The following is a 54,806-nucleotide window of genomic DNA, read 5'->3' as shown; positions in this document are numbered from 1 at the left end:
GCCGCGAAACGCCTGTCTATGGTGCGTCTGGGCGGCCGGCTCGAGCCCGCCAGCCCCAACCCCAACCCAAACCCCTGAGCCTGCCTTCTTCTTGGTCGAAGTATCCCCGCCGGAGGCATCCTGCCGCAGGCAGGACAGAGGCCGGCCATGCCGGCCGCGCCGCTTGCGGCGCCTCTGCGGCTGGACAGGCTTGCGACAGGGCTTGCGATGGGGCCGCATTTCGCGATGATTGCGTCCCGCGCCGCCCCCCTGCGGCCCGCCGCCCTGCCAGAACGAAGGAAACGATGATCGGCATTGAGTTTTCTGCGCAGACCGAGGCAATCATCGCCCTGGCGATCGTGGCGGGGATGTTCGCCATGTTCGTGCGCGAGGTCTTCCCCGTCGAGGTCACCGCCCTGACGGGGGCGGTGCTGATGATCGTGCTGGGCATCCTGCCTTATGACGCCGCGCTGGGGGTGATGACCAATCACGCGCCCTGGACAATCGCCGCACTTTTCATCGTGGTCGGCGGGCTGGTGCGCACCGGCGCGCTTGACTGGATCACCCAGCTTGCCGCCCGCCACATCAAGGAACGCCCCCTGCGCACGTTGGCCGCGCTGGCGCTGACGGTGGTGGGGATGTCGGCCTTCATGAACAACACGCCCATCGTGGTGGTGATGATCCCGGTCTTCATGCAATTGTCGAAACAGTTGCAGATCAAGCCCTCCAAGGTACTGATCCCGCTCAGCTATCTGTCGATCTTCGGCGGTACGATCACGCTTCTGGGCACTTCGACCAACCTGCTGGTCGATGGGGTCGCGCGCGGCTACGGGCTGGCCCCCTTCACCATTTTCGAGATCACCCCGATCGGGCTGGTGGTGGCGGCGGTGGGCATGGCCTATCTGGCGCTGTTTGCCCGCCACCTGCTGCCCGACCGGACCTCGATGAGCGCGCTCATTCCCGACCGTTCGCGCATGAAATTCTTCACCGAGGTCGCGGTGCCCGAGGGCTCGTCGCTGGCGGGCAAGGCGCTCGACGAGGTCGATATCTTCCGCCGCGAGGGGGCGCGGGTGATCGACGTGCTGCGCGGCGATGCCTCGCTGCGGCGCGATCTGGCCGGCGTTACCCTGCAGGAGGGCGACCGCGTGGTGCTGCGCACGCCGATGTCCGAGGTGCTGGGCCTGCAAAGCCATCGCGATGTGAAGGTCGTGGACAAGCTGTCCTCGGTGCGCACGGCCACGGTCGAGGCGCTGATCACGCCGGGCTGCCGCATGGTCGGGCGCAAGCTGGGCGATCTGCGCCTGCGCCGCCGCTACGGCGTCTATCCGCTGGCCGTGCACCGCCGCAATCAGAACATCGGCCGCCAGCTTGATGATCTGGTGGTGCAGGTGGGCGACACGCTGCTGCTGGAAGGCGCGCCCGAGGACATCCAGCGCCTCGCCGCCGACATGGACATGGTCGATGTCGGCCAGCCCTCGGAAAAGCCCTTCCGCCGCCGCCACGCGCCCATCGTGCTTGCCGTGCTGGCGGGGATCGTGGTGCTTTCGGCGCTGGGGGTGGCGCCGATCGTGGTGCTGGCCTTCATCGGCGTGGCCATCGTGCTGGTGACGCGCTGCATCGACGCCGAAGAGGCTTTCGGCTTCATCGACGGGCGGCTGCTGGCGCTGATCTTCTCCATGCTTTCGGTCGGTGCGGGGCTGGAGCATTCCGGCGCCGCGCGCATGGTGGCCGAGGCCGCCGCGCCCTGGCTTCTGGGCATGTCGCCCTTTCTGCTGGTGCTGTCGGTCTACCTGATGACCTGGGTCATGACCGAACTCGTGACCAACAACGCCGTCGCGGTGATCCTGACCCCGATCACCATCGGGGTGGCCGTGGCTGTCGGGGTCGATCCGCGGCCGCTGGTGGTGGCGGTGATGGTGGCGGCCTCGGCCAGTTTCGCCACGCCCATCGGCTACCAGACCAACACGCTGGTCTACGGTCCCGGCGGCTATCGGTTCACCGATTTCATGCGCATCGGCATTCCGCTGAATCTTGTGATGGCGGTGACGGTCAGCCTTGTGATACCGCTGATCTGGCCGTTGTAGGAACACGTGGATGCGCGGGCGGTGCGTGCCGCCGCGCCCCGTTGCCGTTCAGGAGGTAGGATCATGCGCCGCATCTTTTATTCCGTTTACGCCAGGCCGCTGCGGATGATGGCGCTTGGCCTCGGGCTGGTGGGCGGGCTGGCCGCCTGCGCGCCAGCCGGCGATCCGGTGCCGCGCGACGCCGCGCTGACGCGCGACATGCTGAGCGTGACGATGTCGGACGGACAGCGTTGCTTCGGGCCGCGCCCCGCCGAGGCCACGGCGCAGGGCTGGCAGGGGCGGCTTGAGGGCTGCTCGGCCGCCTACGCCTACGAGGTGCGGCTCGACCCGCGCTCGAATCCGCTGCGCGAGATCATCGGCGCGATCTTCGCCGCGCTCACCCTCGATGACCAACTGGCCGAGGTGGCCGAGGTCGGGATCACCGGCGCGGACGGGCGGCGGTATGTCTTTGCCTCGCCACCCCCGATCGAGGATTGAGCGCGTCCCTGCCAGCCCCCGGATGCGCCGGATGACTGGACGGGCACGCCGCGGGGCGCTATGCCCGCCGGCAAATCGGGATCGTAGCAGTAGCAGGAGGTGCGGCAGATGACGCGGGCATTGGTGTTTCCGGGGCAGGGGGCGCAGACCATCGGCATGGGCAAGGCCCTGGCCGAAACCTGGCCAGAGGCGCGCGCCGTCTTCGACGAGGTCGATGCGGCGCTGGGCGAGAAGCTCTCGTCGCTGATCTGGGAGGGCGAGGCCGAGGATCTGACCCTGACTGCCAACGCCCAGCCCGCACTGATGGCCACCTCGCTGGCGGCCATGGCGGCCTTGCTCGCGGAAGGGTTCACGCTGGATCAGGCAGGCTTCGTCGCCGGGCATTCGCTGGGCGAGTATTCGGCGCTCTGCGCCGCCGGGGCGCTGTCGCTGTCAGACACTGCACGGCTCTTGCGTCTGCGTGGCCAGGCGATGCAGCAGGCCGTGCCGGTTGGCGAGGGGGCGATGGCGGCAGTGCTGGGCCTCGATGTCGCCGCGGTCGAGGCGCTGGCGGCAGATGCCGCGCAGGGCGAGGTTTGCGAGGCCGCGAATGATAACGACCCCGCGCAGGTGGTGGTATCGGGCGCGCGCGCCGCGGTCGAGCGTGCAGTGGACCTGGCCAAGGAACGCGGCGCGAAACGCGCGCTGCTGCTGCCTGTCTCCGCCCCGTTCCATTGCGCGCTGATGCAGCCGGCCGCCGAGGCGATGCAGGCCGCGCTGGCCGAGGTGGAAATCAGCGCGCCCGCCGTGCCGCTGGTGGCCAATGTGAAGGCCGAGGCCGTGACCGACCCGGACGAGATCCGCGCGCTGCTGGTGGCGCAGGTCACGGGCCGCGTGCGCTGGCGCGAAAGCGTGGCCTGGATGGCGGCGCAGGGCGTCACCGAGTTCTGGGAGGTCGGTGCGGGCAAGGCGCTGTCAGGCATGATCCGCCGCATCGCGCGCGAGGCCGAGACCCGCGCCATCGGCACGCCCGAGGATGTGCGCGCCGCCCTGGGGCAATGACGGCGGGGGCGGGGGGCGCGGCGGTGACGCTGGCGCCCTACGCGCCGGCGCGTCACCGTGATCTGCTGGCTGCCTGGGTCGAGGCGCCGCATGTGGCGCGCTGGTGGGGGCCGCCCGAGGCACGGCGCGAGATCGTCGCCGAGGCGCCGCTGGAGCACGGCGCGCTGATCGAGATGGACGGCCGCCCGGTGGGTTATATCTGCTGGCAGCGCCCGACCCAGGCCGAACTGGCCGAGGCCGGGCTGGAGAGCTTGCGCACCGACATGCGCGACCCCGATGCGCTGATCGATATCGACCTGTGCATCGGCGAGGCCGCGGCGCTGGGGCAGGGCGCAGGTTCGGCCGCGTTGCGGCAACTGGCCGAGCGGCTTCTTGCGGAAGGGTTCGAGCGGCTGATGCTGGCCACCTCGGTGGAGAACGCGGCCACGCAGCGCGCCGCGCGCCGCGCCGGTTTCAGGCCCGCGCGGCGGTTTTGCGAAGACTGGTATGGCGAGATGTGGCTGTTTCTGCGGGATGCAGAGGCTGGCTGAGCACAGTGCCTGTGGCAGCGCCGGGGGGCTGTCTGCCCCCCGGACCCCCCGAGGATATTTTCACCACAGTGAAGGGGCAGGGCAGGCCCGGGATCAGCGCAGGACATGCACCGCGCATTGGGCATGGCGGACGACGTGATTGGCGGTGCTGCCCAGGAAATAGTCGCGCAGGCCAGGGCGGTGCGAGGCGATGATGATGCAGTCCACCCTGTTTTCATCGGCCCATTCGAGGATGGTGCGCCCGGCATGGCCCTCGATCAGCACGGCCTGGCCGTTCTCGACGTTTTCGGCGAGGCTGCGCAGTTCGTTCTGGAGGGCATTGCGCAGTTGCATCAGGTCGCCCTCGGGGATGTAGGAAATGGCGAAGGGCGGGGTTTCCTCCATCACATGCAGCAGCGTGATGCGGGCATCGGGCGCGGCGAGGGCGCGTGCCGTGGCGATGGCGGGCGCGGTGTCGGAGTCTTTCTCGAAGGCGACGGGGATCAGGATGTGGTTGTACATGTCGGGCCTTTCCTGCGCGGGAACCGGGGATGCGCGATATGTGTGAGAGAATGGCGCTGGCGGATGCGAATGTCCATGGCGCAGCGCCCCCGGAGATGGCGCGAATGTGATTGCGGCGCGGGGCCGGGCGGGGTTGCGCAGCCCCGTGGAGTTGTGGCTCTTTGTGCCGGAAAAGACGATGGCCCGGCAGGGTCGGCAGACAAGAAGGGGCAGTGCGATGGGCAAGTGGCGGCGCGAAGGTATGGAATTGGGCGGCAGCGAGGTCTCGCGGCGGCGGGTGTTGGGGCTGGGCAGCGCGGCGGCGTTCTCGATGCTGGGGGCGCCGGCGCTGGCGCAGGCGTTCAGCGGCGAGATCGACGAGGAGGCGGATCTGGCGGATGCCGGGCCGGCCGAGCGGGCGCGGCGCAACACGCAATCCTTCCGCAACGTGCGCTGGCAGGACCATTTCGACCATCTGCGCAATGGCGCGATCCTGTGCGACACGGCGTCGCGCGCGCTGCATTTCTGGTCGGAGGATGAGGAGATTTATCTGCTCTATCCGTGCTCGGTGCCGATGAGCGAGGAATTCACCCGCCGCGGGCGCACCGAGATTACGCTGATGCGGCGCGCGCCGGTCTGGATTCCGACGCCGAACATGCGCGAACGCGACCCCGAGCTGCCCGCGCGGGTCGAGCCGGGGCCGGACAACCCGATGGGCACGCGGGCGATGAACCTGACCTGGCAGTATTACCGCATTCACGGCATCGACAACCCGGCCAAGATCGGGCGCAAGGCCTCGAATGGCTGTTTCGGGCTGCATAACGAGAATGTCGAGCGTCTCTTCGAACTGGCCGGGGTGGGCACCCAGGTGGTGGTGATCTGAGCGCGGCCCTTTCCCACCGCGTGCCGGGGGTCTGGCCTGTTTCCCCCGGCGTGCAAGCCTGCTATCTGCTGCCGTAACGCAGTATCGGGACGGGAGAGCCTCATGTTCGATCTTACGGGAAAGCGGGCGCTGGTGACCGGCGCCTCGGGCGGGATTGGCGGCGCCATCGCCACGGCGCTGCATGGCGCGGGGGCGCAGGTGGGGCTGAGCGGCACGCGCGAGGCGCCGCTGGACAAGCTGGCATTGAGCCTGGGCGAGGGCGCGCATGTGCTGCCTTGCGACCTGTCGGACCCGCAGGCGGTGGAGGCGCTGCCTGCGCGCGCGGCCGAGGCGATGGGGGGCGTGGATATCCTGGTCAACAATGCCGGGATCACCCGCGACAACCTGTTCATGCGCATGTCGGACGAGGAATGGCAAAGCGTGCTCGACGTGAACCTGAGCGCCAGCTTCCGCCTGTGCCGCGGCGTGCTGCGCGGCATGATGAAGGCGCGCTGGGGGCGGATCGTCAGCATCACCTCGATCGTGGGCGCCACGGGCAATCCGGGGCAGGGCAACTATGCCGCGGCCAAGGCCGGGCTTGTGGGCATGTCGAAGAGCCTTGCGCAGGAGGTCGCCTCGCGCAACATCACCGTCAACTGCGTGGCGCCGGGCTTCATCACCACCGCGATGACCGACAAGCTGAACGACGAGCAGAAGGCGCGCATCCTGGCGCAGGTGCCGGCCGGGCGCATGGGCACGGCAGACGAGATCGCGGGCGCGGTTCTCTATCTGGCCAGCCCCAATGCAGGCTACGTGACGGGGGCCACCCTGCATGTGAATGGCGGGATGGCCATGCTCTGAACGGGGCGTGCGGGGTGGTCTTGAAAGCGTTTGCCAAGGCGCGACTCTGTGCTATAGGCGGCGTCGATTGTGTCGGGGGCCATGGCCCGCGCAGGTCGGAGGCCCAGCCTCGAGCGGGGCACCCTGTGCTGCTGCGCTGAAGGTGAGACAGGGTCAGCTTGGACGGGATGCACCCGTGAAACGCAAGACGGGGCTGCACCCGTGAAACGGAAATGAGGAACGGACATGAGCGACATCGCAGATCGCGTTAAGAAAATCGTCGTCGAGCATCTTGGCGTCAGCGAAGACAAGATTACCGAGAACGCTTCGTTCATTGATGATCTGGGCGCCGACAGCCTCGACACCGTCGAGCTGGTCATGGCTTTCGAAGAGGAATTCGGCATCGAGATTCCCGACGATGCGGCCGAGACCATCCAGACCTTCGGCGATGCGGTAAAGTTCATCACCGACGCGCAATAAGCACGCGGGCCGGGCAGGCGTGCATGGCGCGCCGCCGGATTTGCAAAGCTGCACATGCGGCACCCCTTGCGGGTGCCGTTTTGCATTTGCGGGGGTGGGCGACAGGGTGTTGCGTCGCCGTGTGTGGCGAAGGGGTCGTTTCCCCGTCGCGGCAGAGAGGCTGGCCGGGCTATGCTGGCCGTGTTCTGCTGCAATGAGGGCGAATCGATGATCATTTACCCGACGATCGAGCTTTGGCACGGGCACTGCGTGAGCCTGACACGCGGGCGGCTGGACGAGCCGGTGATCTGGCATGTCGATCCGCTGGCCAAGGCGCGCGATTTTGCCGCAGCCGGGGCAAGCTGGATGCAGGTGACGGATTTCGACGCGGTCGCGACGGCCTCCGGCACCGAGGGTCCCGAGGGCGACAACGCCGCGCTGATCGAGGAGATCATCCGCACCGCGGGTATTCCGGTGCAGGTGGCGGGGGGCATTCGCAGCCTGGCCCGCGCCCGGCACTGGCTCGAGGCCGGCGCGGGCCGCGTGGTGATCGGCACGGCGGCGGTGCTCGACCCGGCGATGGTGCTCGAGGCGGCCAAGTATCACCCCGATCAGATCGTGCTGGCCGTGGATGTCTACCAGGGGCGGGTGATGAGCGCGGGCTGGAAGGAGGCCAGCGCCTTCGCGCCACTGGACTTCCTGGCGCATTTCGAGGCGGCCCCCCTTGCGGCGGTGCTGATCACCGATATTGACGCCGATGTGGGCGACAGCGATGCGACGCTGGGGCTGGTCTCGGGGCTGGCGGGGAGCACGCGCCAGCCAGTGATCGCCAGCGGGATGGTACGCACGCTCGATGACCTCTCGCGGCTGAAATACGTGGGCAATGTCGCCGGGGCGGTGGTGGGGCGCGCGCTGTTCAACCGCACGCTCGAGCTGGAGGAGGCGCTGGCGCTGGCCGCCGAGCCAACTGAGCCGCAGGCGGAGTTCCGCTAGGCCGGCGCTGACACCGCCGCATCCACCCACGAGCATCTTTCGCAATGCAGGGCTTGGCAGGGGCCGGGCGTGCGGGCCATGATGGCCCCCAGGCAAAGGCGGAGGGCAACCCCATGGCAGGGATCGGCAATCTATTGGGCGGCAAGCCGGCGTCAGAAACGTTTCTGGGGCTGCCCTTTTGCGCCGATCCCGCGCAACCGGGCGTGCGCGCGGCCATCCTGGGGGTGCCGATGGCCACGCCCTACCCGTCGGCGGGGGCCTATTGCGCCAAGGCGCCGGGGGTGATCCGGGCCGCGGCGGCGCAATATGCCGATCTTTCAGGGCATGTGAACTTCGATCTGGGCCGCGTCGCGCTGTGCGACGGCGATGCGGCCGATTGCGGCGATCTGCGGCTGGACGCGGCCAATGCGGCGGGCAACCGCGTCGCGATCCGCCAGGCGGTGGCGGCGCTGCTGGGCGGCGGCGCGGCGCCGGTGGTGATCGGCGGGGATGACTCGGTGCCTATTCCGGTGTTGCAGGGCTACGAGGGGCGGGGCCCGCTTGCTGTGTTGCAGATCGACGCGCATATCGACTGGCGCGAGCAGGTGGGCGGTGAACGCTGGGGGCTTTCCTCGACCATGCGGCGGGCCTCGGAGATGGGGCATGTGGCGCAGATCGTGCAGATTGGCGCGCGCGGGCTCGGATCGGCGCGCGAGGGCGATGTCGAGGCCGCGCGCGACTGGGGCGCGGCGATCATTCCGGCCCGGCAATTGGCGCAGGAAGGGGTGGCTGCGGCTTTGAATCACATTCCTCAGGGGGCCGAGATATTCATCGTGCTCGATTGCGACGCGCTGGATCCGTCGATCATGCCTGCGGTGATCGCGCGCACGGCGGGGGGGCTGGATTACGCGACCGCGCTGGGGCTGATCGAAGGCGCGGCGGCGCGCGGGCGCATTGCCGGGATGGCCGTGACCGAGTTCATGCCGGACCATGATATTCACGGGCTGGGCGCGACGTTGGCGGCGCAGTTGCTGACCGCCGCGCTCGGGGTGATCGCGGCGCAGGGCTGAGCTGGGTGCGGGCGTTGACGCGGTGGCAGGTTCAGCGCGGCAGGTTCAGCGCGCCGGGGCCGGGTTTGTCCAGGGGCGGCGGCCGGCGCGGGCCTCGGCGCTGGTGATGTGCAGGCCACCCCCGCCCGTGGCAGAGCGGATCGCCAAGGCGCCGCTTCTGGCCAGATAGCCGCTGTCGATCACCTGGCAGCCAGCGGGGGCGGGGCCGTCATGCAGCGCGCCAAGGATCACCAGATCGGCCGTGTCGCAGGCCGTCGCAACCCGCCCGGTGGCGCCGCGCCCGGTCAGATGCACCACCGGCGTGCCGCTCAGGTCGAACCGCAACGTGCCGCCGGTGCCATCCATTCCGGGGCGGGCATTGGCGTCGGCCGGGGTGGCCATGTCGCCATCGGCCTCGAGCCAGTTGCGCGCCACGAAACGCTCGCCGCTGGCCTTTGACAGCGCGCGGCCTTGCGGCGTCATCACCCCGGCCAGGGTGCCGGTGTCGGCGATCAGCAGTGCGGGCCGGTCGGCGGTGGCCCAGCCCGTCAGCGCCGCGGCCATCGCCAGCGGCCCGGCCCAGCGGGCGCGCCCGGGCCAGAGCATCAGCCACAGCGCCCCAAGCGCAAGGAGCGGCAATACCCATCCGGGCGGCTGCGCGATGGGCACGACCGCCCCGTCCAGCCCCGCGACCCATTCGGCCACGCCGAGGATCCAGCGCGTGCCGGCCTCCATCGCCTTGAGCGGCAGCCAGGCCAGCCCCAGCGGCACCAGAAACGCGGCGATCACCGCCGCAGGCATCACCAGCGACCCCATCAGCGGCACGCTGAGAAGGTTGGCCACCAGCCCGTATTCGGCCAGGCGGTTGAAATGTGCCGCCGCCACAGGTGCCGTGGCCAGCCCCGCCACGGTCGAGCAGATCACCAGCCCCAGCGCGGCCTGGGCCCAGCGGGGCGCGCGATGCCGGCCGGGCGCCTCGCGCATCAGCCCGAACACCGCGACCAGCGCCGTGGTGGCGGCAAAGGACATCTGGAAACCCGCCTGGGTCAGCGCCTCGGGCCGAAGTAGCAGGATGAGCGTGGCCGCGATCGCCACCGAGCGCAGGCTGATCGCACGCCGGTCGGCCAGCACCGCCACCAGCATCACCGCGACCATGGTGAAGGCGCGCTCGGTCGCCACGTTTCCGCCCGACAGCATCAGGTAGAACGCGGCGGCCCCAAGGGCCAGAACTGCCGCGATCTTCTTGGTGGGCAGGCGCAGTGCAAGCGGCGGGATCAGCGCCAGCCCGTAGCGCAGCGCCGCAAAGACGAACCCGGTGAGCAGCCCCATGTGCAGCCCCGAGATCGCCAGCAGATGCGCCAGGTTGGAGGCGCGCAGATGCTCCAGCGTCTCGCGCCCGATGCCGGAGCGGTCGCCAGTCAGGATCGCGGCGGCGAACGCGCCCGGCTCGCCCGGCATGCGCGCCTGCACGGCGGCCGAGATCGTCATGCGCAGGCGCGTGATCGCCTGCCTGACGCCGCCGGGTTCGGGCGGGGCCAGCGCCAGAACGGGGGTGCGGGTATAGCCGACCGCGCCCAGCCGGTCGAACCAGGCCAGGCGGCGGAATTCGAACCCGCCCGGCTCGACCGGGCCGCCGGGTGGTGAAAGATGCCCGGTCAGGATAACCCGCATCCCGATTTCCGGGGTGATGAACCCCTGCCGCCCGTGCAGCGAAACGCGCACGCGTGCCGGTGTGCGGGCCGCGCTGCGCCGTTCCAGCACCACCTGGTCGAGCGTCAGCCGTTGCGCATCCGAGATCGATCTGTCGATCACCACGATCCGCCCCTCGATCGCGCCGTAATAATGCCGCTCCAGCACCGGGGCCGCGACATGGTGGCTGCGCGCGGCCGCCAACGCCAGCCCCGCAAGCGCCAGCACCCCCGCCAGCGCCAACGGGCGCCAGGTTTCGGGGCGGCGCCATGCCAGCGCCAGCAGCAGCGCCCCCGCCAGGGTGGCAAGCGCCCATTCCCCTGCGGAAAGCTCGCGCGGCAAGGCGAAATAGCTGCCGATCCCCAGCGCCAGGCAGATCGGCACGAACGGAAAAAGCCGCCCATGTGCCCGCGCCAGCGCCGCTGCGGGCGCCGCCGCAGCTGCCAGCAGGGCCGCGGCCACGGCCCCCGCGGCTGTTCCTGCGCGCGTGTCTGCGCCCGCTCTTGCCGGCGCCAGTGATGAAACGGCCAGCCCGCGCACCCTTGTCCTGCCCCCGGCGATTGCCTAGACCCTTTCCAGCATTATCTCCGGCATGGTTTCCGAAAGGTTAACCGCCGATCGTCCCAGCGCGGCGCAGCTGTGTGGCGCGTGGGCAGGAACACCGCAACGAAAGGCCTGGCCGCATGTCCGACACCGCCGCCGATACCCGCCCCGATCGCCCTGTCGTCACCCGCTTTGCCCCTTCGCCCACGGGGTTTCTGCATATCGGCGGCGCGCGCACGGCGCTGTTCAACTGGCTTTATGCACGCGGGCGCGGCGGGAAATTCTTGCTGCGCATCGAGGATACCGACCGCGCCCGCTCCACCCCCGAGGCGACGCAGGCGATTCTCGACGGGCTGCGCTGGCTGGGGCTGGACTGGGACGGCGAGGCGATCAGCCAGTTCGAGCGTGCCGGGCGGCACGCCGAGGTGGCGCAGGCGATGCTTGCCTCGGGTGCCGCCTACAAGTGTTTCGCAACCTCTGAAGAAATCGAGGCTTTCCGCGAGGGTGCCAGGGCCGAGGGGCGCTCGACGCTTTACCAGAGCCCCTGGCGCGACTCCGACCCAGGCGATCACCCCGATGCGCCGTATGTGATCCGCCTCAAGGCCCCGCGCGAGGGCGAGACAGTGATCGACGATGCGGTGCAGGGCCACGTGCGCTTCGGCAACGAGCAGCTTGACGACATGGTGCTTTTGCGCGGCGATGGCACGCCAACCTACATGCTGGCAGTGGTGGTGGACGATCACGACATGGGCGTGAGCCATGTGATCCGCGGCGATGACCACCTGAACAATGCCGCGCGGCAGGTGCTGGTCTATCGGGCGATGGGATGGGCGGTGCCGGTGTTTGCCCATATCCCGCTGATCCACGGCCCTGACGGCAAGAAACTGTCCAAGCGCCACGGCGCGCTGGGGGTCGAGGAATATTGCCGCATGGGCTATACGCCCGCCGGGCTGCGCAACTATCTGGCGCGGCTGGGCTGGAGCCACGGCGATGACGAGGTGTTCACGGATGCGCAGGCGCTGGAATGGTTCGACCTGGAAGGGATTGGGCGGGCCCCGGCGCGGCTGGATTTCAAGAAACTCGACCATGTCTCGGGGCAGCATATCGCCATGGCCGACGATGCTGCGCTGCTGCATGATCTGGAAAGCTGGCTTGCCGCAACCGGCCAGCCGGCCCTGACCGAGGCGCAGCGCGACGGGGTGTTGCAGGCCATGCCTCATTTGAAGGACCGTGCAAAAACGCTTTTCCAACTATATGAAAAAGCGCATTTTATCCTTTTGGAGCGGCCAGTTGCCCCCGACGAGAAGGCGGCCAAGGCGCTTGATCCGGAATCCCTCAGTATGCTGAGGGAATTGACGCCGCAACTGCAAACTGCTAGCTGGACGCGACACGAGTTGGAGGCGGCCGTCCGCGATGTTGCGGAAGCCCGAGGCCAGGGCCTGGGCAAGATCGCACAGCCGCTGCGGGCGGCGCTGGCAGGCAGAACCGCCACGCCGAGCGTCTTCGACATGATGATTGTGATCGGCCGGGAGGAAACACTCGCCCGGATCGCTGACGCGACAGCCTGAACGCCCTTGGCCGGTGCCGCTGGGCAGGCGATGCGACCCATGTGCCCCCGATGGGCGGCCAATGACGAAAGGGAGTGATATGGCGGAAGAAAAGCAAACGGCAACGCTGATTTTCGGCAACAAGAAGCTGGAGTTCCCCATGTATTCGCCCACGGCGGGACCGGATGTGATCGACATCCGCAAGCTTTATGCCGAAGGCGATGTCTTTACCTATGACCCCAGCTACACCTCGACCGCCTCCTGCGAGTCGACCATCACCTTCATCGATGGCGACAAGGGCGAGCTGTTGTATCGTGGCTACCCGATCGAGGAACTGGCCGAGAAATCGCATTTTCTCGAAGTCTGCTACCTGCTGCTTTACGGCGACCTGCCCACCGCCGCGCAGCTTGAGGATTTCGAGGATCGCGTGACCCGCCACACCATGCTGCATGAACAGATGCAGTATTTCTTCCGTGGCTTCCGCCGCGATGCCCACCCGATGGCCACAATGGTCGGTGTTGTGGGGGCGATGAGCGCGTTCTACCACGACTCGACCGATATCGGCGACCCGTGGCAGCGCGAAGTGGCCGCGATCCGCATGATCGCCAAGATGCCCACCATCGCCGCCTGGGCCTATAAGTATTCGCTGGGGCAGCCCTTCGTCTATCCGCGCAATGATCTGGACTATGCCTCGAACTTCCTGCGCATGTGCTTTGCCGTGCCCTGCGAGGAATACGAGGTAAACCCGATCCTGAGCCGCGCGATGGACCGGATATTCACCCTGCACGCCGATCACGAGCAGAACGCCTCGACCTCGACAGTGCGGCTGGCGGGCTCGTCGGGCGCCAACCCGTTCGCCTGTATTGCCGCGGGCATCGCCTGCCTCTGGGGGCCGGCGCATGGTGGTGCCAACCAGGCCTGCCTTGAAATGCTGCGCGAGATCGGCACGGTCGATCGCATTCCCGAATTCATCAAGCGCGCCAAGGACAAGGACGACCCCTTCCGCCTGATGGGCTTTGGCCACCGGGTCTACAAGAACTTCGACCCGCGCGCCCAGGTGATGAAGGAAAGCGCCGACGAGGTGCTGAGCCTGATGGGAATCGAGAATAACGAGACACTCCAGGTCGCCAAGGAACTTGAGCGCATCGCACTCGAGGACGAGTATTTCATCGACAAGAAACTCTACCCGAATGTCGATTTCTATTCGGGCATCATCCTCGATGCGATGGGTTTCCCGACCTCGATGTTCACGCCGATCTTTGCGGTGTCGCGCACGGTGGGCTGGATCTCGCAGTGGAAAGAGATGATCGTGGACCCGAGTCAGCGCATCGGCCGCCCGCGGCAGCTTTATGTCGGTGCAGCGCGCCGCGGCTATGTCGAGGTCGAGAACCGCTGAGCAAGACGTGCCACCAGCGCCGCAGCCAAAGCCCCGGAGCGCGTGCTCCGGGGCTTTCGCATTTGTCAGGAGCGCAGGCGGATGGCAGCGGCGCTTTACCGTTGCCGCGGGCTGGAGTAGGCAGGTCGCAAGCTAACGGGGGCAGGCATGAAGATTCTGGTGACGAATGACGATGGCATCAACGCGCCGGGGCTTGCGGTGCTCGAATCCATCGCCGCCGAGATCGCCGGCCCCGAGGGCGAGGTCTGGGTGGTTGCGCCCGCCTTCGAGCAATCGGGCGTCGCGCACAAGATCTCCTACACCCATCCGATGATGATCGCCCGGCTGGCCCCGCGCCGCTATGCCGCCGAGGGCAGCCCGGCCGATTGCGTGCTGGCCGGGCTTTACGATGTGCTGCAGGGCGGCCGGCCCGATCTGGTGCTTTCGGGGGTGAACCGGGGCAACAACGCGGCCGAGAACGTGATGTATTCCGGCACCGTGGGCGGCGCGCTGGAAGCCGCGCTTCAGGGCCTGCCCGCGATCGCGTTGTCGCAGTATTTCGGCCCGCGCACGCAGGATCTGGCCGACCCGTTCGAGGCCGCCGCCCGCCACGGCACCGATGTGGTGCGCCGCCTGCTTGATCGGGGCCTGTGGGATGCGGGCGATTACCGGCTGTTCTACAACGTGAATTTCCCGCCCATGGGCGCCGACGAGGTCAAGGGCCTGCGCGTCACCACACAGGGCTACCGCAAGGACACGTTTTTCGGAGTGGAGCCGCATATCTCGCCCTCGGGGCGCAAGTTCCTGTGGATCACCGGCGGCCCGCAGCACCTGCCCACCGCGCCGGGCACCGATGCGGCCGCCAATCTGGAGGGCTACATCTCGGTCACGCCGATGCGGGCCGACCTGACCGCCCATGATGCGGTCGATGCCGTGCGCGACCGGCTGGAGGGGTGATGGACGACGCCGAGCAGAAGATGCGCTTCATCTACGGCATCCGCTCCAAGGGGGTGACGGATGCGCGCGTGCTGGCCGCGATGGAGGCGATTGATCGCGGCGCCTTCGTGCGTGGCCTTTTCGCCGAGCGCTCCTACGAGGACATGCCCCTGCCCATCGGCTGCGGCCAGACGATCAGCCAGCCTTCGGTGGTGGGGCTGATGACCCAGGCGCTCGAGCTGGGGCCACGCGACAAGGTGCTCGAGATCGGCACCGGCTCGGGCTATCAGGCGGCGGTGCTCAGCCGCATCGCGCGGCGGGTCTATACGGTCGAGCGCCACCGCCGCCTGATCCAGGAAGCGCGGCAGGTATTCGAGAAACTGGGCCTTGTGAACATCATCGCCGTGCATGGCGACGGATCGCGCGGCCTGCCCGAGCAATCACCTTTCGACCGCATAATCGTGACCGCTGCGGCCGAAGACCCGCCCGGCCCGCTCTTGGCCCAGTTGCGGATAGGGGGTATCATGGTGGTTCCGGTAGGGCAGTCGGACACGGTGCAAAGCCTGATCCGCGTCCGGCGAACCGAAACCGGGTTCGAGTATGACGAGTTGCGGGCGGTGCGCTTCGTGCCGCTGGTTGAGGGGCTTGGAAAGGAATGAGGCCGCGCGGCAGAAGGCGGCGGACAGGGATCGGGGCAGCATGACCCCGACCGGGATCGAATTGAGGATGAGAGCCATGAGCAAAATTACCGGCCGGAGGACGCGCCCGCTGGTGCTGTGCGCATCGATTCTGGCCCTTGCTGCCTGTGACAACGGGTTCGACTGGGATCTGCGCCCGAGCGGTAACGGCACCTCCACAACCGAGGCGGCGCGCCAGGCGACCGCGCAGCGTCCGCAGCCGGATGCGCGCGGGGTCATCTCTTACCCCAATTACCAGGTCGTCGTCGCGCGCGGCAACGAAAGCGTCGCACAGGTCGCCCAGCGGCTTGATCTGAGCCCCCAGGAGCTGGCGCAGTTCAACGCGCTGAGCACCGACACCCAGTTGCGCCCCGGCGAAGTTCTGGCCCTGCCCAGCCGGGTGGCCGCGGGCCCCGCCGGCACCGCAGACGGCAGGGACGGGATCGACGTGGCGGCCATTGCGACCACCGCGATCGACCGCGCCGATCAGCGCGGCGACGGGCCGCGCGCGCCCGTTCAGGTGGCTGCCGGAACCGGGCAGGAGCCTGTGCGCCACCGCGTGGTGCGCGGGGAAACGGCGTATTCCATCGCCCGGCTTTACAATGTCTCGACCCGCAGCCTGGCTGACTGGAACGGCCTCGGTCCCGATCTGGAGGTGCGCGAGGGGCAGTATCTGATCATCCCGGTCCCCGCGCCGGGTGAACGGACCGCTGCGGCAGCGCCGTCCGAGGCTCCGCGCCCCGGCAGCGGCTCGCCCACGCCTGAGCCGCCAAGCGCCGCGCAACCCCTGCCGCAGGACGACCCTGCCGCCGCGCCGCCGCCCGCACCGCCGCCTTCGCCCAACCTGGCAGCCGAGCGCAGCCCTGAACCCGAGCCGGAAGCGGCGCCGGCGCAGGCCACGGCGGCCACCGATGCGCGACTGATCTATCCGGTCGAAGGCCGGATCATCCGCGGCTACAACCCCGGCTCGAACGATGGCATCTCGATCGCGGCCAGCGCCGGCACAGCGGTGCGCGCGGCCGACAGCGGCACCGTGGCCGCGATCACCCGCGATACCGACCAGATGCCGATCCTGGTGATCCGCCACGCCGACAACCTGCTGACCGTCTATGCCAATATCGACGACATCCGCGTTGAGCGCGGCGCTACGGTGCAGCGGGGCGATACCATCGCAGTGGTGCGTTCAAGCGATCCGGCGTTCGTGCATTTCGAGGTCAGGCAAGGCTTCGACAGCGTCGATCCGATGGATTACCTGCCTTGATGCCGTAGCTTGGGGCGGCCCGTTCAGGGCCGCCGCCGCCATGCCCGCGCGCGGCTGACCGCCAGCCCCGCAAGGATGAGGGCCAGCGCCAGCAGGAATTGCGGCGGCAGCGTTTCGCCCAGCAGCGTCACGCCAAACACCACCGACCAGACCGGCACATGGTAATTCACCTGCGCCAGGAACCCCGGCCCGGCGCCGCGCACCACCCGAACAAGGATCAGCGTGGCCAGCGCCGTGGGCCCCAGCCCCAGATAGAGCATCGCCAGAACGGGCCGCGCGCCCGCCTCGGCAGGCCAGCGCGGCAGCCCCTCGACCCAGAGCGCGACGGGCACGATCAGAACTGCCGCTGCCGCCAGCGCCGCCGCGCTGAAGGTGATCAGGCTGGTCGCGGGCGCGCGGCGGGTGATGATCGAGCCGATGGCGTAGCAGGCCGCGGCCCCCACGCAGGCCAGCCGCGCGATATCCTCAAGCTCGGCGCCGCTCCTGGCCAGCGCATCGACCCCGATCAGCAGCAGCACCCCGCTCAGCCCCAGCGCAAAGCCCGCCACGCGCGGCGGCGTCATCCGGTCGCCCGGCACGAACACATGCGCCAGCCCCAGCACGAACAGCGGCACCGTCGCCATGGTGATGCCGGCAAAGCCCGAGGCCACGTGCTGCTGCCCCCAGGCCAGAAGGAAGAACGGAAATGCGTTTGAAAACAGGGCCATCGCCGCGGCAAACGCCCAGATATGCCGGCCTTCGGCCGTGGTGAGCCGCGGCAGCCCGTGCCCGGTGGCCCGTGCCACGAGCCACAGCGCGACCGCAGCCAGCGCGATCCGCCCAGCCGCAACCGTGAGCGGGGCAAACCCCTCCAGCGCCACCGTGACCGACATGAAGGACGCCCCCCAGATCACGCCAAGCGCGCAGACAAGCGCCCAGTCGGTGGCCGTGGCGGGGGAAAGGGCGTGCGATTGCGACATGGATCAAATTCAACCGTGAAAAAACGGGGCGCCGGTCTGGCGCCCCGTCAAGACCTTGGCCGGTAATCTGCGCTCAGTTGCGCGCCTTGTCCACCATCTTGCCTGCCGAAATCCAGGGCATCATGCCGCGCAGCCGCTCGCCCACCTGTTCGATCTGGTGATCGTCGTTCAGGCGACGGGTGGCCTTGAACATCGGCTGGCCGACGGCGTTCTCGGTCATGAAGTCACGCACGAACTTGCCGGTCTGGATGTCGCGCAGAACCGCCTTCATGCGTGCCTTGGTTTCATCATAGGGCAGGATGCGCGGGCCTGAGACATATTCGCCATATTCGGCGGTGTTCGAGATCGAGTAGTTCATGTTCGCAATGCCGCCCTCATAGATCAGGTCGACGATCAGTTTCACCTCGTGGAGGCACTCGAAATAGGCCATCTCGGGCTCGTAGCCGGCCTCGACCAGCGTCTCGAAGCCCATGCGGATCAGCTCGACAAGGCCGCCACACAGCACGGCCTGCTCGCCGAACAGGTCGGTTTCGCATTCCTGGCGGAAATCGGTCTCGATGATGCCCGAGCGCCCGCCGCCAATGGCCGAGCAATAGGACAGCGCGATCTCCATCGCCTTGCCGGTGGCATCCTGATGCACCGCAGCCAGGCAGGGCACGCCGCCGCCCTTGACGTATTCGCCGCGCACGGTGTGACCGGGGCCCTTGGGCGCCATCATGATGACATCGACGCCGGGCTTGGGCTCGATCAGGCCAAAATGCACGTTCAGGCCATGCGCGAAGGCAATCGCCGCGCCTTCGCGCAGGTGGTCATGGACGTGCTTCTTGTAGGTTTCGGCCTGCAACTCGTCGGGCATGGTGAACATGATCAGGTCGCACCAGGCGGCGGCCTCGGCAATGCCCATGACCTTCAGCCCTTCGCCTTCGGCCTTTGCGGCCGAGGCCGAGCCTTCGCGCAGCGCCACGACGACGTTCTTGGCGCCCGAGTCGCGCAGGTTCAGCGCATGGGCGTGGCCCTGGCTGCCATAGCCGAGGATGGCAACTTTCTTGTCCTTGATCAGGTTGATGTCGCAATCGCGATCATAATAGACGCGCATGAGGGGCTCTCCCTTTGTTCGCACAGCGGTTTCGATTGGCCGCAGCATAGGCGAAATCGTGCGTGAAAAACCGTCAAAACCGCATTGTTTCTGCATTTGATCGTGGTAATCATGCACATTCACGCAGTCATGTGATGGTTTCATGCAAGCCGATGATACAGACCGGCGCCTGCTGCGCCACATGCTGGCCGATCCGGAACAGACAATCGCCGCCCTGGCCGCCCGCGCCGGCGTGACCGAGGCTACCTGCGCGCGCCGTCTGGCCCGGCTGCGCGAACGTGGCATCCTGAAGGGGCAGCACGCAGTAATTGACTGGCGCGCCCTGGGCTGGGCAGTGGAGGTGAGCCTGCGCTTCACGCTCGACAAGACCAACCCGCGCGCCTTCGACGAATTCATCGAGGCCGCGCGCCGGGTTCCCGAGGTGCTGGAAATCCAGACCTTCCTGGGCCGGGTCGATGTGCGGCTGAACGTGATCGCCCGCGACATGGCGCATTATCAGCAAATCTACCGCGAGCGTATCCTCACGCTGCCCCATATCGCCGATATCGAGGCCCTGATGCATGTGGCGCGCATCAAGTCCGGCGCGGTGCTGCCGATATGATCGAGCTGGACGAGACCGACCGCCGCATCCTGCGCGCGCTGTGGCAGGACGCCACGCTGGGCGCCGGGGCGCTGGGGCGGTCGCTGGGCCTCAGCCAGCCCGCCGCCTGGCGGCGGCTGCAACGGCTGCGCGCGCAAGGCGCGATCCGCGGCCGGCAGGTGGCGCTGGACCTGGAGACGCTCGGCTTCGGCGTGACGGTGTTTCTTGGCCTCCGGCTGGCCACGCGCGGGCGGCTGGGGCTCGAGGATTTCGAACGCGCCGTGAGCGCCATCCCCGAGGTTCAGACCGTCGAGCACGTGCTGGGCCTCTACGATTACCGCCTGCGGGTGGTGGCGCGCGACCTGGCCGATTTCGAGCGCGTCCTGCGCCGCCGGATCATGACCCTGCCGGGCGTGGGGCAGGTCGATGCCAATGTGCTCCTGAGCGAAGAGCGCCGCCCCGGCCCGCTGGGCACCGGCTGACACCTTGCGCGGGCCTTGCCTGCGGCGGACATGGTATCTACACCTGCTGAGGTGTTCATCTTGGAAAGGTTTACCTCATGACTTTGCCGCGCGCTGATGTCGATCCTGACGGGTTGCTGGAATTCTCGGTGGTGTTTACCGACCGTTCGCTCAACCACATGTCGGCGGCCTTCCAGCAGGTCATGCGCGACATCTCCGCCATGCTGCGCGAGGTCTACAACGCCGATGCCGTGGCGGTTGTACCGGGCGGCGGCACCTATGGCATGGAATCCGTGGCGCGCCAGTTCGCCGCCGGGCGGCACGCGCTGATCGTTCGCAACGGCTGGTTCTCCTATCGCTGGAGCCAGATCTTCGAGGCCGGCGATTTCGCCGCGCGCACCACCGTGTGCATGGCGCGGCAAAGCGGCAATGGCGCGCAGGCCCCCTTTGCCCCCGCGCCCATCGACGAGGTTGTCGCCGAGATCCGCGCCGTCCGCCCCGAGGTCGTCTTCGCCCCGCATGTGGAAACCTCGGCCGGGATCATCCTGCCCGACGACTATATCGCCGCCATGGCCGAGGCCGCGCATGAGGTCGGCGCGCTTTTCGTGCTCGACTGCATCGCCTCGGGCTGCGTCTGGGTGGACATGCGCGCGCTCGGGGTCGATGTGCTGATCTCGGCGCCGCAAAAGGGCTGGTCGGCCTCGCCCGCCGCCGGGCTGGTAATGATGAGTGCGGCCGCCCGCGCGCAGCTGGAGCAGACGAAATCGGACAGTTTCGCGCTCGACCTGGCGAAATGGACCGCGATCATGGAGGCCTATGAGGGCGGCGGCCACGCCTATCACGCCACCATGCCGACCGATGCGCTGCGCGTGTTCCGCGACACCATGCTGGAAAGCCGCGAGTATGGCTTCGACCGGCTGAAACAGGCGCAATGGGAACTCGGCGACGGCGTGCGCAAGCTGCTCGCGGCGCGCGGGGTGGCCTCGGTCGCCGCGCCGGGCTTCGGGGCACCGGGCGTGGTGGTCAGTTATACCGGCGACCCCGAAATCCAGAACGGCCGCAAGTTCGCCGCCCAGGGCATGCAGATCGCCGCGGGCGTGCCGCTGCAATGCAACGAGCCCGAAGGCTTCGCCACCTTCCGGCTGGGGCTGTTCGGGCTCGACAAGCTCTATGATGTGTCCGGCACGCTCGCGCGGCTTGAGCGGGTGCTGGACAAAGTGCTGTAAGTGCAGGGGCGGCGGCGCGCCCCGGCGTCGCCACCGTATCACGTTCAGGGCTTCCCCTTGGCGCACCAGCGTCCGCCCGCCGGGTGTGCGCCTGCCCTTCACTGTGGGAAAAATATCCTCGCCGAAGGCATTGGCGCGGAGCAAAGGGCCGCAGGCCCGCCGAGGCCCGCGCCAGGCCGCTTCGGCGGTCTGGCTATTGCCATGCCTGATCCTGTGCGCGGCGATCAGCCGCTGCCGGTGCCCATGCCCAGCCGCATCAGCCCCTTGCGCACCGGACGCGCCGAGTAGAGCAGTTGCAACAGCCCTGCACGGGCCTCGCGCAGCACCGGCATCCCGGCCATCGAGGCGCGGTTGAGCGCGTCGATCCCGCTCACCCGCGCGCGCACATCCGGCCAGCGGCTACGGTGATAGTGCTCCAGCATGGCGGGGCTGCCCAGGGTCTCGGGGCTGGCGGCGGCCAGGTCGCGCAGCAGCCGCAGATCGGCGAGGCTCATGTTCAGGCCCTGCGCGCCGATAGGGGGCACAACATGCGCGGCTTCGGCCATGAGCGCGCAGCGCTCGGCGCTGAAGCGTTCGGCGATCCGGCTTATGATCGGCCAGACCGTCAGCCGCGAGGCCAGCGTGAGCGGCCCGAGCAGCCTGGCGGAGCGCTCGGTCATCGCGGCCTCGAAATCCGCGCGGGGCAGGGCGGCCAGCCGCCGGATCTCGGGCCCGCGCTCCATCCACACCACCGCCGAACAGGGGCGCCCCGCGTGATCGGGCAGCGGCACCAGCGTGAACGGCCCGCCCGAGCGATGCACCTCGGTCGAGACATTGCCATGCGGCGCGGGGTGGGTCACGGCAAAGGCCAGCGCCTTCTGGCCATAGCGCAGGGTGGTTGCGCCGATCCCGACTGCGGTGCGCACCGGCGAGTTGCGCCCATCCGCCGCCACCAGCAGCCTTGCCGCGACGCGCGCGCCGTCTGACAGGCGCACAAGCGCCGCGGTTTCGCGGGTCAGCACATGGGCCGTGCCCAGGCCGGGGCGGAAGCTGACATTGCCCAGCCCCCCCAGATGCGCCAGCAACTCGCGGCGCAGGAGCCAGTTGGGCAGGTTCCAGCCGAACGGCGCGTCCGACAGGTCGGCGGCGTCGAAATCATGGACCTGCCGTGCCTCGGGCGCAGGCCCGCCGGCATCGACGATGCGCATGATCTGCAGCGGTGTCGCATGGGGCGCCAGCCGCTCCCACAGTCCGATCTCCTGCATCAGCCGGATCGCGGGCTGCAAAAACGCCGTGGTGCGCAGGTCGGCCCCTTCGGCGCGGGCGTCGGTGACAGGCGGCGCAGGATCGACGCAGATCACCGAAAACCCCGCCGCGCCGAAGGCCGAGGCCGCCATCAGCCCGGCCACGCCGCCGCCCGAGATCAGGATGTCGGTGCTTTCGCGGGGGTGGGGGGGCATGGCGCGCTCCTTTCAGGTCTTTCCCCAAGACCTAGCGCGCGCCGCGCCCCGCTCCAAGCGGCAAAGCGCCTCAGCCCAGCGTCAGCAGCACCAGCATCAGCAGGCAGACCGGCGCCAGCGCAAGCATCGGCAGGGCCAGCGCGGGCAGGCCCCACTGCGCGATCGCCAGAATCCAGATCGTGGCGATGGTCACGGCCAGGTAATAGATGTTGTCGCTGTCGCCCTCGATCACCTCGCGGGCGATGCGGCCCAGCAGCGGGACGCGGTAGAACCAGGGGCGGCGGAGGCTGTGCGTGGTCATAGGTGTATCTCCGGTTTCGGATTTACGCCTGTATCTGTGCCCGGCGGGCCGGGTTTGAATGCGACAAACCGTCCGGGGGCTGCCGATGGTGGCGCTGCCGGCGGTGCGGTGCATCCGGGCGCGCGCGGCCAGGTTGCCTTAGCCCGACACCTGCGCGAGAAACCCCGCCAGATCGTCGGTATGGTGATGGATATGCTCTGCCGGGGCAGGCTGTGGCGCGACATGCACGGTGCGCATTCCCATCGCGTGCGGCGCGCTCAGATTGCGCGGGTCATCCTCGAACATGGCGGCCCAATCGGGGGTGATCCGGTCACGGGCGCAGATGGCCTCGAAGGCGGCGCGGCGCGGCTTGGGCTGAAACCCCGCATCCTCGATCCCGTAGACGGCTTCGAAAACCCCGCTCAGCCCGCGCGCGGCCAGAACGCGCAGTGCATAGGGCGCCGAGCCATTGGTGTAGACCAGGCGTCGCCCCGGCAGGGCATCGATGCGCGTGCGCAACGCGGGATCGGGGCTGAGCGCGTCGAGCGAGATGTCATGCACCTCTTCGAGATAGGCCTCGGGGGCAATGCCATGACATTCCATCAGCCCGGCCAGGGTGGTGCCATGCTCGGCCCAGTACTTGTGGCGCAGATGGTCGGCCTCGCCGCGCGGCACGCCGAGGCTGCGCATGACGAAATCGGTCATCCGTGCCTCGATCTGGGTGAACAGCGCGGCCTCGGGCGGATAAAGCGTGTTGTCCAGGTCGAAAACCCAGGTGCGGATATGTGTGAATGTCTCGCGCGGCATGGGCACAGGGATAGGCCCGCCGCGCTGGGCCTGCAAGGGGTACCGGCCGCATACCGCAGCCACCGCCGGACGGCTTCACCATCCCGAACCCTCTGCATGACACGGCTTGAGAAGAGACCAGAGGGCAGCGTCTGCCGGGGGGCAGGCAGGCGCTGCCCGGCGTTGCTGCCGGGCGGGCCGCTGGGCGAGCGGTTGTGGCGTGCAGAGATCTTGTCCTGATTTTCACCGCCCGCGCCGAAAAACCCTATCAACTTCTCGTGCAGTTGTTTTAAGTGTCGCGCAGGCAATGCGGAGCAGACGGATGGCGGAAAGCAGGCAGGGGCACAGCGATGCCTATGGTCTGATCTTGCAGGCGATCGACGATGGCATCTACCGGCCGGGCGACAGGCTGGTCGAGTCCGAACTGGCCGATCGCTTCGGCATGTCGCGCACGCCCATCCGCGAGGCCCTGCAGCGGCTCGAGACGCAGGCGATTCTCGCGCGCGACGGGCGCAGCCTGATGGTCGCTTCGCTCGACCATAACCAACTGGCCGAATTCTACGTGGTGCGCTCCGAACTGGAAGGGCTGGCCGCGCGGCTGGCCGCGCGCCACGCCACCGAGGAAGAGGTGCGCGTTCTGCGCGACATGGTCGCCGCCGATGCCGCGCTGGTCGACGACCCGGAGGCGCTGAGCCGCGCCAACAAGCGCTTTCACAAGCAGTTGCACCTGGCGTCGCACAATCGCTACCTGGTGCAGCAGCTCGACCTGATCTATCGCTCCATGGCGCTCCTGGCGACAACCTCGCTGGCCACGCATGGGCGGGGCGAGGCCTCGCTTGCCGAACATTCCGCGATTGTCGAGGCCATCGCGCGGCACGATCCAGATGCGGCATTCGAGGCGCTAAAAAACCATATTTCAAAGGCTTACGAGACGCGGCTCAAGCTGGATGCGGGCGAGGTCGGCCCGCATGAAGGCATCGCCTGAGGCCGCACCCCCGGCGTTCCGTGCGACAGAGGGGCGGTGGGCTTGTGCCGGTGCAGGTTTGTACGCGCGGCCCGGTGGCCGGCTCGATCCTCCGATCCTGATACTGGGCAGCGGCTGATCGCCGTGGGCAAGGTCGCCCTGGCGTTGAGGCCTGACCAGATGGCGCGGCGGGCCTGCGGCCCTTTGCTCCGCGCCAATGCCTTCGGCGAGGATATTTTTCTCACAGTGAAGAACAGGCACTGCGAGGCCGGAACGCGCATACCCGGCCTTGGCCTCGGGGGGCTCAGCGCCCGCCGAACCAGCCGCCCACGGTGCGCGCGCCCGAGGAGATGTCCATTCCCACGCCCTCGACCGTGTTGCACGCGCCAAGCGCCACAAGCAGCCCCAGCGAGGCGATCAGGACAAGCAGGCGTTCAGTTTTCATACCACCAAACCTCCGGCTGGAAGCCGAGCCAGTCGCCGTAAAGCGGCGGACGCTCGGGAAATTTCAGGCTGCGTTTGTGCGCGAGGCGCGAGACATCGGAAAACCAGAAGGGGATGAAATAGCGCCCCGTTGTCAGCACGCGGTCAAGTGCGCGGGTCGCGGCGATGAAATCCTCGCGCGCCTCCGAGGTCAGCATGGTGCGGATCATTTCCTCGGCCGCAGGCGAATCCATGCCCATCCAGTTGCGCGTGCCGGGCTGCTCGACCCCGTGGCTGCCCCAGTAGAGCCATTGCTCGTTGCCGGGGCTGAGCGACAGCGAAATCGCGTGGCGCGTCATGTCGAAATCATAGGCATTGGTGCGCTCGGTGTATTGCGCGCTGTCGACGGTGGTGACCCGCACGCTGATGCCCAGCCGGCGCAGCGCCTCGACATACATGTTGACGATGGCCTGGGTCTCGGCCGCGCCCTGGGCCAGCAGGATCTCGAATTCGAAGGGGCGGCCCTCGGCGTTGCGCAAGACGCCGTCCTGCACCTGCCAGCCTGCTTCCTCCAGCAGGGCCGTGGCGCGGCGGATATTGGCGCGGTTGGCCTCGGATCCGTCGGAAACCGGCAGCTCATACCCCTCCAGCGCGCCGGGCTTCAGGTTGTCGGCGAAGGGCTCCAGCATCTCGCGCACGCGGCTCTCGGCCGGGCCCGGCTGCATGGCCAGTTCGGAATTCGAGAAATACGAGGTTATGCGCGGCTCGAGCCCGCCATTGAGCGTGTTGTTGATGAACTCGAAGTTGAAGGCGTGGATCAGCGCCTCGCGCACCCGCCAGTCGGCGAAGATCTCGCGCCTTGTGTTGAACACCAGCCCGGTGATGCCCGAGGGGCGCTGATGCGCGATCTCGGATTGCACCACCTCGCCCGAGCGTATCGCGGGGAAGTCATAGGTCGAGGAGACCCAGCGCGCCGCGTTGCCCTCGCGGTAGGTGTCGAGCTCACCGGCAGTAAAGGCCTCGAAGATCACGCCCGCATCGGCGAAATACTCGTAGCGGATCTCGTCGAAATTGTGCTGGCCGCGATAGAAGGGCAGATCGGCGCCCCACCAGTCGGGGTTCTTGCGGAAGTTGATGAAGCGTCCGGCCTCGACCCGGTCCACCACATAGGGGCCCGAGCCGATGATCGGCTCCATCGACGAGCGCGCAAAGTCACGGTCCTCGAACTGGGCCTTCTGGAGGATCGGGCGCAGCCCCAGAATCAGCGGCAATTCGCGATCTTCCTCGGTGAAGGTGAACCGGACCGAGCGCGGCCCGGTCTGCTCCATCGTCTCGATCTTGGCCCAGGCGCCGTGATAGCGCGGCGACCCGTCGGTGCCCAACGCCTCGAACGACCACATCACATCCTCGACCGTGACCGGGCTGCCATCCGAGAATCGGGCCCCCTCGCGCAGCGTGAATTCCACGAAATCTCGCGCCGCGTTGGTCTCGACCGATTCGGCCAGAAGGCCGTAAAGCGTGAAGGGTTCGTCATAGTTGCGGCCCAGAAGGGTCTCGACCGTGAGCACCTGCACCCCCCAGGGCGCGCGCCCGCGCAGAATGTAGGGGTTGAGGGAATCGAAACTGCCGGCCTCTCCGAAAACGATTCGCCCGCCCTTGGGCGCATCGGGGTTCACATGTGGCAGAGACACAAAATCAGGTGGCAGGGCCGGGTCGCCATACATAGCTATGCCATGGCGCGGCCCTTCGGCCAGCAGCGGCCCGGCCGACATCAGACCGATTGCCAGCGCCAGCGCAGGCATACATGCACGCAGGGTGGTCCTCATTATCGAAACAATCCTTCTGCCCGGCCTCTTGTTTTGCACGTAATCTACCCCGCCGGGATCACGTTTTCAAACTTTTCGGTTGGACTGCCCGCGCGTTAGGCGTATAAAGGGGGCACTGCTCGATAGGTTTCTTGCCTGTATGAAACCTGCCTCAATAACTGACGCCCGCCTTGTGCGGGCGTTTTTTTTGCTGCTCAGGCCCGGGCCGGCTTTCATTCGCGCGCGCAGCGGGTAAGTTGTTTGCAAACGCAGCATCCGGAGGTTCGCGCCATGCCGTCTACCACACCGCTTTCGGGCAAACGTGCCATCGTCACCGGCTCCAATTCGGGGATCGGGCTCGGCATCGCGCGCGAGATGGCGCGCGCCGGGGCCGAGGTCGTGCTCAATTCCTTCACCGACCGCGAGGAAGACCACGCGCTCGCCCAGGATATCGCCGCCGAATTCGGTGTCGCCGCAAGCTATGTCGCCGCCGACATGTCCGACCCGCTGGCCTGCCGTGCCCTGGTTGAAAGGGCCGGGGGCTGCGATATCCTGATCAACAATGCCGGCATCCAGCATGTCGCCCGGATCGAGGAATTCCCCACCGGGAAATGGGATGCGATCATCGCGATCAATCTCAGCTCGGCCTTTCACACCTCGGCGGCGGCACTGCCGGGGATGCGCGCCCGCGGGTGGGGGCGCATCATCAACATCGCCTCGGCGCACGGGCTGACCGCTTCGCCCTTCAAGGCGGCCTATGTCGCGGCCAAGCATGGCGTCGTCGGGCTGACCAAGACCACCGCGCTCGAGGTTGCGGGCGAAGGCATCACCGCCAACGCGATCTGCCCGGGCTACGTGCTCACGCCGCTGGTCGAATCGCAGATCCCCGATCAGATGAAAACCCACGGCATGGACCGTGAAACCGTGATTCGCGAGGTCATGCTGCAACGCCAGCCCTCGAAACAGTTCGCCACTGTCGAACAGCTGGGCGGCACGGCGGTGTTCCTCTGCTCGCCCGCGGCCGATCAGATCACCGGCACCACGATCAGCGTCGATGGCGGCTGGACTGCCCTCTGAAAAGTAGCGTGATCCGGCACCGCCGCCGGATCCCGTGTCAGGCCACTTCCGCCCGGGGCGCGTGCTCCGTCGACAGCCGGCGCAGCAGCGCACGGTTGCGGCAGAAGGCCGGCGGCGCGGACGCAGTCGGCTGCGCCTGCGCAAGCCAGACGGCGCAAGGCCCCGCATCGCGGCACCCCGCGCAGCGCTGCACAGCCTCGAAAAGTTCCCACCCGCTCATCTGCCCTTCGCTCAGCGCCTCGAAGATGTCGCCATCCACCGTTTCGCCCATGCGCTTCATCAACTCGATACGATCACCCAGTTCAAATGTGGCTTCCATGTTCGGTCCTCCCGCCTGGTTGCGCTGACTCAGCCTGCCCGGCACCGGCGCACCCCGCGTTGATCTGTATCAAAAGGCCCGAAGGGCCGGTTTCACAGGCAGCCCTTCACTGTGATGAAAATATCCTCGGGGGGAATTGCCCCGCGCGAGCGGGGCAAGGGGGGCAGACAGCCCCCTTCAGTGCCCCCCGGCGCGCGCGGCCATTGATTTTCCCGCGCCAATCGCGCAAACCGCGCAGGCGCAAGGGGGAATATCCGGGCATGACCAGAATCGACGACACATTCGCGCGCCTTTCGGCCGAAGGAAAGAAGGCCTTTGTGGCCTATATCATGGCGGGCGATCCCGATGCCGAGACCTCCTTCGAGATACTGCGCGGGATGCCCGCCGCCGGGGTCGATATCATCGAACTGGGGATGCCCTTCACCGATCCGATGGCCGATGGCCCCACGATTCAGCTGGCCGGGCAGCGGGCGCTGGCGGGGGGGCAGACGTTGCAGCGCACGCTCGACATGGTCGCGCGCTTCCGCGAGCATGACAGCACCACGCCGATCGTGCTGATGGGCTATTACAACCCGATCTACAATCGCGGCGTGTCCCGGTTTCTCGACGATGCCGGGGCGGCCGGGATCGACGGGCTGATCGTGGTTGATCTGCCGCCCGAGGAGGATGAGGAACTCTGCCTGCCCGCGCAGGCGGCGGGGCTCAATTTCATCCGCCTTGCCACGCCCACCACCGATGACCGGCGCCTGCCGATGGTGGTGCGCAACACGTCGGGCTTCGTCTATTACGTCTCGATCACCGGCATCACCGGTGCGGCGGCGGCCAGTGCCGGGGCGGTTGCGCCGGATGTGGCGCGAATCCGCGCGGCGGCGGGACTGCCGGTGGTGGTGGGGTTCGGCATTTCCACCCCCGAGGGCGCGGCCGAGATCGCGGGCGTGGCCGATGGCGCGGTGGTCGGCTCGGCCATCGTCAAGCTGATCGGCGAGCGGCGCCCGGTGCCCGAGGTGCTTGCACGGATCGAGGCGCTGGCCAGGGGCGTGCACAGCGCCTGAAAGCCCCGCGTGGCAAGCCTTTCACCGGCCGCACCGGGCCCTGGAAGGCGCAGCAATCCGTTGCGCGGGCATGCAAAGGGCTGCTAACGCTTGAACAGTCAGCTCGGCCAGCACCGGAACAAGCCCCATGCCCGTCATATGCACCATCGATGATCTGCGCGCGCTTTACGCGCGCCGCGTGCCGCGGATGTTTCGCGATTATGCCGAATCGGGCAGCTGGTCGGAACAGACTCTGCATGACAATGACGCCGATTTCGCGCGCATCCGCCTGCGCCAGCGCGTGGCAGTCGACATGTCGGACCGCCGCCTTGCCAGCACCATGGCCGGGCAGGAGGTGGCGATGCCCATTGCGCTCGCCCCGATCGGGCTGTGCGGAATGCAAACGGCCGATGGCGAGATCAAGGCCGCGCGCGCCGCCGAAGCCGCAGGCGTGCCCTTCACGCTGTCGACCATGTCGGTCTGCTCGATCGAGGATGTGGCCGCGCATGTGACCCGGCCTTTCTGGTTCCAGCTTTACGTGATGAAGGACACCGATTTCGTGGCCCGGCTGATGGCGCGCGCCCGCGCGGCGGGCTGCGAGACGCTGGTGCTGACGCTGGACATGCAGATGCTGGGCCAGCGCCACCGCGATATCCGCAACGGCCTCTCGACGCCGCCGCGCCTCACGCCGCGGGTGCTGGCCGACCTGGCGCTGCGCTGGCGCTGGGGGCTGGGGATGCTGGGCACGAAGCGGCGCCATTTCGGCAATATCGTTGGCCATGCCGAGGGAGTAAGCGACACCCGGTCGCTGGCCAGCTGGACCGCCGAGCAGTTCGACCTGAAGCTTGACTGGGACAAGATCGCGCGGCTGCGCGATCAATGGGGCGGACGGCTGGTCCTGAAGGGGATCCTGGATGCGGAAGATGCCGAAAAGGCCGCGCAAATCGGCGCCGAGGCGATCGTGGTCTCGAACCATGGTGGCCGCCAGCTTGACGGGGCGCTGAGCGCGATCCGCGTTCTGCCCTCGGTGGTGGCCGCGGTGGGCGGGCGCACCGAGGTGCATCTCGATGGCGGCATCCGCTCGGGGCAGGATGCGCTCAAGGCGCTGGCACTGGGCGCGCGCGGGGTCTATCTGGGCCGCGCCTATGTCTACGGGCTGGGGGCGCTGGGGCAGGCCGGCGTCACGCAGGCGCTGGATATCGTCCGGCGCGAGCTGGACATGACCATGGCGCTGTGCGGCGAACGCCGGGTGCAGGATCTGGGCCGCCACAACCTGATCCTGCCGCGCGATTTCTGCGACTCGTCGGTTGCCCTGTGAGGGAGCATCCAGCGGCGCGCTTCATGATCGGCGCCTGGTGCCTCGCCGCTGTTGTCGGATGCCTTCGGCGAGGATATTTTTTTCACAGTGAATGGGGGGGGCGTGCCCGCCCGGCTTCCAGGCTGCGCGCCGCGATAGGCCCGGCCTTTTTTGCCTTTTCAAGCGCGATGATCTCACCTATACGCACGGCTTCATGCGGGCATGCACCCTTGGAGGATGTCCGCCGTTGAAATTGAAGGAGACCCTCAATGGCTGGTGAGATCAAGGATCTTGTCGCCGAGGCACGGACGGGGACAGGCAAGGGGGCCGCCCGTCAGGCTCGTAGAGAGCACAAGGTGCCCGGTATCGTTTATGGCGGCGGCGCGGATCCGCTGCCGATCAACCTCAACTATCACTATCTGGTCAAGCACCTGAAGGCAGGGCGTTTCCTGTCGCAGCTGTTCAACCTCAAGGTCGAGGGTCACGAGGATGTGCGCGTGATCTGCCGCAGCGTGCAGCGCGACGTGGTCAAGGGGCTGCCGACCCATGTGGACCTGATGCGCCTGCGCCGCACCAGCCGGGTCAAGCTGTTCGTGCCGGTCGAGGTGGTCGGGCATGAGGAGTGCCCCGGCCTGCGCAAGGGCGGCGTGCTGACCATGGTGCGCCCCGAGGTGGAACTGAGCGTGATCGCCGGGGACATTCCCGAAAGCCTGACGCTGGACATCTCGTCGCTCGAAATAGGCGACACTGCGACCATCTCGATGGTCGGTCTGCCGGCCGGCGCAAAGCCGACGATCGATCGTGATTTCGTCATCGCCAATGTCAGCGCGCCCTCGGGCCTGCGTGCCGCCGAGGACGAGGAAGAGGAAGGCGCCGCCGAAGAAGGCGAAGCCGAAGCCGAAACCGAAACCGAAAGCTGACGCCGCCGCGCGGCGATTGTCCGCGCCGGCAGGCAGGATCGACGCGGGGCCCTTTTGCCGGGGTCCCGCGTTTTGCATTGGCGGGGGAGGGCAGGGTCAGCCGGCGGTTGCGGCGATATGCTGGACCGAGTCGAAAACCTCGAGCTCGGGCGCGCCGTCATACATGTCGCCGTGGCGGCCTGCGTCGCGATGGGCCTCGCGGAAGGCGGACGAGCGTGTCCAGGCCTCGAACGCGGCGCGGCTTTCCCAGAAGGTATGCGAGGCATAGAGCACATACCCGTCGCGGCGCGGCCCGCGCAGCAGGTGGAACGAGACGAATCCCGGCACCTCGGGCAGTTTCGTCTCGCGACTGCGCCAGAGGGCCTCAAACGCGTGTTCCTGGCCTTCCTTCACGCGAAAGCGGTTCATCGTCAGGTGCATGATGGGGTCTCCTCGGGGTGGGCGGATTCGGCCGGCGGCAAGGCGGGCTGGAAATCGGGTGCAGTTCAGGGCATGACCGGGGCGGGGTCAAGCCCCGCGAGAGGTCGGCGAAAGAGGGAGTGGCTGCGATGCGTGTCTTTGCCGGGCTGGGCAATCCGGGGGCGAAATATGCCCGCAACCGTCACAACATCGGCTTCATGGCGGTCGAGGCCATTGCCGAGACGCATGGGTTCGGCCCCTGGCGCGCGCGGTTCCAGGGGCAGGTGGCCGAGGGGCGGCTGGGCGGCGAGAAGGTGCTGCTGCTCAAGCCCGAAACCTACATGAACCGTTCGGGCCAGTCGGTGGCGGCGGCGCTGGGGTTCTACAAGCTCGATGCCGGGGCGCTGACGGTGTTTCACGACGAGCTTGACCTCGCGCCGGGCAAGCTGCGTGTCAAGCAGGGCGGCGGACATGCCGGGCATAACGGCCTTCGCTCGATCCACGCCCATGTCGGCGACGATTACCAGCGCGTGCGGCTGGGCATCGGGCATCCGGGGCGCAAGGAGATGGTCTCGGCCTATGTGCTGCATGATTTTGGCAAGGCCGACCAGGAATGGCTGGACGACCTGCTGCGCGGCATCGCCGATGGCGCCCCCGCGCTGGCCGCGGGCGACGCGCCGCGTTTCATGAATGCCGTGGCGTTGCGGGTGGCGCCGCCGCGCTCGTCAGGCGGGGGCGGCGGGCGGCAGAAGCCTGCGGAAGGTGGAGGCGGCGGGGCGCCGGACGGGCGCGAGGCCCCCGAGGCGCCGCCAGATGCGCCGGGAGAGGACACGCGCTCGCCCCTGCAGAGGCTGATCGACAGGTTCCGCTGACCCTCGATCTTGCGGCATGGCGCGCGTCACCCGGCCCATGCGGTGGCGGCGATGATCGCGCTGTTGCGTGGCGCCGGGGTGCGGCATGATCCTTGACGCCGGCATATCGACCGGCCCCGGCCCGCCTGATAGGATATGCGGCCATACGGCCGCAGCACGGGGCCAGCCGCACCGGAAAACCGGCCAGATAACAGGGCAGAATGATGATGTTTCGACCCGGGATCGTTGCCGCGCTGCTGGTGCCGATGGCGGGCTGGCTGGCCGCGCCGCCGGCGGCTGCCGAAGTCGCGCAGGGGCGCGCGCTTTACGCCGCGCATTGCGCGGTCTGCCACGGTGCGGACCTGGAAGGCGCCCCTGATTGGCGGCGGCCCGGCCCCGACGGGCGCCTGCCCGCGCCGCCGCATGACGAAACCGGCCATACATGGCACCACGGCGATGATTTCCTGCTCGATTACACCAGACGGGGCGGGCAGGCGGTGCTGGATGACCTGGGGGTGCGCTTCGATTCGGGGATGCCCGCGTTCGAGGGCATCCTGAGCGATGCCGAGATCGAGGCGATCCTGGCCTTTATCCGCGCGAGTTGGCCCGAGAATATCCGCGAATTCCAAGCCATGCGCACCGAGGCCGAGCGCACCGAGGCCGAGCGCGCCCGTTAAGCCTGGCCGTCGGCAAGCGTAATGCAGTGAGGGGAAGCAGCACATGGCCGCGCCTGTCGAAGACCCCCTGATGGCGCTGTTTGATCGGCATTTTTCGCCGGATTTGCCGGCGCTGCGCTTTGCGCTGAACACCGCGGTGCTCAGCCTGGCGGGGCTGGGCGTGGTGCTGGCGGTCTATATTGCGACGATTTCGGGCTTCTGGGCGCATCTGGCCGGCGGCGGTGAGGTGTTGGCCCGGTTTGCCCGGCAGATACTGACCAATGGCTTGCCCGTGGTCTTTACGGTCAACTGGCTGGGACTGCTGATGTTCGCCCGGCTACGGGCCGGGGCGTTCAGCCCCGTGCAGGTGATGGGCCTGGACCTGCCGGTGCGGCTGGCTGTCTTCATCGGGCTGCATCTGGCGATCTACCCGGCCTCGGCGCTGATGTTCGGCTCGTTCGGGGGCGATCCGTGGCTGGGGCTGCGGGTGGTGGGCCCCACGCTGATGCAGGCGGCCATGTTCGGCAACCTCTCGGGCGTTTATCTTTACGCCACGCTGGCCAGCGCGCTGCCGCTGCACATGGCGTTGATTGGCGCGGCGTGGCGGGGCGTTGCCGTGCCGCCGCTGCCTGTGCTGGGTGCGCTGGCGCTGGGGGTCTTCGGGGTGCAGGCGGCGGTGTTGACCTTCTTGGCGCGCGGGCTGGCCGCATTGCTGTGACATGCCTGCAGGGCAAGGGGCTTTCACGATTGCATCCTACCATATTTCACATATTCTGGAAATATGGAAACAGTGATTCCCGCCCGTCTGGCAACCTTGGGTCACCCGCAGCGGCTGGCGATCTTCCGGCTGCTGATGCGGCGCTTTCCCGACCGCCTGCCCGCGGGCGAGATCGCCGCCGCGCTGGATTTGCGGCCCAGCACGCTTTCGGCCTATCTGGCCGCGTTGGTGCAGGCCGGGCTGGTCACGCAGGAACGCGCGGGCACGCTGCGCCGCTATGGCATCGACATGGACGGGGTGCAGGGCACTTTCGATTACCTGCTGCGCGACTGTTGTCGGGGCCGGCCCGGCCTGTGCCTCGATGCGCCCCGGGCAGCGGGGCAGGCCCGCAGGCTTTCGGTGCTGTTCGTCTGCACCGCCAACTCGGCCCGCTCGATCATGGCCGAGGCGATCCTGCGCGATCTGGCCGATGGGCGTTTTGCCGCAGCCTCGGCGGGCACCAGCCCCGCGCCCGGGCCGCATCCGCTGGCGCTCGAGCTTCTCGCCCGGCGCGGGCACGAAACCGCCGGTTTGCAATCGCGCCATGTCGACGGCCTGCGCGGCGAGGGCGCGGAAGGGTTCGATTTCGTCATCACCGTCTGCGACCGGGCCGCGAACGAGGATTGCCCCGCCTGGCCCGGCCAGCCCCTTGCCGCGCATTGGGGCGTGCCCGACCCGGTCGCCGCGTCGCAGGGGCGGGTGGGCTTCGAGCAGGCTTACGACCTGCTCGCGGCGCGGATCCGCGCCTTTGCCGCGCTGCCCTTCGCCCGGCTCGACCCGATCGCCCTGCAACACGCCGCCGACGAGATCGGCCGCCTGACCCACACGGAGAGCCCCCATGACAGTCTATGCAATCAACGGCCTGGGCCGGATCGGCAAGCTGGCGCTGCGTCCGCTTCTTGAACGCGGCGCCGAAATCGCCTGGATCAATGACGGCACCGGCGACCCGGCGATGCACGCGCATCTGCTGGAATTCGACACCGTGCACGGGCGCTGGGACGCGGAATTCTCCCATGACGACAAGAGCGTCACCGTGAACGACCAAAGGCTGCCGTTCATCGGCACCCGCGATCTTGGCGCGCTGCCGCTGGACGGGATCGATGTGGTGATCGACTGCACCGGCGCCTTCAAGACCGCCGCAAAGCTGGCCCCCTATTTCGACGGCGGGGCGAAGAAGGTGATCGTTTCCGCCCCGGTGAAGGATGAAGAGGCGGCCAATATCGTCTTCGGTGTCAATCACGACACCTACGACCCGGCGCGCCACCGGATCGTCAGCGCCGCAAGCTGCACCACCAACTGCCTCGCGCCGGTGGTCAAGGTCTTGCGCGAGAGCCTCGGCATCCGCCACGGCTCGATCACCACGATCCACGCCGTGACCAATTCCCAGACCATCGTGGACCGCCCCGCCAAGGATCTGCGGCGCGCGCGCTCGGCGCTCAATTCGCTGATCCCCACGACGACCGGCAGCGCCACGGCGATCACCCTGATCTACCCCGAACTCAAGGGCCGGCTGAACGGCCATGCGGTGCGGGTGCCGCTGCTCAACGCCTCGCTCACCGATTGCGTTTTCGAGGTGGAGCGCGCCACCACCGAGGACGAGGTCAATGCGCTGCTCAAGGCCGCCGCCGAAGGGCCGCTCAAGGGCATCCTGGGCTATGAGGAACGCCCGCTGGTCAGCGCCGACTACACCAACGACACCCGCTCGGGCATTGTCGATGCGCCCTGCACCATGGTGGTGAACGGCACGCAGGTGAAGCTCTATGTCTGGTATGACAACGAGATGGGCTATGCGCACCGGCTGGTCGACGTGGCGATGATGGTCGGGCAGTCGCTGTGAGCACGGCGGCGCGCCACCGCCCCGAAGGGCTGTCGGCCTATATCGCGGTCACGGCGGCCTATTGGGCCTTCATGCTGACCGATGGCGCGCTGCGCATGCTGGTGCTGCTGCATTTCCACACGCTGGGCTTCAGCCCGCTACAACTGGCCTGGCTCTTTGTGCTCTACGAGGTTGCGGGGATGATCACCAACCTCTCGGCCGGCTGGATCGCGACACGCTACGGGCTGACGGCGACGCTCTATGCTGGGCTGGGGCTGCAGGTGGCGGCGCTGATCGCGCTGGCACAGCTCGATCCGGGCTGGGCGGTGACGCTTTCGGTGATCTATGTGATGGCCGTGCAGGGTGCGAGCGGCGTGGCAAAGGACCTGGCCAAGATGTCGTCGAAATCCGCGGTCAAGCTGCTCGCGCCGAAGGAAAACGGCGGACTTTTCCGCTGGGTGGCGGTGCTGACGGGCTCGAAGAACGCGGTCAAGGGCCTGGGCTTTCTTCTGGGGGCTGCGCTTCTGGCGACGCTGGGCTTTGTCTGGGCGGTGCTTGCCATGGCGCTGGTGCTGGGGCTGATCCTGGCCGCGGTGGCCACCTGGATGCCGCCGGGGCTGCCCAAAGGCCGCAAGGGGGCGAAATTTTCCGAGGTCTTCTCGAAATCGGCCAATGTGAACTGGCTGAGCGTCGCGCGGGTGTTCCTCTTTGGCGCGCGCGATGTCTGGTTTGTCGTCGGCATCCCCGTCTATTTCTACGCCGTGCTCTCGGACGGCACGGCCGAGGGCAACCGCGCGGCCTTCTTCCTGATCGGCAGCTTCATGGCGCTCTGGGTCATCCTTTACGGCGCGGTGCAGGCGGCGGCGCCAAGGCTGATGCGTGCTGCCACCCGCGACGAGGCCGAGCTGATCCGCGCCGCGCGGGGCTGGGCCGCGCTTTTGCTGTTGGTGCTGCTGGTTCTGACGGCGGCCGCGCTGCTGGCGCCGGGGCCGCAGACATGGCTGACCGCGACTCTGGTGGCCGGGCTGCTGGTGTTCGGCGCGATCTTTGCGGTGAACTCCGCGCTCCATTCCTACCTGATCCTCGCCTTCAGTCGGGACGAGCGCGTCACCATGGATGTGGGCTTCTACTACATGGCCAATGCGGGCGGGCGGCTTCTGGGCACGTTGCTTTCGGGGCTGACCTACCAGATCGGGGGGCTTGCGCTGATGCTGGGCACGGCCGCGGCAATGATCGCGCTTTCCACGGTGGCGGCGGGGCGGCTGCGCGCCGCCAGTCCCGACCGCGCCCGGGCCTGACCCGAGGGCGGCGCTCAACGCAACTAGCGCAGCCCGGGCCCCTGCATCCTCCGACACAGGTGCTCGCGCGCGCCCCCTGAGATCGCGGGCGGGTCAATCTTCTTGGCAAAAATATCCCCGCCGGAGGCACGGGCGCGGGGCAAGGGCCGCAGGCCCGCCCCGCTCCGAATCCCTTCAGCCGCCGCGGCGAAAGGCCGATGGTGTCTTGCCGACCTGCGCCTGAAAGGCCCGGGTGAAATAGGCCGGCGAGGCAAAGCCGAGCTGCCGCGCGACATCCTTGATCGGCCTTTGGGTTTCGACCAGCAGCTTGCGTGCCTCGAACAGCACCCTGTCTTGCAGCAGCGCGTGTGCCGGTCGCCCGCAGGAGGCCTTGCAGGCGCGGCTCAGATGGGTCGGGGTCACGTTCAGTGCGGCGGCGAAATCGGCCACGTTCATACCGGAGCTGAAGTCGCGCTCGAGTAGCCGCGCATAGCGCTCGGCCAGCCGGCGGGCGGCATCGGGGCGGGGGGGCTTGCCCTGGGCCTCGCTGGCCTCGGCCTGTTGACGTTCCAGCCAGACGCCCAGCAGCCCGATGTAATGATGCACCGCGCGATCCTGTCCCGGCCGCGTGTCCGACAATTCGCGCTGCGTATTGTCGAGAATCGCGTTCAGTTCGTTCTGGACGGCGACATCGCGCACCCGCAGATGCAGCGGCGCGCCGGGCAGGGCGACATCGGGTGTATGCCCGAAGAACACCGCATTGCCGAAAACCCGCCCGAGCATCTCGAACCCGTACATCGTGCGCGGCGGCAGGAAGATCGCGTTATGCGCGCCATAGCCGCGCGTGGTGCCCGATACGGTGATCCGGCCCTGCCCCTGGGTGAACCACAAGAGCACTGGCTCGCGCTGGCTGCGCATGGCCTCCACGCGCCAGCGCCCGCCCGAGGCAAGGCGCGGGATCGGCACGATACGCGGGCCGAAGGAGGGATCGGGAATGACGGTCATCTGCATCTTTTCACCTGGGCGTGCGGCAACACTAGGGAATCACCGCGGCGCGCCCAAGGAAAAAATGCACATTACCGGCCAAATCGCCTGAAGGTGCCATGCGTCTTGCGCCGCGCCCCTGCTGCGAAGCTTTGATCCCCGCGGATAGAGAAACTGTTGTGCGGGCAGGGTAATCCCCCTGCACAGCGGCGGCTGACTGGGTTACCATCGGCCCGGGCACGGCCTGCAGGGCCGCGCCGCCTCTCGTCCGGCCCGCCATGAAGGAGCCTTGCATGTCCGACCCCGCGCGCCCCGGCCTGCACCCCGCGATCCGGCAATCGCTACGGGATGCGCGCGCGGGCCTCATCGGGCGGCGAAGCTTCCTGACACGGGCGACGGCGCTCGGGCTGGGGGCAGGGGGCGCCTGCAGCCTGCTCGGGCTGACGGCGGCCCCTCTTGCCGCGCAGACCGCCGCCAACGCGGCCCGGCGCGGCGGACGCCTGCGCATTGGGATGAACCTGCGCCCGCAGAAAGACCCCCGCCGCTGGGATTGGCCCGAGCTGGCCAATGTCTGCCGCGGCTGGCTAGAATACCTGGCCGAGTATCAGCCTGACGGAACGCTCGTTCCGCGCCTGCTGGAAAGCTGGGAGGTCAGCGACGACGCCACCCGCTATACCCTGCAGCTGCGCCGGGGCGTGCGCTGGAATAATGGCGATCCCTTCACCGCCGCCGATGTCGCGCATAATTTCGCGCGCTGGTGCGACGGCACGGTGCCGGGCAATTCGATGGCCGGGCGACTCAATGCGCTACGCGACCCGGAGAGTCGGCGGATACGCCCCGATGCCGTCGAAATCCTCGATGACCACAGCCTGCGCCTGCACCTTTCCGCCCCCGACATCACGCTGATGGTCAACGCCGTCGATTATCCGGCGGCGATCGTGCATCCGGCCTTCGAGGGCGAAGACCCCGTAGCGAACCCGCTGGGCACAGGGCCTTACCTGCCGGTCTGGCACGAGCCGGGCCTGGGCGCGCAACTGGTGCGCAACCCCGAACACCAGTGGTGGGGCGCGGCCGGGGGTGCCTGGCTCGACGAGATCGCGTTCGTCGATCTCGGCGCCGACCCCTCGCGCTGGCTCGCGGCGATGCGCGCGGGCGAGATCGACATGCTCGATGAGACCGCGCCCGATTTTGTCGCGGCGTTCGACGCGCTCGACCTTCGGCGCAGCGAAACCCTCACGGCTTCGACCCTCTGCATCCGCTTCAACCAGCGCATCGCCCCCTATGACAATCGCGCGCTGCGCCGCGCGGCGCAGCTTGCCGTCGATAATGCCGTCGTGCTCGAACTGGGCTACGGCAACCGCGGCGCGGTGGCGGAAAACCATCACGTCAGCCCGCTGCACCCGGAATATGCCGAACTCCCCCCGCCCGAGACCGACCCCGCCCGCGCCCTTGTCGAGTTGCGCGCCGAGGGGCAGGAGGATCACCTCTTCGAGCTGATCGCCGCTGATGAAAGCTGGCAGGTGGCCAGTTGCGACGCCGTCGCCGCACAATTGCACGATGCCGGCATCGCGGTGCGGCGGCGCAATCTGCCGGCGCAGGAATACCTCGCCGGCTGGGCCGAATTCCCCTTCTCGGCGACAAGCTGGCTGATGCGGCCGCTCGGGGTGCAGGTCCTCAACCTGGCCTATCGCAGCGATGCGCCCTGGAACGAATCCGGCTTCGCCAGCGAGGAATTCGACAGCCTGCTCGATCAGGCCAACCGCCTTGCGGATGCCGACGAGCGCCGCCTCGTGATGGCGCGGCTGCAGGCCATCCTGCAGCACGAAGGGGTGATGATCCAGCCCTATTGGCGCAGGCTTTTCCGCCACGCCCGCCCGGAGGTACGCGGCGCCGGCGTGCATCCGATGCATGAACTGCACCTGCTGCGCTACTGGCTTGCAGAGTAAACTGCCCCGGCCCGCCCTTCACTGTGAAAAAAATATCCCCGCCGGAGTCTCCCGCGGCCCGCCACAGGCGCAGGCGACCCCATCAGGCCGCGCGGCCGCGCTTCATCAGCCCGCGCGCCCACGCCGTCGCCGCCCGGTGCCGTCGCCGCCGTTGTCCCGCGGGTTGAAGCGCGGCGCGGGCAGGGTGACGATGCGCGCAAGTTCCGGGTAGGGCGCGCTGGCATGGGGCAGGGCGTTGGCGGCGACGAAATGTTCCTGAAAGCGCGGCTCGATGGCGGTCTCGACCTTGTGAATGCGCCGTACCAGCGCCTCGATATGGGTCCGCGCCGCCAGGCTGCACAGCGCGATGCGCGCGCCGGTTCCGGCGGCATTTCCGGCGGAAAGCACCCGCTCCAGCGCGGCATCGGGGATCATCCCCAGCACCAGCGCGTGCTTGGGCGAGATATGCGCACCGAATGCCCCGGCCAGCACCACCTTGTCCACCCGCTCGACCCCCAGTTCATCCATCAAGAGCCGCGCCCCGGCATAGAGCGCCGATTTGGCAAGCTGGATTGCGCGGATATCGGATTGCGTGACCCGGATGCGCGGCCCGCCCGCGGCGCTGGCGTCATGGATCAGGTAGGCGTGGGTGCGCCCGTCGGGCTCGCAGCGGGGCGTGCCGGTCTGCGCGGCGCTGCCAATCAGCCCTGAGGCATCGACGAGCCCGGCCATGCGCATTTCGGCCACCGCCTCGATGATGCCCGAACCGCAGATGCCGGTCACACCGGTGGCGGCGCTGGCCGCGGCAAAGCCCGGCTCATCCGACCACAGGTCGCAACCGATGATGCGAAAGCGCGGCTCCTTCGTGGCCGGGTCGATCTCCAGCCGTTCGATGGCGCCGGGGGCGGCGCGTTGCCCGGCGCTGATCTGCGCGCCCTCGAAGGCCGGGCCGGTGGGCGAGGAACAGGCCAGGACCCGCTCGCGGTTGCCCAGGATGATCTCGGCATTGGTGCCGACATCGACGATCAGCACCAGATCCTCCTGCCGCTCGGGCGCCGCGGAAAGCACCACGGCCGCCGCGTCGGCGCCGACATGTCCGGCAATGCAGGGTAGCATGTAAAGCCGCGCGGCGGGGTTGAGGCCGGTGATGTCAAGGCTGCGCAGGGGCGCGCGCACCGCCTCGGAGGTGGCCAGCGCAAAGGGCGCCTGGCCCAGTTCGACAGGGTCGATCCCCAGAAAAAGGTGGTGCATCACCGGGTTGCAGACCACGACGGCCTCGAGCACGGCGCGCGGCTCGATGCCGGCCTCTGCCAGCATGTCGCGCGCAAGGGTGTCGAGTGCGATGCGCACGGCTTGCGTCATTTCCGCCGCGCCGCCGGGGTTCATCATGGCGTAGGAGACCCGGCTCATCAGATCCTCGCCAAAGCGGATCTGCGGATTCATCGCCCCGGCCGAAGCGACGACCTGCCCGTCGCGCAGGTCGCACAGATGCGCGGCGATGGTGGTCGAGCCGAGATCGACCGCCAGGCCGTAAAGCCCGCCCTCGTAGAAACCCGGCCAGATGTCCAGCAATTCGGGCGCGGCTTCGGGCTGCGGCCGGTGCACCGCCAGCGTGACCCGCCAGGCGCCCTTGCGCAGCGCGGGCTGAAGTTTCTTCAGAACCTCAATATCAGCGCGCAATCCACTGATTTTCCATTGCTCCTGAAGGGACTGAGCGAGCCTTTGCAAATCGCCTGCGGGCTCGTGCATGTCGGGTTCGGCCACGTCGACGAGGTAAAGCCTGGTGGCCGGGTCCATCACCATGTCGCGCTGGGTGGCGGCCTTGCGCACGACCTGCCGGTGCAGCTGCGATTCCGGCGGCACGTCGATCACCACATCGCCCATCACCCGTGCCTGGCAGCCCAGCCGCCGCCCCTCGGCCAGGCCGCGTTTCTGGCGATAGCGCTCTTCCACGGCGTTCCATTCCGACAGCGCGTCCTCGCGCACCGTGACCCCGTGCTTGGAAAATTCGCCATGGGCCGGCGTGACCTGGCAGCGCGAGCAGATCCCCCGCCCACCGCAGACCGAATCGAGATCGACCCCGAGGCGCCGCGCGGCGTCCAGCACGGGCGTGCCGATGGCAAAGCGCCCGCGCTTGCCCGAGGGCATGAAGATCACCAAAGCATCGCCCATGCGCGGCCCTTTCACCTGCGGGGCCGGCGGCCCCTCCGCAAAGGTCTTACCCTGCGGATGTCAGGCGCGAAGGCCGGTGCGCGGCATGTTCCGGCCGGCGAGCGACCTTTGCGCAAAAGGGCTGGAGAGGGTCAGCGCGACACCAGCACCGAGCATTGCGCATGGCGCACCACCCGCGCGGCCGTGGAGCCGATGAAATAATCCTGCAGGCCGGGGCTGTGCGAGCCGATGATGATCAGGTCGGCCTCGCTCTCCTTGGCGGCGTTGAGAATGTTGTTGGGCGCGTTGCCCGAGCGCACGTCGTATTCGACCTTGATGCCGCGCGCGGCGCTGCCGATCGCTTCCATCTTGGTCATGGCCTCCTTGCGCCGGTTCGCAAGCTTCTCGCGCGGGATCGAGGCCGCGACGTAGCCGGGGATTTCCTCCATCACATGCACGATGGTGATGCTGCCGCCGTCCGCGAGCAGCTTCTTCGCCTTCTCGATCAGGTTGCGGCCGATACCTTCGCCGCCCAGTGCCACGGGCACGAGAATGGATTTATACATGCGGCAGTCTCCCCTATGCGAAACGTTTGGGCCCTTGTCTCCGGCCCCTTCGACGCATCATCACGCCAATATCCGCCCGCGTCAAACGCCATGAACGCGGGCGGGGCGCCAGTGCGAGGGGACGGTCAGCCGCGCAGGATCGACCGGCCGGCAAAGCGCGCGCTTTCTCCCAGGGCTTCCTCGATACGGATGAGCTGGTTGTACTTGGCCAGCCGGTCCGACCGCGCAAGGCTGCCGGTCTTTATCTGCCCGCAATTGGTGGCGACGGCCAGATCGGCGATGGTGGCATCCTCGGTCTCGCCCGAGCGGTGGCTCATCACACAGGTGAAGCCCGCGCGATGCGCCATGTCCACAGCCGCCAGGGTTTCGGTGAGGGTGCCGATCTGGTTGACCTTGACAAGCAGGGAGTTCCCGCAACCCTTTGCGATCCCTTCCGAAAGCCGCGCGGCGTTGGTGACGAACAGGTCATCGCCGACAAGCTGCACCTTGCCGCCCAGCTCAGTGGTCAGCATGGCCCAGCCTTCCCAGTCGTCTTCCGAGCAGCCATCCTCGATCGACAGGATCGGGTAATCGGCCACCAGCGCGGCCAGATAGGCGACATTTTCTTCGGGGGTCAGGGTTTTCCCTTCTCCGGCAAGCACATACTTGCCACCCTTGAAGTATTCCGTCGCCGCGCAATCAAGCGCAAGCATGATGTCATCGCCAGGGCGGTAGCCGGCCTTTTCGATAGATTTAAGAATGAAATCAAGCGCATCCCTGGTGGAGTTCAGGTTTGGCGCAAAGCCACCCTCGTCGCCCACGGCGGTGGACAGCCCGGCGCTGGCGAGTTCCCTCTTGAGCGTGTGGAACACCTCGGCGCCCATGCGGATGGCCTCGCCCGCGCTGTCGGCGGCCACGGGCATGATCATGAATTCCTGAATGTCGATCGGGTTGTCGGCGTGCTCGCCCCCATTGACGATATTCATCATCGGCACCGGCAGAACCCGCGCCGAGGTGCCGCCGACATAGCGGTAAAGCGGCTGCGCGCTGGCCTGGGCGGCGGCCTTTGCCACGGCAAGCGACACGCCGAGAATCGCATTGGCGCCCAGCCGGCCCTTGTTGGGCGTTCCGTCTAGCTCGATCAGCGCCTCGTCGATACCCACCTGATCGGTGACATCCACGCCCAGCAGGGCCTCGGCGATTTCGCCATTCACGGCGGCCACGGCCTCGAGCACGCCCTTGCCGCCATAGCGGGTGGCGTCGCCGTCGCGCCGCTCCACCGCCTCATGCGCGCCGGTCGAGGCGCCCGAGGGCACGGCAAAGCGGCCTAGCGTGCCGTCTTCCAGCGTCACGTCCACCTCGACCGTGGGGTTGCCGCGGCTGTCGAGGATCTCGCGGCCGTGAATGTCGATGATCAGGCTCATTTCTTTTCCTTTCCAGAGAGCGGAACGCCATAGAGTTCCAGCCGATGACCCTTGAGCCGATAGCCGAGGCGCGCGGCGATCCGCTCTTGCAGGGCTTCGATTTCGGTGTCGACAAATTCGATGACCTCGCCGCTGTGCAGGTCGATCAGGTGGTCGTGGTGTTCGCGCTCGGCATCCTCGTAGCGCGCGCGCCCGTCGCCGAATTCGTGCTTTTCCAGGATGCCGGACTCCTCGAACAGCTTGACGGTTCGGTAGACCGTGGCGATCGAGATGCGCGGGTCAATCGCGGTGGCGCGGTTGTGCAGCTCTTCCACGTCGGGGTGGTCATGCGCCTGCTCGATCACCTGCGCGATGATGCGGCGCTGTCCTGTCAGGCGCAGCCCCCTGGCTTCGCAGCGGTCGATGATCGTGTTTGACATGGGCTCATCCCGGGCTGGTCTGCGCCGGGGTTTAAGGGATTCGCCGGCGGGCATCCACCGCTTTTGCATCGGCTTTCGCATCTGGGTCGGGGCCGCTTTCGGCTTCATCGGGGCGCGCGGGCAGGTAAGGGCCGCGCCGGGGCTGAGCCGTGGCCGAATGCGTAGCGAAGCGCTGCGGGTCGATCAGCATGTCGGCCAGGGTGTAGCGGTCGAACACGCTGATGAAGGCGGCAAGCGCCTCGTTGATGACAGGGGGCAGCTTGCAAGCGCGGGTGATTGCGCAGCTATTTTCAGCAAGGAAGCATTCGACCATCCCGAAATCCGGCTCGGTGGCGCGCAGAACCTCGCCAAGGTTGATCGCCTCGGGGGGGCGCGCAAGCGTGAACCCGCCTGAACGGCCGCGCCGCCCGGACAGTATGCCGTGCTGCGTGAGCGTCAGCACCACTTTCTTCAGATGCGCCTGCGATATGCCGTAAAGCTGCGCGGTTTCTTCGATGGTGGCCAGCCTGTCGCCCTTGCTCGCGGCATAGAGCAGCGTTCGCAAGGCATAGTCGCTGAATTTCGTCAGGCGCATGGCGTTTTCTCCGATGCTTTCGCATCTAGGTGCAAGGGCCGCCAGTGTCCATGCACCGGCAAGTTTTCTGGCTGTCGGCAGCTCCGCAGGCGCGTGGCTGTGGCCCGTGCCGAGCAGAGAACGGACTTTAACACTAAAAAGGATATTTCATTTGATCCTAATCAAGGTTGGTGCGCGCGATTCTGTTCTAGATGGGCGCAATTCAAGCGGAGGTGCCGATGCCCGGTGCAGCAGATCATTTCAGCGGAAGTCACCGGGTTGGAAGGCCAACTTTCAGGTTGTTGGCGGCGTTTTGCGTGCTGATTCTGGGGCTTTTCGCGTCGCTTCCGGCCATGGCGCAGCAACCCTCGCACCTGCCACGCATTCTGGCCAAGGTGCCGGCGGCCGAGCTGGTCGAAGGCGCCGAAGCCTATGGCCCCGTGCGCAGCGACATACCGGCCGCACCCGTGTTGCGCGGCGGCGAAACCATCGGTTGGGCGTTCGTGAATTCCGATTACGTGGGCACTACGGGGTACGCGGGCAAGCCGATTCATGTGCTGATCGCCGTCGATGACGCGGCGCAGGTGATCGGCGTCAAGCTGGCCGAGCATTCCGAACCCATCGTGCTGATCGGCATCCCCGAGGCCCGCATCGCCGCCCTGACCGAGGATTATCGCGGCCTTGACCTGGTGGCGGCGGCCGAGACCGGCGGCGGTGCGCATGATCTGCGCATCATCTCGGGCGTGACCGTCACCATCATGGTGATCGACGATTCCATCGTGCGTTCGGGCATCCGGGTGGCGCGCGCGTTGGGGTTGGGCGGGCTTGCCCCGCTTGAGGCCCGCGACGGCCCTGCGCCCGAAATCAACCTCGAGGCCCGCGCCGCGGGCGACTGGCTCGGCCTGCTGGGCGAGGGCACCGTGGCGCGGCTTTCGCTGGATGTGGGGCAGGTGAACGCGGCCTTCGCGCAGATGGACGACCCCCGCGCCGCCGCGCGGCCCCTGGCGGGCGATCCGGGCGATTCTTTCATCGACATGTATACCGCGCTTGTCAGTATCTCCGACATTGGCGAGCGGCTGCTCGGCCCCGCCGAATACCGCAACCTTCAGAGCTGGCTGGACGAGGGCGAGCACGCGATTCTGATTGCCGCGCGGGGGCAGTATTCGTTCAAGGGGTCGGGCTATGTGCGCGGCGGGCTGTTCGATCGGGTCGCGCTGGTCCAGGGCGACGATTCGGTGCGCTTTCAGGATCGCGACCACCGCAGGCTGGGCGCGATTGCCGCGCCGGGCGTGCCGCGCCTTTCCGAGATCGATCTCTTTCGCATCCCGGCCGATGCGGGGTTCGACCCTGCGGCGCCGTGGCGGTTGCAACTGCTGGTGCAGCGCGATGTTGCGGCGATCGAGCGGGTGTTCACCACCTTCGACCTGACCTATCGCCTGCCCGAATCCTTCCTGATCCGCCCCGCCGCGCCGGCGCCTGCGGGCGGTGTCGATGCGGTCGAGGAACGTGCCGCGCAGGCCGCGCTGATCGAGCGGATCTGGCGCGACAAGACCTGGGAAGTCGTCGGCCTTCTGGCGATGCTGACCGTGCTGACGGGGGCGTTCTTCTTTCAGGGATTCCTGACCCGTTCGGAAAACGTGACATTCTGGTTCCGCATGTCGTTCCTGACGGTGACGCTGGTGTTTCTGGGCTGGTACGCCAATGCGCAGCTTTCCATCGTCAACCTGATGGCGCTGGCGCAGACGCTGACCTACGGGTTTTCGTGGCAGGCGTTCCTGCTCGATCCGCTGACCTTCATCCTCTGGTGGGCGGTGGCGGCATCGCTGATCTTCTGGGGGCGGGGGGCCTATTGCGGCTGGCTGTGCCCGTTCGGCGCGCTGCAGGAACTGACCAACCGCCTTGCCCGCTGGTTCCGGGTGCCGCAATGGACCTTGCCCTGGGGGCTGCACGAACGCCTGTGGCCGGTGAAATACATCATTTTCCTGGGGCTTTTCGCGGTGACGCTGGCCTCGCTCGACCGGGCCGAGGAACTGGCCGAGGTGGAGCCTTTCAAGACGGCGATCGTGCTCAAGTTCGACCGCGCCTGGCCCTTCGTGCTCTATGCGCTGGTGCTGCTGGGCATCGGGCTGTTCGTCGAACGTTTCTACTGCCGTTACCTGTGCCCGCTGGGCGCGGGGCTGGCCATTCCGGCGCGGTTGCGGATGTTCGATTGGCTCAAGCGGTATCGGGAATGCGGTAACCCCTGCCAGACCTGCGCGCATGAGTGCATGGTCCAGGCGATCCACCCCACCGGCGAGATCAACCCCAACGAGTGCCTGAACTGCCTGAACTGCCAGGTGCTCTACCAGTCCGAAACGAAATGCCCGGTGGTGATCCGGCAGCTCAAGCGCCGCGCGGCGGTAGCCCGCCCGCCAGTGAAGGGCGACGCGGCCGCCGCACCCGACCGGGCCGAGAATTCGGCCGGGGCAACCCGCCCCGGGCCGCAAAAGCGTCTCCATGAGACACCCACAGAAGGAGAAGAGAAATGACCGACAAGACCGAAAAGGCCGGCATCAGCCGTCGCGGCCTGCTGGGCGCAACGGTAGGGGGCGCGGCCCTGGGATCGGTGGGCCTGCCAAAGGCCGCGCTGTTTGCGGGCGCGGCCGGTGTCGCCGGCGTGGCCGGCACCCGCCCCGCCGCGGCCGAGGAATGGCACCTCGCACCGGGTGAGCTGGATGAATACTATGGCTTCTGGTCCTCGGGCCAGACCGGCGAGATGCGCATCATCGGTGTGCCCTCGATGCGCGAGTTGATGCGCATTCCGGTGTTCAACCGCTGCTCGGCCAGCGGCTGGGGCCAGACCAACGAGTCGATCAAGATCATGACCGAGAACATGCTGCCGCAGACCAAGGCCTATCTGGAGGCCAACGGCAAGAAAGTGCATGACAACGGCGATCTGCATCACGTCCACATGTCCTTCACCGAGGGCACCTATGACGGCCGCTTCCTGTTCATGAACGACAAGGCCAACACGCGCGTGGCGCGGGTGCGTTGCGACATCATGAAATGCGACAAGATCGTCGAGATCCCCAACGCCAAGGCGATCCACGGCCTGCGTCCGCAGAAATGGCCGCGCACCGGCTATGTCTTTGCCAATGGCGAGGACGAGGTGCCGATGGTCAATGACGGCTCGGTGCTGGATGAGCCTGAAAAGTACGTGAACTTCTTCACCGCCATCGACGGCGACACGATGGAGATCGCCTGGCAGGTGATGGTGTCGGGCAACCTCGACAATACCGATGCCGATTATGAGGGCAAATGGGCGTTCTCGACCTCGTACAACTCGGAAATGGGCATGACCCTGCCCGAGATGACGGCGGCCGAGATGGACCATGTGGTGATCTTCAACATCGCCGAGATCGAAAAGGGCATCGCCGAGGGTGATTACATCGAGCTTAACGGCGTCAAGGTGATCGACGGGCGTAAGGGGCAAAACAAGAAATACACCCGCTACGTGCCGATCCCCAACAACCCGCATGGCTGCAACATGGCCCCCGACAAGAAGCACCTGTGCATCGCGGGCAAGCTTTCGCCCACGGTCAGCGTGCTCGATGTCACGAAGTTCGACCTGCTGTTCGAGGATGACAGCCTGGACCCGCGCGAGACCGTGCTGGTCGCCGAACCCGAACTGGGGCTGGGGCCGCTCCACACTGCCTTCGATGGTGACGGCAACGCCTTCACCACGCTGTTTCTCGACAGCCAGGTGGTCAAGTGGAACATCGAGGCCGCAATCCGGCAATTCAACGGTGAAAACGTCGATCCGATCATCACCAAGGTCGATGTGCACTACCAGCCGGGGCACAACTCCACCTCGATGGGCGAGACGCTCGAGGCCGATGGCAAATGGCTGGTTTCGATGAACAAGTTCTCCAAGGACAGGTTCCTCAACACCGGGCCGCTGAAGGCCGAGAACGAGCAGCTCATCCAGCTCGATGGCGACCGGATGACGCTGGTGCACGATGGCCCCACCTTCGCCGAGCCGCACGACTCGATCCTGGTGCGGCGCGATATCGTCAACCCGCTGCATGTCTATGACCGCAACGACCCTACCTGGGCCGATACCCGCGCCCAGGCCGAGGCCGACGGGGTGGATATCGACGACTGGATGGAAACGGTCATCCGCGATGGCAACAAGGTGCGTGTCTATATGTCGTCGATGGCACCGGCGTTCAGCCTCGACAAGTTCACCGTGCGCGAGGGCGACGAGGTGACAGTCATCATCACCAACCTCGATGATATCGAAGACCTGCACCACGGCTTCACCATGGGCGATCACGGCATCGCCTTTGAACTGGGGCCGCGTCAGACCGCTTCGGCCACCTTCGTGGCGGCAAAGCCCGGTGTCTACTGGTACTACTGCCAGTGGTTCTGCCACGCGCTGCATATGGAGATGCGCGGGCGGATGCTGGTCGAGCCGCGCGAGGCCTGAGCGATGCGCTGGCGCCTCCGGTTCCTGCTGGCTGTGCTGGCCGTGGTGCTTGCGGGGGTTTCCCCCGCGGCGCTGCGGGCGGGGCAGCAGATCGTGCCCGCCACGCCGGGGGCGCTGGCCGATGCCATTGCAGGGGCTGCCCCCGGCGATGTGCTGATCCTTGCACCGGGCCGCCACGACGGCCCGGTGATACTTGAACAGCCAATCACCCTTGACGGGCGGGGCGAGGCGGTCATCGACGCCGGCGGCACCGGCAGCGTCGTCACCGTGGCCGGCCCCGACATCACCCTGCGCGGGCTGGAGCTGCGCGGCTCCGGCTCGACGCATGAGCCGATCGATGCAGGCGTCAAGCTTGACCGCGGCGCCACGGGCGCGCTGGTGGAAGGCAACCGCCTGATCGAAAACCTTGTCGGCGTGCATGTCTTCGGAGCCGCCGACAGCCTGGTGCGCGACAATGTCATCATCGGCCGCCGCGACCACCGCATGAACGACCGGGGCAACGGCATCTATGTCTGGAACGCGCCGGGCACGGTGATCGAGCGCAACGATATCCGCTATGGCCGCGACGGCATCTTTGCCAATGCCTCGCGCAGAAACGTGTTTCGCGACAACATCATGCGCGATCTGCGCTTTGCCGTGCATTACATGTACACGCATCAGAGCGACGTCACCGGCAATGTCTCGATCGGCAATCACCTGGGTTTTGCGCTGATGTTCTCCGACCGCATCACCGTGCGCGACAACCTCTCGCTGCGCGACCGCAGCCACGGGCTGATGCTCAACTATGCCAACAATGCCGATGTTGCGGGCAACCTGGTGCGCGGCGGTGCCGAGAAATGCACTTTCATCTACAATGCCCACCGCAACCTGATCGTGGGCAACCGTTTCGAGGGCTGTGATATCGGCATTCATTTCACCGCCGGGTCCGAGCGCAACCTGCTGACCGGAAACGCCTTCATCGGCAACCGGACGCAGGTGAAATATGTCGGCACCCGCGATATCGAATGGAGCGCCGAGGGCCGCGGCAACTACTGGTCGGACCATCCGGCCTTTGATCTCGATGGCGACGGGATCGCCGATTCCGCCTTTCGCCCCAACGACCTGATGGATCACATCCTGTGGTCGCAGCCGGCGGCGGGGCTGCTGATGGGCGCGCCAGCAGTGCAACTTATCCGCTGGGCACAGGCGCATTTCCCCGCGACCCTGCCGGGCGGGGTGATCGACAGTTTTCCGCTGGCGCATCCGGTCGTCATCGACGTGCCGCAGGACATAGCCGCCATGGAGGCCGAGGCCCGGCCCGCCTGGCAATACGAAAGGACGGAAGATGACGCGTCTGACGCTCTCACGAGTCACTAAACGCTTTGACGGGCAGGTGGCGCTCGATGATGTGAGCTTCGGCATCGCGCCGGGCGATCGCGTGGCGCTTCTGGGCCATAACGGCGCGGGCAAGTCGACGCTGATGAAACTCGTGCTCGGGCTGATCCCGCTCGATAGCGGTGAAATCAGCGTGCTCGGCGCCGCGCCGGGCAGCCGCAGGGCGCGCAGGGGCGTGGCCTATCTGCCCGAGAACGTGGCCTTCCACCCGGCGCTGACGGGGCTGGAGCAGATCGGCCAGTATCTGCGCCTGCGCGGCGAGCCCGCCTCGGGCGCGCAGGCATTGCTCGAGCGTGTCGGGTTGGGCGCGGCGGCGCGGCGCCGCATCGGCACCTATTCCAAGGGGATGCGCCAGCGCGTGGGCCTGGCGCAGGCGCTGATCGGAAAGCCCGATCTGCTCATCCTCGATGAACCCACATCGGGGCTGGATCCGGTGTCGCGGCGCGAGTTCTACGCGCTTCTTGACGGGCTGGCCGCCGAAGGCGCGGCGGTCCTGCTGTCCAGCCATGCGCTGACCGAGGTGGAGGCCCGCACAGACCGCATCGTGATCCTGTCGCATGGGGTCATGGTGGCCAATGACACGCTGGCGGGGCTGCGCAAGCGCGCCGCGCTGCCCATCGAGTTGCATGTGGCCGCGCGCGAAGGTCAGGCCGACGAGGTGGCGCGCAGGCTCGATGGCAGGCGCGTCAATGGCAGCCAGGTGCGCCTCGATTGCCACCACGACGACAAGCTCGCCCGCCTGGAACAGGTGGCCGGGCTGGGCGCGCTGATCGACGATGTCGAGATCGTGCCCCCCAGCCTTGAAGACATCTACAGCCATTTCAGCCGGAGGGCCGCCCCATGACCCGGATCGCCGCCATAGCCCAGGCCGAATTCCGCATCGCTTTGCGCAACCGCTGGGTCGCCATCGCGGTGGCGATGATGGCGCTTTTCGCGCTGGTGCTTTCGGCCGCCGGCAGCGCGCCCACCGGGGCGCTGGGGGCCGACAGGCTTTCGGTCACGGTGGCGAGCCTGACCAGCCTTGCTGTCTATCTGGTGCCGCTGGTGGCCCTGCTCATGGCCTTTGATGCCATCGCCGGCGAGGTCGAGCGCGGAACATTGCCATTGATGCTGACCTATCCGCTTTCGCGGCCCGAGCTTCTGGCGGGCAAGGCGCTGGCGCATCTGCTCACGCTGGCGCTGGCGCTGGCGGTGGGCTACGGGATCGCCGCCGCAGCGGCCTTTTACGGCGATCCGCGCGCAGCCACCGGGCTGCCCGCGCTTGCCCGCCTTTACTGGACATCGCTCTTGCTGGGCGGCACCTTCCTGGGCATCGGCTATGCGCTTTCGGCGCTGGCGCGGCGGCCCGGGGCGGCAGCGGGGCTGGCGATTGCCCTGTGGCTGGTGCTGATCGTGCTCTATGACCTGGGGCTGCTGGCGGCGGTAGTGGCCGACAATGGCGGCTACTTCACCACCGACATATTCCCCTGGCTGCTGCTGGCCAACCCGGCTGATGCCTTCCGGCTTTACAATCTGGCGGCGTCCGAGGCCACGGCAGCCGCGGCCGGGATCGGCGGCGCGGCACGCAGCATCCCGCTGTGGCAGTCGCTGGGAGCGATCGCGCTCTGGCCGCTGCTGGCCTTTGCGCTGGCGGTCGCCGCATTGCGGAGGCTCACGCCATGATGACCCGTGCATTCTGCCTGTCTGCGGCCATACTGCTTGCCCTGGCGGGCTGCCGCGAGGAGACCGCCGCCGATCTGCCGCCGCCCGTGGCCATGACCGCCGAGGCCGTGGGCCATTACTGCCAGATGGAACTGCTGGAACATCCCGGACCCAAGGCGCAGGTGCACCTGACGGGGCTGCCTGATCCGCTGTTCTTCAGCCAGGTGCGCGACGCGATTGCCTATCAGCGGATGCCCGAACAGAGCCACATGATCGCCGTCATCTATGTCAGCGACATGGGCGCCGCGCCAGGCTGGGAAAACCCGGGCGCCGAGAACTGGATCGAGGCTACGGGGGCGCATTACGTGCTGGGCGCCGAGGTGGCGGGCGGCATGGGCGCGCCCGAGCTTGTGCCCTTTTCCGATCCGGAGGCAGCGAAGGCCTTCGCCGCCCGACATGGCGGCGAGGTGCGGCGCCTGTCCGATATCGCCGATACCGACGTGCTGGCGCCGGCCGAGATCGGCCATTCCGGCGCGCCCTCGGGCGATGACGACATAGACCCCGGCACCGATGACAGCCTGACCGACCGGCTGCGCGCCCTGACCCGAGACGAGGAGAGCTGACCATGCCATCAGGATTGAGCCGCCGCCGCTTCATCGGCATCAGCGCCGCCGGCCTGGCCTCCGCTGCGGTGGGGTCGCGTGCCGGGGCCGGCACGGCATCGGGCCGGCTTTACCAGTGGCGCGGGGTGGCGATGGGGGCAGGGGCCTCCATCACCCTGGCCGATCACCCCGATGCGCCCCGGATCGCCCTGGCCGCGCGGGCCGAGATCGACCGGCTGGAAAACATCTTCAGCCTCCACCGGCCCGACTCGGCGCTGATGCGCCTGAATGCCGAGGGGCGGCTGGCCGCGCCGCCTTTCGAACTACTTGAATGCCTCTCGCTCTGCGGGGCGGTCCATGCGGCAAGCGACGGGCTTTTCGACCCGACGGTGCAGCCGCTCTGGGCCGCCCATGCCGAGGCTTACGCGCGTGGCGCCCCGCCCGACGCCGATGCGTTGCGCGCGGCGCGGCGCAAGCTGGGCTGGGCGGGGTTGCGGATCGCACCGGATGAGCTGCGCGTCGACCGGCCCGGCATGGCGCTTACGCTGAACGGCGTGGCGCAGGGCTATGTGGCCGACCGCGTGGCGCATCTGCTCGAGCGGGAGGGCTTGCGCGACATCCTGGTCAATACCGGCGAGTTTCGCGCCCTGGGTGGCGATCCGCGCGGCGGCGCGTGGAGGGTCACGCTCGACGCCCGACCGGGCCAGGCCCGCAAGGGGGTCTGGGCCACGGATGCCACCGCGAAGGCGCCGCAGGAAAGGGCCGGGTGGCTTGCGGCTGGCCCGATGGACGGACCGGAAGAAACGGGCGGCACGGCGATGGAGGGTGGTGGCGCCGGGGCGGACCCCTTGCACCAGGTGGGGTTGCGCGATCGGGCGCTGGCCAGTTCGGCCCCGCTGGGCACGGTGTTCGACAGCGCCGGGCAGGCCGGGCATATCCTCGACCCGCGGGACGGGATGCCGGCGAAGCCACGCTGGGATCTGGTCACGGTGACGGCGCCGTCGGCGGCTCTGGCCGATGCGCTTTCCACCACTTTCTGCCTGATGGAGCGACCGGATATCGCACGCTGCCTCGGCGCCTTCCCTTCGGCGCGGCTGGCTTATCTGGGCTGAGGTCGCGGGTCAGCCCGAAGTCGGCTTCCGGTCATGGGGGGAGGGGCGGCTCCCTTGGTATTTCGGCTTGCGCGACGCGCCGAACCTCGCTGGCCCTAGTGTTCCACACCTGACACAAAGTTCCCCGTCTGACTCTGCTGCGCCCCCGCTTGCCTGGACGAACCTCCGCGGGGCGGCCATGCGGATATGTGCTTTCCGGTGTCGAGCCGCGCATCGTCGGGCCGCGGTGCGGCGATCCATCGGCTGAACTGCTGCACTTTATGCCTGCAAACGCCGTGTTTGATCGGGTCGAGGCGCCTGGCTCTGCCAGATCGCCGTGGCCCTTGGGGCGGCCCGGCGATGCGCGGCGGCCTTCGGCCTCGATTCCGCGCAGGGCGCGTGTCAGCGA

Annotated in this window: 54 protein-coding genes (1 of these 54 running past the window's edge); 37 read left to right on the top strand and 17 right to left on the bottom strand. The window is 67.7% G+C overall.

Annotated elements, in window-relative coordinates; translation table 11 throughout:
* The 5 genes from DQ229_RS14195 to DQ229_RS14175 form a co-directional block, all read left to right on the top strand.
* Positions 1-78, top strand: the end of a protein-coding gene (locus tag DQ229_RS14195) for a TIGR00282 family metallophosphoesterase (RefSeq protein ID WP_114966915.1). The gene continues 753 nt to the left of window position 1, outside the view; the window shows 78 of its 831 coding nt (coding positions 754-831); its start codon lies beyond the left edge, outside the window; its stop codon occupies positions 76-78.
* 206 nt (positions 79-284) lie between these two features.
* Positions 285-2,063: an SLC13 family permease gene (locus tag DQ229_RS14190; protein ID WP_114966914.1), complete on the top strand. Its 1,779-nt coding sequence runs from the start codon at positions 285-287 to the stop codon at positions 2,061-2,063.
* Between the two features lie 63 nt (positions 2,064-2,126).
* On the top strand, positions 2,127-2,540 hold the full coding sequence (locus tag DQ229_RS14185) for a hypothetical protein (protein ID WP_114966913.1): 414 nt from the start codon (positions 2,127-2,129) through the stop codon (positions 2,538-2,540).
* A 108-nt stretch (positions 2,541-2,648) separates the two neighbouring features.
* Positions 2,649-3,581, top strand: a complete 933-nt coding sequence (gene fabD, locus DQ229_RS14180; protein ID WP_114966912.1) for an ACP S-malonyltransferase — start codon at positions 2,649-2,651, stop codon at positions 3,579-3,581.
* Positions 3,578-4,111 carry a GNAT family N-acetyltransferase gene (locus tag DQ229_RS14175; protein ID WP_114966911.1) on the top strand — a complete coding sequence of 178 codons (534 nt, stop codon included), beginning with the start codon at positions 3,578-3,580 and terminating at the stop codon, positions 4,109-4,111. The genes fabD and DQ229_RS14175 overlap by 4 nt, the downstream gene beginning before the upstream one ends.
* 93 nt (positions 4,112-4,204) lie before the next feature.
* On the opposite strand, the gene DQ229_RS14170 is transcribed toward DQ229_RS14175, so the two are convergent.
* Entirely contained in the window at positions 4,205-4,612 is a 408-nt protein-coding gene (locus DQ229_RS14170; protein ID WP_114966910.1) for a universal stress protein, read from the bottom strand.
* 217 nt (positions 4,613-4,829) lie between these two features.
* Between DQ229_RS14170 and DQ229_RS14165 the strand changes: the two genes are divergently transcribed.
* From DQ229_RS14165 to DQ229_RS14145, 5 genes are all read left to right on the top strand, one after another.
* Complete coding sequence (locus tag DQ229_RS14165; protein WP_238381092.1) at positions 4,830-5,474, top strand: L,D-transpeptidase; 645 nt, start codon at positions 4,830-4,832, stop codon at positions 5,472-5,474.
* A 102-nt stretch (positions 5,475-5,576) separates the two neighbouring features.
* Positions 5,577-6,314 carry a 3-oxoacyl-ACP reductase FabG gene (gene fabG / locus DQ229_RS14160; protein ID WP_114966909.1) on the top strand — a complete coding sequence of 246 codons (738 nt, stop codon included), beginning with the start codon at positions 5,577-5,579 and terminating at the stop codon, positions 6,312-6,314.
* A gap of 225 nt (positions 6,315-6,539) precedes the next feature.
* Positions 6,540-6,773, top strand: coding sequence for an acyl carrier protein (locus DQ229_RS14155; protein WP_114966908.1), 234 nt, complete (start codon positions 6,540-6,542; stop codon positions 6,771-6,773).
* A 207-nt stretch (positions 6,774-6,980) separates the two neighbouring features.
* A complete protein-coding gene (locus DQ229_RS14150) occupies positions 6,981-7,745 on the top strand; it encodes a 1-(5-phosphoribosyl)-5-[(5-phosphoribosylamino)methylideneamino]imidazole-4-carboxamide isomerase (protein ID WP_114966926.1) in 765 nt (254 codons plus the stop codon).
* A 113-nt stretch (positions 7,746-7,858) separates the two neighbouring features.
* Positions 7,859-8,794: an arginase family protein gene (locus tag DQ229_RS14145; protein ID WP_114966925.1), complete on the top strand. Its 936-nt coding sequence runs from the start codon at positions 7,859-7,861 to the stop codon at positions 8,792-8,794.
* A 45-nt stretch (positions 8,795-8,839) separates the two neighbouring features.
* Here the strand turns inward: DQ229_RS14145 and DQ229_RS14140 are convergent, their stop codons facing one another.
* Positions 8,840-10,924 carry a ComEC/Rec2 family competence protein gene (locus tag DQ229_RS14140; protein ID WP_238381091.1) on the bottom strand — a complete coding sequence of 695 codons (2,085 nt, stop codon included), beginning with the start codon at positions 10,922-10,924 and terminating at the stop codon, positions 8,840-8,842.
* A 221-nt stretch (positions 10,925-11,145) separates the two neighbouring features.
* Between DQ229_RS14140 and gltX the strand changes: the two genes are divergently transcribed.
* From gltX to DQ229_RS14115, 5 genes are all read left to right on the top strand, one after another.
* Entirely contained in the window at positions 11,146-12,573 is a 1,428-nt protein-coding gene (gene gltX / locus DQ229_RS14135; RefSeq protein WP_114966907.1) for a glutamate--tRNA ligase, read from the top strand.
* Positions 12,574-12,652: 79 nt separating this feature from the next.
* Complete coding sequence (gene gltA, locus DQ229_RS14130) at positions 12,653-13,948, top strand: citrate synthase (protein WP_114966906.1); 1,296 nt, start codon at positions 12,653-12,655, stop codon at positions 13,946-13,948.
* A gap of 147 nt (positions 13,949-14,095) precedes the next feature.
* The gene (gene surE, locus DQ229_RS14125) at positions 14,096-14,884 is read left to right on the top strand and encodes a 5'/3'-nucleotidase SurE (protein ID WP_114966905.1); all 789 of its coding nucleotides are present in this window, start codon (positions 14,096-14,098) and stop codon (positions 14,882-14,884) included.
* Complete coding sequence (locus DQ229_RS14120; RefSeq protein WP_114966904.1) at positions 14,884-15,522, top strand: protein-L-isoaspartate(D-aspartate) O-methyltransferase; 639 nt, start codon at positions 14,884-14,886, stop codon at positions 15,520-15,522. Before surE ends, DQ229_RS14120 begins: the two co-directional genes overlap by 1 nt.
* A gap of 67 nt (positions 15,523-15,589) precedes the next feature.
* Complete coding sequence (locus DQ229_RS14115; RefSeq protein ID WP_114966903.1) at positions 15,590-16,801, top strand: M23 family metallopeptidase; 1,212 nt, start codon at positions 15,590-15,592, stop codon at positions 16,799-16,801.
* Between the two features lie 23 nt (positions 16,802-16,824).
* Here the strand turns inward: DQ229_RS14115 and DQ229_RS14110 are convergent, their stop codons facing one another.
* On the bottom strand, positions 16,825-17,760 hold the full coding sequence (locus tag DQ229_RS14110) for a DMT family transporter (protein WP_114966902.1): 936 nt from the start codon (positions 17,758-17,760) through the stop codon (positions 16,825-16,827).
* 73 nt (positions 17,761-17,833) lie between these two features.
* The gene (ilvC, locus tag DQ229_RS14105) at positions 17,834-18,856 is read right to left on the bottom strand and encodes a ketol-acid reductoisomerase (RefSeq protein WP_114966923.1); all 1,023 of its coding nucleotides are present in this window, start codon (positions 18,854-18,856) and stop codon (positions 17,834-17,836) included.
* Positions 18,857-18,998: 142 nt separating this feature from the next.
* Between ilvC and DQ229_RS14100 the strand changes: the two genes are divergently transcribed.
* From DQ229_RS14100 to DQ229_RS14090, 3 genes are all read left to right on the top strand, one after another.
* The gene (locus DQ229_RS14100) at positions 18,999-19,457 is read left to right on the top strand and encodes an Lrp/AsnC family transcriptional regulator (protein ID WP_114966901.1); all 459 of its coding nucleotides are present in this window, start codon (positions 18,999-19,001) and stop codon (positions 19,455-19,457) included.
* Complete coding sequence (locus DQ229_RS14095; protein ID WP_114966900.1) at positions 19,454-19,918, top strand: Lrp/AsnC family transcriptional regulator; 465 nt, start codon at positions 19,454-19,456, stop codon at positions 19,916-19,918. Before DQ229_RS14100 ends, DQ229_RS14095 begins: the two co-directional genes overlap by 4 nt.
* A 77-nt stretch (positions 19,919-19,995) precedes the next feature.
* Positions 19,996-21,123, top strand: coding sequence for an aminotransferase class V-fold PLP-dependent enzyme (locus DQ229_RS14090; protein WP_114966899.1), 1,128 nt, complete (start codon positions 19,996-19,998; stop codon positions 21,121-21,123).
* A gap of 224 nt (positions 21,124-21,347) precedes the next feature.
* Here DQ229_RS14090 and DQ229_RS14085 read toward each other — a convergent pair whose 3' ends face one another.
* The 3 genes from DQ229_RS14085 to DQ229_RS14075 form a co-directional block, all read right to left on the bottom strand.
* Positions 21,348-22,562, bottom strand: a complete 1,215-nt coding sequence (locus tag DQ229_RS14085; protein WP_114966898.1) for a UbiH/UbiF family hydroxylase — start codon at positions 22,560-22,562, stop codon at positions 21,348-21,350.
* 70 nt (positions 22,563-22,632) lie between these two features.
* Positions 22,633-22,863, bottom strand: a complete 231-nt coding sequence (locus tag DQ229_RS14080) for a hypothetical protein (protein WP_114966897.1) — start codon at positions 22,861-22,863, stop codon at positions 22,633-22,635.
* 138 nt (positions 22,864-23,001) lie between these two features.
* Complete coding sequence (locus DQ229_RS14075; protein WP_114966896.1) at positions 23,002-23,649, bottom strand: pyrimidine 5'-nucleotidase; 648 nt, start codon at positions 23,647-23,649, stop codon at positions 23,002-23,004.
* Between the two features lie 301 nt (positions 23,650-23,950).
* On the opposite strand from DQ229_RS14075, the gene DQ229_RS14070 reads away from it, so the two are divergent.
* Entirely contained in the window at positions 23,951-24,613 is a 663-nt protein-coding gene (locus DQ229_RS14070; RefSeq protein ID WP_114966895.1) for a GntR family transcriptional regulator, read from the top strand.
* Between the two features lie 283 nt (positions 24,614-24,896).
* Here the strand turns inward: DQ229_RS14070 and DQ229_RS14065 are convergent, their stop codons facing one another.
* Both DQ229_RS14065 and DQ229_RS14060 read right to left on the bottom strand, forming a co-directional pair.
* Positions 24,897-25,037 (bottom strand): entericidin EcnA/B family protein, encoded by a 141-nt coding sequence (locus DQ229_RS14065; protein ID WP_114966894.1) that lies wholly within the window; start codon positions 25,035-25,037, stop codon positions 24,897-24,899.
* Entirely contained in the window at positions 25,027-26,841 is a 1,815-nt protein-coding gene (locus tag DQ229_RS14060) for an extracellular solute-binding protein (RefSeq protein WP_114966893.1), read from the bottom strand. The genes DQ229_RS14065 and DQ229_RS14060 overlap by 11 nt, the downstream gene beginning before the upstream one ends.
* 270 nt (positions 26,842-27,111) lie before the next feature.
* Here DQ229_RS14060 and DQ229_RS14055 point away from each other — a divergent pair, with 270 nt between their 5' ends.
* Positions 27,112-27,897 carry a 3-hydroxybutyrate dehydrogenase gene (locus DQ229_RS14055; RefSeq protein ID WP_114966892.1) on the top strand — a complete coding sequence of 262 codons (786 nt, stop codon included), beginning with the start codon at positions 27,112-27,114 and terminating at the stop codon, positions 27,895-27,897.
* A gap of 37 nt (positions 27,898-27,934) precedes the next feature.
* On the opposite strand, the gene DQ229_RS14050 is transcribed toward DQ229_RS14055, so the two are convergent.
* Positions 27,935-28,216 carry a DUF6455 family protein gene (locus tag DQ229_RS14050; RefSeq protein WP_114966891.1) on the bottom strand — a complete coding sequence of 94 codons (282 nt, stop codon included), beginning with the start codon at positions 28,214-28,216 and terminating at the stop codon, positions 27,935-27,937.
* Between the two features lie 260 nt (positions 28,217-28,476).
* On the opposite strand from DQ229_RS14050, the gene trpA reads away from it, so the two are divergent.
* The 3 genes from trpA to DQ229_RS14035 all read left to right on the top strand — a co-directional run bounded on the left by trpA (position 28,477) and on the right by DQ229_RS14035 (position 31,464).
* The gene (gene trpA / locus DQ229_RS14045) at positions 28,477-29,268 is read left to right on the top strand and encodes a tryptophan synthase subunit alpha (protein ID WP_114966922.1); all 792 of its coding nucleotides are present in this window, start codon (positions 28,477-28,479) and stop codon (positions 29,266-29,268) included.
* 127 nt (positions 29,269-29,395) lie between these two features.
* Positions 29,396-30,565 carry an alpha-hydroxy acid oxidase gene (locus DQ229_RS14040; RefSeq protein WP_114966890.1) on the top strand — a complete coding sequence of 390 codons (1,170 nt, stop codon included), beginning with the start codon at positions 29,396-29,398 and terminating at the stop codon, positions 30,563-30,565.
* Positions 30,566-30,813: 248 nt separating this feature from the next.
* Positions 30,814-31,464, top strand: coding sequence for a 50S ribosomal protein L25/general stress protein Ctc (locus tag DQ229_RS14035; RefSeq protein WP_114966889.1), 651 nt, complete (start codon positions 30,814-30,816; stop codon positions 31,462-31,464).
* Positions 31,465-31,560: 96 nt separating this feature from the next.
* Here the strand turns inward: DQ229_RS14035 and hmuQ are convergent, their stop codons facing one another.
* Positions 31,561-31,884, bottom strand: coding sequence for a heme-degrading protein HmuQ (hmuQ, locus tag DQ229_RS14030; RefSeq protein WP_114966888.1), 324 nt, complete (start codon positions 31,882-31,884; stop codon positions 31,561-31,563).
* A 128-nt stretch (positions 31,885-32,012) separates the two neighbouring features.
* On the opposite strand from hmuQ, the gene pth reads away from it, so the two are divergent.
* From pth to arsJ, 6 genes are all read left to right on the top strand, one after another.
* Positions 32,013-32,735 carry an aminoacyl-tRNA hydrolase gene (pth, locus tag DQ229_RS14025; RefSeq protein ID WP_114966887.1) on the top strand — a complete coding sequence of 241 codons (723 nt, stop codon included), beginning with the start codon at positions 32,013-32,015 and terminating at the stop codon, positions 32,733-32,735.
* A gap of 203 nt (positions 32,736-32,938) precedes the next feature.
* Entirely contained in the window at positions 32,939-33,391 is a 453-nt protein-coding gene (locus DQ229_RS14020; protein WP_114966921.1) for a c-type cytochrome, read from the top strand.
* Between the two features lie 43 nt (positions 33,392-33,434).
* Entirely contained in the window at positions 33,435-34,088 is a 654-nt protein-coding gene (locus DQ229_RS14015; RefSeq protein WP_114966886.1) for a hypothetical protein, read from the top strand.
* Between the two features lie 63 nt (positions 34,089-34,151).
* Positions 34,152-35,030 carry an arsenate reductase/protein-tyrosine-phosphatase family protein gene (locus DQ229_RS14010; protein WP_114966885.1) on the top strand — a complete coding sequence of 293 codons (879 nt, stop codon included), beginning with the start codon at positions 34,152-34,154 and terminating at the stop codon, positions 35,028-35,030.
* Entirely contained in the window at positions 34,966-35,964 is a 999-nt protein-coding gene (locus DQ229_RS14005) for an ArsJ-associated glyceraldehyde-3-phosphate dehydrogenase (RefSeq protein WP_114966884.1), read from the top strand. Before DQ229_RS14010 ends, DQ229_RS14005 begins: the two co-directional genes overlap by 65 nt.
* Positions 35,961-37,241 carry an organoarsenical effux MFS transporter ArsJ gene (gene arsJ / locus DQ229_RS14000; RefSeq protein ID WP_114966883.1) on the top strand — a complete coding sequence of 427 codons (1,281 nt, stop codon included), beginning with the start codon at positions 35,961-35,963 and terminating at the stop codon, positions 37,239-37,241. The genes DQ229_RS14005 and arsJ overlap by 4 nt, the downstream gene beginning before the upstream one ends.
* 174 nt (positions 37,242-37,415) lie before the next feature.
* On the opposite strand, the gene DQ229_RS13995 is transcribed toward arsJ, so the two are convergent.
* Positions 37,416-38,231 (bottom strand): helix-turn-helix domain-containing protein, encoded by an 816-nt coding sequence (locus tag DQ229_RS13995; protein ID WP_238381090.1) that lies wholly within the window; start codon positions 38,229-38,231, stop codon positions 37,416-37,418.
* 266 nt (positions 38,232-38,497) lie between these two features.
* Between DQ229_RS13995 and DQ229_RS13990 the strand changes: the two genes are divergently transcribed.
* A complete protein-coding gene (locus tag DQ229_RS13990; protein WP_114966882.1) occupies positions 38,498-40,150 on the top strand; it encodes an ABC transporter substrate-binding protein in 1,653 nt (550 codons plus the stop codon).
* Between the two features lie 105 nt (positions 40,151-40,255).
* Here the strand turns inward: DQ229_RS13990 and DQ229_RS13985 are convergent, their stop codons facing one another.
* The 5 genes from DQ229_RS13985 to DQ229_RS13965 form a co-directional block, all read right to left on the bottom strand.
* Positions 40,256-42,301, bottom strand: a complete 2,046-nt coding sequence (locus DQ229_RS13985; protein WP_114966919.1) for an ASKHA domain-containing protein — start codon at positions 42,299-42,301, stop codon at positions 40,256-40,258.
* Positions 42,302-42,432: 131 nt separating this feature from the next.
* Positions 42,433-42,846 (bottom strand): universal stress protein, encoded by a 414-nt coding sequence (locus DQ229_RS13980; protein WP_114966881.1) that lies wholly within the window; start codon positions 42,844-42,846, stop codon positions 42,433-42,435.
* 125 nt (positions 42,847-42,971) lie between these two features.
* Complete coding sequence (gene eno, locus DQ229_RS13975; RefSeq protein WP_114966880.1) at positions 42,972-44,249, bottom strand: phosphopyruvate hydratase; 1,278 nt, start codon at positions 44,247-44,249, stop codon at positions 42,972-42,974.
* Positions 44,246-44,668: a Fur family transcriptional regulator gene (locus DQ229_RS13970; protein WP_114966879.1), complete on the bottom strand. Its 423-nt coding sequence runs from the start codon at positions 44,666-44,668 to the stop codon at positions 44,246-44,248. The genes eno and DQ229_RS13970 overlap by 4 nt, the downstream gene beginning before the upstream one ends.
* 31 nt (positions 44,669-44,699) lie before the next feature.
* On the bottom strand, positions 44,700-45,242 hold the full coding sequence (locus DQ229_RS13965) for an RrF2 family transcriptional regulator (RefSeq protein WP_114966878.1): 543 nt from the start codon (positions 45,240-45,242) through the stop codon (positions 44,700-44,702).
* A gap of 332 nt (positions 45,243-45,574) precedes the next feature.
* Between DQ229_RS13965 and DQ229_RS13960 the strand changes: the two genes are divergently transcribed.
* From DQ229_RS13960 to DQ229_RS13930, 7 genes are read left to right on the top strand one after another with little or no spacing between them, the layout of a single operon-like run.
* Positions 45,575-47,749 (top strand): NosR/NirI family protein, encoded by a 2,175-nt coding sequence (locus DQ229_RS13960; protein ID WP_114966918.1) that lies wholly within the window; start codon positions 45,575-45,577, stop codon positions 47,747-47,749.
* Entirely contained in the window at positions 47,746-49,689 is a 1,944-nt protein-coding gene (gene nosZ / locus DQ229_RS13955) for a TAT-dependent nitrous-oxide reductase (RefSeq protein WP_114966877.1), read from the top strand. The genes DQ229_RS13960 and nosZ overlap by 4 nt, the downstream gene beginning before the upstream one ends.
* 3 nt (positions 49,690-49,692) lie before the next feature.
* Positions 49,693-51,045: a nitrous oxide reductase family maturation protein NosD gene (locus DQ229_RS13950; protein WP_114966876.1), complete on the top strand. Its 1,353-nt coding sequence runs from the start codon at positions 49,693-49,695 to the stop codon at positions 51,043-51,045.
* Positions 51,014-51,907, top strand: coding sequence for an ABC transporter ATP-binding protein (locus DQ229_RS13945; RefSeq protein WP_114966875.1), 894 nt, complete (start codon positions 51,014-51,016; stop codon positions 51,905-51,907). Before DQ229_RS13950 ends, DQ229_RS13945 begins: the two co-directional genes overlap by 32 nt.
* Positions 51,904-52,725, top strand: coding sequence for an ABC transporter permease (locus DQ229_RS13940; RefSeq protein ID WP_114966874.1), 822 nt, complete (start codon positions 51,904-51,906; stop codon positions 52,723-52,725). Before DQ229_RS13945 ends, DQ229_RS13940 begins: the two co-directional genes overlap by 4 nt.
* Positions 52,725-53,327, top strand: coding sequence for a nitrous oxide reductase accessory protein NosL (locus DQ229_RS13935; protein ID WP_114966917.1), 603 nt, complete (start codon positions 52,725-52,727; stop codon positions 53,325-53,327). The genes DQ229_RS13940 and DQ229_RS13935 overlap by 1 nt, the downstream gene beginning before the upstream one ends.
* Before the next feature lie 2 nt (positions 53,328-53,329).
* Positions 53,330-54,418: an FAD:protein FMN transferase gene (locus tag DQ229_RS13930; RefSeq protein WP_114966873.1), complete on the top strand. Its 1,089-nt coding sequence runs from the start codon at positions 53,330-53,332 to the stop codon at positions 54,416-54,418.
* The last annotated feature ends 388 nt before the right edge of the window (positions 54,419-54,806 follow it).

It is taken from the genome of Alkalilacustris brevis (assembly GCF_003350345.1).
Lineage (GTDB): Bacteria > Pseudomonadota > Alphaproteobacteria > Rhodobacterales > Rhodobacteraceae > Alkalilacustris > Alkalilacustris brevis.
This window is presented reverse-complemented; position numbering and strand designations above follow the sequence as displayed.

Excerpts from the sequence above, each read along its gene's own strand:
- DQ229_RS14190 (WP_114966914.1), top strand. The coding sequence starts at position 285 with ATGATCGGCATTGAGTTTTCTGCGCAGACCGAGGCAATCATCGCCCTG.
- DQ229_RS14185 (WP_114966913.1), top strand. The coding sequence starts at position 2,127 with ATGCGCCGCATCTTTTATTCCGTTTACGCCAGGCCGCTGCGGATGATG.
- fabD (WP_114966912.1), top strand. The coding sequence starts at position 2,649 with ATGACGCGGGCATTGGTGTTTCCGGGGCAGGGGGCGCAGACCATCGGC.
- DQ229_RS14175 (WP_114966911.1), top strand. The coding sequence starts at position 3,578 with ATGACGGCGGGGGCGGGGGGCGCGGCGGTGACGCTGGCGCCCTACGCG.
- DQ229_RS14170 (WP_114966910.1), bottom strand. The coding sequence starts at position 4,612 with ATGTACAACCACATCCTGATCCCCGTCGCCTTCGAGAAAGACTCCGAC.
- DQ229_RS14165 (WP_238381092.1), top strand. The coding sequence starts at position 4,830 with ATGGGCAAGTGGCGGCGCGAAGGTATGGAATTGGGCGGCAGCGAGGTC.
- fabG (WP_114966909.1), top strand. The coding sequence starts at position 5,577 with ATGTTCGATCTTACGGGAAAGCGGGCGCTGGTGACCGGCGCCTCGGGC.
- DQ229_RS14155 (WP_114966908.1), top strand. The coding sequence starts at position 6,540 with ATGAGCGACATCGCAGATCGCGTTAAGAAAATCGTCGTCGAGCATCTT.
- DQ229_RS14150 (WP_114966926.1), top strand. The coding sequence starts at position 6,981 with ATGATCATTTACCCGACGATCGAGCTTTGGCACGGGCACTGCGTGAGC.
- DQ229_RS14145 (WP_114966925.1), top strand. The coding sequence starts at position 7,859 with ATGGCAGGGATCGGCAATCTATTGGGCGGCAAGCCGGCGTCAGAAACG.
- gltX (WP_114966907.1), top strand. The coding sequence starts at position 11,146 with ATGTCCGACACCGCCGCCGATACCCGCCCCGATCGCCCTGTCGTCACC.
- gltA (WP_114966906.1), top strand. The coding sequence starts at position 12,653 with ATGGCGGAAGAAAAGCAAACGGCAACGCTGATTTTCGGCAACAAGAAG.
- surE (WP_114966905.1), top strand. The coding sequence starts at position 14,096 with ATGAAGATTCTGGTGACGAATGACGATGGCATCAACGCGCCGGGGCTT.
- DQ229_RS14120 (WP_114966904.1), top strand. The coding sequence starts at position 14,884 with ATGGACGACGCCGAGCAGAAGATGCGCTTCATCTACGGCATCCGCTCC.
- DQ229_RS14115 (WP_114966903.1), top strand. The coding sequence starts at position 15,590 with ATGAGAGCCATGAGCAAAATTACCGGCCGGAGGACGCGCCCGCTGGTG.
- DQ229_RS14110 (WP_114966902.1), bottom strand. The coding sequence starts at position 17,760 with ATGTCGCAATCGCACGCCCTTTCCCCCGCCACGGCCACCGACTGGGCG.
- ilvC (WP_114966923.1), bottom strand. The coding sequence starts at position 18,856 with ATGCGCGTCTATTATGATCGCGATTGCGACATCAACCTGATCAAGGAC.
- DQ229_RS14100 (WP_114966901.1), top strand. The coding sequence starts at position 18,999 with ATGCAAGCCGATGATACAGACCGGCGCCTGCTGCGCCACATGCTGGCC.
- DQ229_RS14095 (WP_114966900.1), top strand. The coding sequence starts at position 19,454 with ATGATCGAGCTGGACGAGACCGACCGCCGCATCCTGCGCGCGCTGTGG.
- DQ229_RS14090 (WP_114966899.1), top strand. The coding sequence starts at position 19,996 with ATGACTTTGCCGCGCGCTGATGTCGATCCTGACGGGTTGCTGGAATTC.
- DQ229_RS14085 (WP_114966898.1), bottom strand. The coding sequence starts at position 22,562 with ATGCCCCCCCACCCCCGCGAAAGCACCGACATCCTGATCTCGGGCGGC.
- DQ229_RS14080 (WP_114966897.1), bottom strand. The coding sequence starts at position 22,863 with ATGACCACGCACAGCCTCCGCCGCCCCTGGTTCTACCGCGTCCCGCTG.
- DQ229_RS14075 (WP_114966896.1), bottom strand. The coding sequence starts at position 23,649 with ATGCCGCGCGAGACATTCACACATATCCGCACCTGGGTTTTCGACCTG.
- DQ229_RS14070 (WP_114966895.1), top strand. The coding sequence starts at position 23,951 with ATGGCGGAAAGCAGGCAGGGGCACAGCGATGCCTATGGTCTGATCTTG.
- DQ229_RS14065 (WP_114966894.1), bottom strand. The coding sequence starts at position 25,037 with ATGAAAACTGAACGCCTGCTTGTCCTGATCGCCTCGCTGGGGCTGCTT.
- DQ229_RS14060 (WP_114966893.1), bottom strand. The coding sequence starts at position 26,841 with ATGAGGACCACCCTGCGTGCATGTATGCCTGCGCTGGCGCTGGCAATC.
- DQ229_RS14055 (WP_114966892.1), top strand. The coding sequence starts at position 27,112 with ATGCCGTCTACCACACCGCTTTCGGGCAAACGTGCCATCGTCACCGGC.
- DQ229_RS14050 (WP_114966891.1), bottom strand. The coding sequence starts at position 28,216 with ATGGAAGCCACATTTGAACTGGGTGATCGTATCGAGTTGATGAAGCGC.
- trpA (WP_114966922.1), top strand. The coding sequence starts at position 28,477 with ATGACCAGAATCGACGACACATTCGCGCGCCTTTCGGCCGAAGGAAAG.
- DQ229_RS14040 (WP_114966890.1), top strand. The coding sequence starts at position 29,396 with ATGCCCGTCATATGCACCATCGATGATCTGCGCGCGCTTTACGCGCGC.
- DQ229_RS14035 (WP_114966889.1), top strand. The coding sequence starts at position 30,814 with ATGGCTGGTGAGATCAAGGATCTTGTCGCCGAGGCACGGACGGGGACA.
- hmuQ (WP_114966888.1), bottom strand. The coding sequence starts at position 31,884 with ATGCACCTGACGATGAACCGCTTTCGCGTGAAGGAAGGCCAGGAACAC.
- pth (WP_114966887.1), top strand. The coding sequence starts at position 32,013 with ATGCGTGTCTTTGCCGGGCTGGGCAATCCGGGGGCGAAATATGCCCGC.
- DQ229_RS14020 (WP_114966921.1), top strand. The coding sequence starts at position 32,939 with ATGATGTTTCGACCCGGGATCGTTGCCGCGCTGCTGGTGCCGATGGCG.
- DQ229_RS14015 (WP_114966886.1), top strand. The coding sequence starts at position 33,435 with ATGGCCGCGCCTGTCGAAGACCCCCTGATGGCGCTGTTTGATCGGCAT.
- DQ229_RS14010 (WP_114966885.1), top strand. The coding sequence starts at position 34,152 with ATGGAAACAGTGATTCCCGCCCGTCTGGCAACCTTGGGTCACCCGCAG.
- DQ229_RS14005 (WP_114966884.1), top strand. The coding sequence starts at position 34,966 with ATGACAGTCTATGCAATCAACGGCCTGGGCCGGATCGGCAAGCTGGCG.
- DQ229_RS13995 (WP_238381090.1), bottom strand. The coding sequence starts at position 38,231 with ATGCAGATGACCGTCATTCCCGATCCCTCCTTCGGCCCGCGTATCGTG.
- DQ229_RS13990 (WP_114966882.1), top strand. The coding sequence starts at position 38,498 with ATGTCCGACCCCGCGCGCCCCGGCCTGCACCCCGCGATCCGGCAATCG.
- DQ229_RS13985 (WP_114966919.1), bottom strand. The coding sequence starts at position 42,301 with ATGGGCGATGCTTTGGTGATCTTCATGCCCTCGGGCAAGCGCGGGCGC.
- DQ229_RS13980 (WP_114966881.1), bottom strand. The coding sequence starts at position 42,846 with ATGTATAAATCCATTCTCGTGCCCGTGGCACTGGGCGGCGAAGGTATC.
- eno (WP_114966880.1), bottom strand. The coding sequence starts at position 44,249 with ATGAGCCTGATCATCGACATTCACGGCCGCGAGATCCTCGACAGCCGC.
- DQ229_RS13970 (WP_114966879.1), bottom strand. The coding sequence starts at position 44,668 with ATGTCAAACACGATCATCGACCGCTGCGAAGCCAGGGGGCTGCGCCTG.
- DQ229_RS13965 (WP_114966878.1), bottom strand. The coding sequence starts at position 45,242 with ATGCGCCTGACGAAATTCAGCGACTATGCCTTGCGAACGCTGCTCTAT.
- DQ229_RS13960 (WP_114966918.1), top strand. The coding sequence starts at position 45,575 with ATGGCGCAGCAACCCTCGCACCTGCCACGCATTCTGGCCAAGGTGCCG.
- nosZ (WP_114966877.1), top strand. The coding sequence starts at position 47,746 with ATGACCGACAAGACCGAAAAGGCCGGCATCAGCCGTCGCGGCCTGCTG.
- DQ229_RS13950 (WP_114966876.1), top strand. The coding sequence starts at position 49,693 with ATGCGCTGGCGCCTCCGGTTCCTGCTGGCTGTGCTGGCCGTGGTGCTT.
- DQ229_RS13945 (WP_114966875.1), top strand. The coding sequence starts at position 51,014 with ATGACGCGTCTGACGCTCTCACGAGTCACTAAACGCTTTGACGGGCAG.
- DQ229_RS13940 (WP_114966874.1), top strand. The coding sequence starts at position 51,904 with ATGACCCGGATCGCCGCCATAGCCCAGGCCGAATTCCGCATCGCTTTG.
- DQ229_RS13935 (WP_114966917.1), top strand. The coding sequence starts at position 52,725 with ATGACCCGTGCATTCTGCCTGTCTGCGGCCATACTGCTTGCCCTGGCG.
- DQ229_RS13930 (WP_114966873.1), top strand. The coding sequence starts at position 53,330 with ATGCCATCAGGATTGAGCCGCCGCCGCTTCATCGGCATCAGCGCCGCC.